51 protein-coding genes (2 of these 51 running past the window's edge) are annotated in these 56895 nt (G+C 64.8%); 29 read left to right on the top strand and 22 right to left on the bottom strand.

Annotated features, from left to right (window positions below):
- Positions 1-925, bottom strand: the beginning of a protein-coding gene (gene polA, locus AQZ50_RS11895) for a DNA polymerase I (protein WP_067746683.1). It extends 1916 nt beyond the left edge of the window; only the first 925 of its 2841 coding nucleotides appear in the window; the start codon lies at positions 923-925; its stop codon lies beyond the left edge, outside the window.
- Positions 835-1218: a hypothetical protein gene (locus tag AQZ50_RS20480; protein ID WP_156427343.1), complete on the bottom strand. Its 384-nt coding sequence runs from the start codon at positions 1216-1218 to the stop codon at positions 835-837. The genes polA and AQZ50_RS20480 overlap by 91 nt, the downstream gene beginning before the upstream one ends.
- On the opposite strand from AQZ50_RS20480, the gene AQZ50_RS11890 reads away from it, so the two are divergent.
- Entirely contained in the window at positions 1217-1405 is a 189-nt protein-coding gene (locus AQZ50_RS11890) for a hypothetical protein (RefSeq protein ID WP_067746682.1), read from the top strand. The two genes, AQZ50_RS20480 and AQZ50_RS11890, sit on opposite strands and share 2 nt — an antisense overlap.
- Before the next feature lie 244 nt (positions 1406-1649).
- Here the strand turns inward: AQZ50_RS11890 and AQZ50_RS11885 are convergent, their stop codons facing one another.
- Positions 1650-2669: a serine hydrolase gene (locus AQZ50_RS11885; RefSeq protein WP_067746681.1), complete on the bottom strand. Its 1020-nt coding sequence runs from the start codon at positions 2667-2669 to the stop codon at positions 1650-1652.
- Positions 2670-2906: 237 nt separating this feature from the next.
- Here AQZ50_RS11885 and AQZ50_RS11880 point away from each other — a divergent pair, with 237 nt between their 5' ends.
- Complete coding sequence (locus AQZ50_RS11880; RefSeq protein ID WP_067746680.1) at positions 2907-4247, top strand: phosphotransferase family protein; 1341 nt, start codon at positions 2907-2909, stop codon at positions 4245-4247.
- Complete coding sequence (locus tag AQZ50_RS11875) at positions 4247-5533, top strand: acyl-CoA dehydrogenase family protein (RefSeq protein ID WP_067746679.1); 1287 nt, start codon at positions 4247-4249, stop codon at positions 5531-5533. The genes AQZ50_RS11880 and AQZ50_RS11875 overlap by 1 nt, the downstream gene beginning before the upstream one ends.
- A 40-nt stretch (positions 5534-5573) precedes the next feature.
- Here the strand turns inward: AQZ50_RS11875 and metK are convergent, their stop codons facing one another.
- The 6 genes from metK to hisS form a co-directional block, all read right to left on the bottom strand.
- Positions 5574-6794 (bottom strand): methionine adenosyltransferase, encoded by a 1221-nt coding sequence (gene metK / locus AQZ50_RS11870; RefSeq protein WP_067746678.1) that lies wholly within the window; start codon positions 6792-6794, stop codon positions 5574-5576.
- Between the two features lie 39 nt (positions 6795-6833).
- Entirely contained in the window at positions 6834-8426 is a 1593-nt protein-coding gene (gene lnt, locus AQZ50_RS11865; protein ID WP_082703615.1) for an apolipoprotein N-acyltransferase, read from the bottom strand.
- Between the two features lie 70 nt (positions 8427-8496).
- Positions 8497-9585 carry a DUF4167 domain-containing protein gene (locus AQZ50_RS11860; RefSeq protein WP_231730247.1) on the bottom strand — a complete coding sequence of 363 codons (1089 nt, stop codon included), beginning with the start codon at positions 9583-9585 and terminating at the stop codon, positions 8497-8499.
- 255 nt (positions 9586-9840) lie between these two features.
- A complete protein-coding gene (gene prmC, locus AQZ50_RS11855; protein WP_067746676.1) occupies positions 9841-10695 on the bottom strand; it encodes a peptide chain release factor N(5)-glutamine methyltransferase in 855 nt (284 codons plus the stop codon).
- Positions 10695-11765: a peptide chain release factor 1 gene (gene prfA / locus AQZ50_RS11850; RefSeq protein WP_067746675.1), complete on the bottom strand. Its 1071-nt coding sequence runs from the start codon at positions 11763-11765 to the stop codon at positions 10695-10697. The genes prmC and prfA overlap by 1 nt, the downstream gene beginning before the upstream one ends.
- Entirely contained in the window at positions 11762-13021 is a 1260-nt protein-coding gene (hisS, locus tag AQZ50_RS11845) for a histidine--tRNA ligase (RefSeq protein ID WP_067746674.1), read from the bottom strand. The genes prfA and hisS overlap by 4 nt, the downstream gene beginning before the upstream one ends.
- Positions 13022-13118: 97 nt before the next feature.
- Here hisS and AQZ50_RS11840 point away from each other — a divergent pair, with 97 nt between their 5' ends.
- From AQZ50_RS11840 to ppa, 3 genes are all read left to right on the top strand, one after another.
- Complete coding sequence (locus tag AQZ50_RS11840) at positions 13119-15122, top strand: M61 family metallopeptidase (RefSeq protein ID WP_067746673.1); 2004 nt, start codon at positions 13119-13121, stop codon at positions 15120-15122.
- 20 nt (positions 15123-15142) lie between these two features.
- Positions 15143-15844, top strand: coding sequence for a DUF1345 domain-containing protein (locus tag AQZ50_RS11835; RefSeq protein WP_067746672.1), 702 nt, complete (start codon positions 15143-15145; stop codon positions 15842-15844).
- A gap of 106 nt (positions 15845-15950) precedes the next feature.
- On the top strand, positions 15951-16493 hold the full coding sequence (gene ppa / locus AQZ50_RS11830; protein ID WP_067746671.1) for an inorganic diphosphatase: 543 nt from the start codon (positions 15951-15953) through the stop codon (positions 16491-16493).
- Between the two features lie 39 nt (positions 16494-16532).
- Here ppa and AQZ50_RS11825 read toward each other — a convergent pair whose 3' ends face one another.
- Positions 16533-17879 (bottom strand): TldD/PmbA family protein, encoded by a 1347-nt coding sequence (locus AQZ50_RS11825; protein WP_067746746.1) that lies wholly within the window; start codon positions 17877-17879, stop codon positions 16533-16535.
- A 225-nt stretch (positions 17880-18104) separates the two neighbouring features.
- Positions 18105-18545 carry a hypothetical protein gene (locus AQZ50_RS11820; RefSeq protein WP_231730246.1) on the bottom strand — a complete coding sequence of 147 codons (441 nt, stop codon included), beginning with the start codon at positions 18543-18545 and terminating at the stop codon, positions 18105-18107.
- A gap of 249 nt (positions 18546-18794) precedes the next feature.
- Between AQZ50_RS11820 and lptB the strand changes: the two genes are divergently transcribed.
- The 4 genes from lptB to ctrA all read left to right on the top strand — a co-directional run bounded on the left by lptB (position 18795) and on the right by ctrA (position 23024).
- Entirely contained in the window at positions 18795-19544 is a 750-nt protein-coding gene (lptB, locus tag AQZ50_RS11815; protein ID WP_231730257.1) for an LPS export ABC transporter ATP-binding protein, read from the top strand.
- Between the two features lie 39 nt (positions 19545-19583).
- Positions 19584-21188 carry an RNA polymerase factor sigma-54 gene (rpoN, locus tag AQZ50_RS11810; RefSeq protein WP_067746668.1) on the top strand — a complete coding sequence of 535 codons (1605 nt, stop codon included), beginning with the start codon at positions 19584-19586 and terminating at the stop codon, positions 21186-21188.
- A 106-nt stretch (positions 21189-21294) separates the two neighbouring features.
- On the top strand, positions 21295-22119 hold the full coding sequence (locus AQZ50_RS11805) for a tetratricopeptide repeat protein (protein ID WP_067746667.1): 825 nt from the start codon (positions 21295-21297) through the stop codon (positions 22117-22119).
- A 203-nt stretch (positions 22120-22322) separates the two neighbouring features.
- Complete coding sequence (gene ctrA / locus AQZ50_RS11800; RefSeq protein ID WP_067746666.1) at positions 22323-23024, top strand: response regulator transcription factor CtrA; 702 nt, start codon at positions 22323-22325, stop codon at positions 23022-23024.
- Between the two features lie 87 nt (positions 23025-23111).
- Here the strand turns inward: ctrA and AQZ50_RS11795 are convergent, their stop codons facing one another.
- Genes AQZ50_RS11795 through AQZ50_RS11785 form a run of 3 tightly spaced genes read right to left on the bottom strand, consistent with a single transcriptional unit; the run spans position 23112 to position 27284 of the window.
- A complete protein-coding gene (locus AQZ50_RS11795; RefSeq protein WP_067746665.1) occupies positions 23112-24665 on the bottom strand; it encodes a DHA2 family efflux MFS transporter permease subunit in 1554 nt (517 codons plus the stop codon).
- An 11-nt stretch (positions 24666-24676) separates the two neighbouring features.
- Positions 24677-25795 carry an HlyD family efflux transporter periplasmic adaptor subunit gene (locus AQZ50_RS11790; protein ID WP_067746664.1) on the bottom strand — a complete coding sequence of 373 codons (1119 nt, stop codon included), beginning with the start codon at positions 25793-25795 and terminating at the stop codon, positions 24677-24679.
- A gap of 55 nt (positions 25796-25850) precedes the next feature.
- Positions 25851-27284: an efflux transporter outer membrane subunit gene (locus AQZ50_RS11785; protein WP_082703603.1), complete on the bottom strand. Its 1434-nt coding sequence runs from the start codon at positions 27282-27284 to the stop codon at positions 25851-25853.
- Between the two features lie 85 nt (positions 27285-27369).
- On the opposite strand from AQZ50_RS11785, the gene AQZ50_RS11780 reads away from it, so the two are divergent.
- Positions 27370-28014, top strand: a complete 645-nt coding sequence (locus AQZ50_RS11780) for a TetR/AcrR family transcriptional regulator (RefSeq protein WP_067746662.1) — start codon at positions 27370-27372, stop codon at positions 28012-28014.
- 40 nt (positions 28015-28054) lie between these two features.
- Entirely contained in the window at positions 28055-28768 is a 714-nt protein-coding gene (locus tag AQZ50_RS11775; RefSeq protein WP_067746661.1) for a tRNA (guanine(46)-N(7))-methyltransferase TrmB, read from the top strand.
- Between the two features lie 5 nt (positions 28769-28773).
- Here AQZ50_RS11775 and AQZ50_RS11770 read toward each other — a convergent pair whose 3' ends face one another.
- Complete coding sequence (locus AQZ50_RS11770) at positions 28774-30240, bottom strand: APC family permease (protein ID WP_067746660.1); 1467 nt, start codon at positions 30238-30240, stop codon at positions 28774-28776.
- A gap of 201 nt (positions 30241-30441) precedes the next feature.
- Entirely contained in the window at positions 30442-32718 is a 2277-nt protein-coding gene (locus AQZ50_RS11765) for a TonB-dependent receptor (RefSeq protein WP_231730245.1), read from the bottom strand.
- Between the two features lie 532 nt (positions 32719-33250).
- Between AQZ50_RS11765 and AQZ50_RS11755 the strand changes: the two genes are divergently transcribed.
- From AQZ50_RS11755 to AQZ50_RS11720, 8 genes are all read left to right on the top strand, one after another.
- Entirely contained in the window at positions 33251-34444 is a 1194-nt protein-coding gene (locus AQZ50_RS11755) for a cytochrome P450 (protein WP_067746744.1), read from the top strand.
- A 59-nt stretch (positions 34445-34503) separates the two neighbouring features.
- Positions 34504-35823 carry a type I glutamate--ammonia ligase gene (locus AQZ50_RS11750; protein WP_067746658.1) on the top strand — a complete coding sequence of 440 codons (1320 nt, stop codon included), beginning with the start codon at positions 34504-34506 and terminating at the stop codon, positions 35821-35823.
- A 41-nt stretch (positions 35824-35864) separates the two neighbouring features.
- On the top strand, positions 35865-37349 hold the full coding sequence (locus AQZ50_RS11745; protein ID WP_067746657.1) for a glutamine synthetase family protein: 1485 nt from the start codon (positions 35865-35867) through the stop codon (positions 37347-37349).
- Positions 37350-37371: 22 nt separating this feature from the next.
- Positions 37372-38133 carry a type 1 glutamine amidotransferase gene (locus AQZ50_RS11740; protein ID WP_067746656.1) on the top strand — a complete coding sequence of 254 codons (762 nt, stop codon included), beginning with the start codon at positions 37372-37374 and terminating at the stop codon, positions 38131-38133.
- Positions 38130-38918 (top strand): gamma-glutamyl-gamma-aminobutyrate hydrolase family protein, encoded by a 789-nt coding sequence (locus AQZ50_RS11735; RefSeq protein ID WP_067746655.1) that lies wholly within the window; start codon positions 38130-38132, stop codon positions 38916-38918. Before AQZ50_RS11740 ends, AQZ50_RS11735 begins: the two co-directional genes overlap by 4 nt.
- Before the next feature lie 71 nt (positions 38919-38989).
- On the top strand, positions 38990-40090 hold the full coding sequence (locus tag AQZ50_RS11730; RefSeq protein WP_156427341.1) for a hypothetical protein: 1101 nt from the start codon (positions 38990-38992) through the stop codon (positions 40088-40090).
- Positions 40091-40206: 116 nt separating this feature from the next.
- A complete protein-coding gene (locus AQZ50_RS11725) occupies positions 40207-41493 on the top strand; it encodes a sigma-54 interaction domain-containing protein (protein WP_197412469.1) in 1287 nt (428 codons plus the stop codon).
- 147 nt (positions 41494-41640) lie between these two features.
- Positions 41641-42177 carry a hypothetical protein gene (locus AQZ50_RS11720; protein ID WP_067746652.1) on the top strand — a complete coding sequence of 179 codons (537 nt, stop codon included), beginning with the start codon at positions 41641-41643 and terminating at the stop codon, positions 42175-42177.
- A 110-nt stretch (positions 42178-42287) separates the two neighbouring features.
- On the opposite strand, the gene AQZ50_RS11715 is transcribed toward AQZ50_RS11720, so the two are convergent.
- The 3 genes from AQZ50_RS11715 to AQZ50_RS11705 all read right to left on the bottom strand — a co-directional run bounded on the left by AQZ50_RS11715 (position 42288) and on the right by AQZ50_RS11705 (position 46963).
- Positions 42288-44090 (bottom strand): AMP-dependent synthetase/ligase, encoded by a 1803-nt coding sequence (locus AQZ50_RS11715; protein WP_067746651.1) that lies wholly within the window; start codon positions 44088-44090, stop codon positions 42288-42290.
- 92 nt (positions 44091-44182) lie between these two features.
- A complete protein-coding gene (gene ggt / locus AQZ50_RS11710) occupies positions 44183-45907 on the bottom strand; it encodes a gamma-glutamyltransferase (RefSeq protein ID WP_067746650.1) in 1725 nt (574 codons plus the stop codon).
- 9 nt (positions 45908-45916) lie between these two features.
- A complete protein-coding gene (locus AQZ50_RS11705) occupies positions 45917-46963 on the bottom strand; it encodes a quinone-dependent dihydroorotate dehydrogenase (protein ID WP_067746649.1) in 1047 nt (348 codons plus the stop codon).
- A 491-nt stretch (positions 46964-47454) separates the two neighbouring features.
- Between AQZ50_RS11705 and AQZ50_RS11700 the strand changes: the two genes are divergently transcribed.
- The 9 genes from AQZ50_RS11700 to AQZ50_RS11660 all read left to right on the top strand — a co-directional run bounded on the left by AQZ50_RS11700 (position 47455) and on the right by AQZ50_RS11660 (position 54809).
- Positions 47455-48456, top strand: a complete 1002-nt coding sequence (locus AQZ50_RS11700; RefSeq protein WP_067746648.1) for a helix-turn-helix transcriptional regulator — start codon at positions 47455-47457, stop codon at positions 48454-48456.
- A gap of 66 nt (positions 48457-48522) precedes the next feature.
- Positions 48523-49092 carry an RrF2 family transcriptional regulator gene (locus AQZ50_RS11695; protein WP_082703599.1) on the top strand — a complete coding sequence of 190 codons (570 nt, stop codon included), beginning with the start codon at positions 48523-48525 and terminating at the stop codon, positions 49090-49092.
- A complete protein-coding gene (gene sufB, locus AQZ50_RS11690; protein ID WP_067746647.1) occupies positions 49089-50594 on the top strand; it encodes a Fe-S cluster assembly protein SufB in 1506 nt (501 codons plus the stop codon). Before AQZ50_RS11695 ends, sufB begins: the two co-directional genes overlap by 4 nt.
- A gap of 94 nt (positions 50595-50688) precedes the next feature.
- Entirely contained in the window at positions 50689-51048 is a 360-nt protein-coding gene (locus AQZ50_RS11685) for an endonuclease domain-containing protein (protein WP_369801419.1), read from the top strand.
- Positions 51049-51288: 240 nt separating this feature from the next.
- Positions 51289-52038: a Fe-S cluster assembly ATPase SufC gene (gene sufC, locus AQZ50_RS11680; protein ID WP_067746645.1), complete on the top strand. Its 750-nt coding sequence runs from the start codon at positions 51289-51291 to the stop codon at positions 52036-52038.
- A complete protein-coding gene (locus tag AQZ50_RS11675) occupies positions 52035-52760 on the top strand; it encodes a SufD family Fe-S cluster assembly protein (protein WP_067746644.1) in 726 nt (241 codons plus the stop codon). Before sufC ends, AQZ50_RS11675 begins: the two co-directional genes overlap by 4 nt.
- Positions 52757-53953 (top strand): aminotransferase class V-fold PLP-dependent enzyme, encoded by a 1197-nt coding sequence (locus tag AQZ50_RS11670; RefSeq protein ID WP_067746643.1) that lies wholly within the window; start codon positions 52757-52759, stop codon positions 53951-53953. Before AQZ50_RS11675 ends, AQZ50_RS11670 begins: the two co-directional genes overlap by 4 nt.
- On the top strand, positions 53950-54426 hold the full coding sequence (locus AQZ50_RS11665) for an SUF system Fe-S cluster assembly protein (RefSeq protein WP_067746642.1): 477 nt from the start codon (positions 53950-53952) through the stop codon (positions 54424-54426). Before AQZ50_RS11670 ends, AQZ50_RS11665 begins: the two co-directional genes overlap by 4 nt.
- A gap of 14 nt (positions 54427-54440) precedes the next feature.
- A complete protein-coding gene (locus AQZ50_RS11660; RefSeq protein WP_067746641.1) occupies positions 54441-54809 on the top strand; it encodes a HesB/IscA family protein in 369 nt (122 codons plus the stop codon).
- Here the strand turns inward: AQZ50_RS11660 and AQZ50_RS11655 are convergent, their stop codons facing one another.
- The 3 genes from AQZ50_RS11655 to thrS form a co-directional block, all read right to left on the bottom strand.
- Positions 54810-55196, bottom strand: coding sequence for a PilZ domain-containing protein (locus AQZ50_RS11655; RefSeq protein ID WP_067746640.1), 387 nt, complete (start codon positions 55194-55196; stop codon positions 54810-54812).
- Between the two features lie 5 nt (positions 55197-55201).
- Positions 55202-56161 carry a hypothetical protein gene (locus tag AQZ50_RS11650; RefSeq protein ID WP_156427340.1) on the bottom strand — a complete coding sequence of 320 codons (960 nt, stop codon included), beginning with the start codon at positions 56159-56161 and terminating at the stop codon, positions 55202-55204.
- 193 nt (positions 56162-56354) lie between these two features.
- On the bottom strand, positions 56355-56895 hold the 3' portion of the coding sequence (thrS, locus tag AQZ50_RS11645) for a threonine--tRNA ligase (RefSeq protein WP_067746743.1). The gene runs 1454 nt beyond the window's last position; only the last 541 of its 1995 coding nucleotides appear in the window; its start codon lies off the right edge, out of view — the gene reads right to left on this strand; its stop codon occupies positions 56355-56357.

Genomic DNA, 56895 nt, shown 5'->3' with positions numbered 1-56895 from the left:
CCGGGGTCGTAGCCACCGCCGCCGCAGCACGCTGGCCCAGCTTTCTGAGCAGGCTGGTAAAGCCATGTGTGCCAAGGAATGCGGCAAGCGGCTCGGGGGGAATCGGGCCGAGCTCGAAATCGTCGAGCGGGGTCGGCAGATCGCAGTCTTCTTTCAGCGCGACCAGCTTGCGCGACAGGCGCGCCATGTCGGCTTCGGCAATCAGGCTTTCGCGCAGCTTGCCCGGCTTCATCGTCGGCGCGCTGGCCAGCGCCGTTTCGAGATCGCCGTTTTCCTGAATCAGCTTGGTCGCGGTCTTGGGCCCGATGCCGCGAATCCCCGGCACATTGTCGACTGCATCGCCCATCAGCGCGAGCACGTCGCCGACCTTTTCCGGCACCACGCCGAACTTTTCGACCACTTCGGGGATAAAGATGCGCTGATTCTTCATCGTGTCGAGCATGTCGACGCGCGATCCGTCGGGGCCCTCGCCGATCAGCTGCATCAGATCCTTGTCCGACGAAACGATGGTCACGTCCCAGCCGCGCGCCGAGGCCGCGCGGGCATAGGATGCGATCAGATCGTCCGCTTCAAGCCCCGCCTCTTCGATGCAGGCGAGGCTGAAGGCGCGGGTCGCATCGCGGATCAGCGGAAACTGCGGCACCAGGTCTTCGGGCGGGGGCGGGCGATGGGCCTTGTAGGCCTCGTACAGCGCGTTGCGAAAGGTGATCGAGCCTTTGTCGAGGACGACCGCCAGATGCGTAGGCCCTTGTGCTGCATGGAGATCTTCGGCCAGCTTCCACAGCATCGTGGTATAGCCATAGACCGCGCCGACCGGCGTGCCGGCCGGATTGGTCAGCGGCGGCAGCCGATGATAGGCGCGAAAGATGTAGGCCGATCCATCGACGAGATAGAGGTGATTGCGGGGCTTGGGCTGGGCGTCCATCGGCTTTCTGTTAGAGGCTGAATCAAAATTGGCCAGAGGTCATTTGCCTGATCGTGCCGAGCGGCATCAACGGTTTGGCTCTCATGCGCGTCGGCCTGTCGCTGGCGCTGCAACTGCACAAAAAAGCCTTGGCTTCCCACGCGATATGACAAGGGTGTGGCCGAAGATGCGTTGAACGCTTGCAACGCGATGAATTGCCGATTAATTGGGGCGAGAAGTCTATCGCCAGAGTAGGCTTTGCGGCGGGCTGCTTGCCCGGCGCGGTTCACTTCAATCCAGGGATTGTAACGCATGCGCAAGCTCATCCTCGCCGCTGTCGCCGGCACCGCTTTTGCTCTCGCGGGCTGCTCGGAGAAGGCTCCGGAAGCCACCGAAGCCTCTGTTGAAGCCACCGACACCGGTTCGGCTGACGCTTCGGACGTCGCTGCAGACGCCAGCTCGGCCGCAGCCGCCGATTCGAGCACTGCCGCCAAGATGTAATCCTTGCCCGCAAGGGCAGGTTACCGGCGCCGTCTGCTCGACGGAGTATAGGAAAGGGAGTCTGGCCGACGGGCCGGGCTCCCTTTCTTTGTGCGCTGTTCGCGTGTCGGCCCTGCCGGACATGAAAGCCGGACATGAAAAAAGGCGCCGGAAAGCGCCCTTTTTCCCGTTTGCCGGACCTGCTTTCAGGCCCCTGCTTTCAGGCCCCTGCTTTCAGGCCCCGGCTTTTAGATCAGTGCGAAAATCAGCGGCGGTTTTGCGTTGGCTGACCGTGCGGCGCGCCGCGTACATAGCCATCGGCCCGCGCATACGCGGTGTCTGCCTTGGCATAGCCGTCATAGAGGGCGCGGGTGATGTCGGCGATCATCATGGCGTGGCTGGTGTGGCTTTCGGGCCCGGCGATAAAGATCGCCAGAGCGAGATGACGGCCGTCGGGCAGGCGGATGATCCCCACATCGTCGGTCACGCCGGCCAGAGTTCCGGTCTTGTGCGCAAACACGGTGCCGTCGGGCAGGCCGGCGCGCATGCGATTCTTGCCCGTGCTGGTACGGGTCATCGTGTCGAGCAGCACCGCGCGCGATTGCGGGCTGAGCGCGGTGCCCCGGTCGATGGCGGACAGCAGCGCCAGCATCGCGCGCGGCGTGCTGGCGGTGCGGGTGTCGATCGTCTTGGCCGGATTGACGTGTCCGTCATCGCGCACAAGCGTTGCCATCGTGCTGTCGAGATGCTGGCCGACGATCCCGTTCCTGGCCAGCCAGGCATTGACCGTGCTCACCCCGCCGACCGCCGTGATCAAGCCGTCGGTGGCGTTGTTGTTGCTGCGCGTGATCATCAGTTCCATCAACTGTTGCGCCGACATCACCGGCCCGGCGCGCAACGGGGCGGATGAACCGCGTTCGCGGCGTTCGGCCACGGGCATCATCATCGGCAACGACTGGTCGAGCCGAAAGCGGCCCTGTTCGACGCCGGTCAGGAATGTCCCGGCGACCGCGATCTTGGCCGTGCTGGCCATGGGGAAAGGCATGTCGCCGTTGATCAGGACCTGGCCGCCGCCATCGAGATCGGCCGCCGCGACGCCGATTCGGCCATGCGCGCGCGCGGTAATCGCCTCGACCGCTTGCTGGATCGCCATGTCGCGCTGATCGGGCGCAGTGGCCGGGGCCCGGCTCTGCACTTGCGGTATCGTGGCAAGGAGCGCGGGAACCGCCGCCAAGGCGACGGCAGCCAGCGAGAGCTTTTGAATACGAAACTTGCGCCCCAACATAGCCGCCCCTGGTATCGCGAAGCGGCCCGGCCGCCACGCATGGAAAGGTGTTACTCGAAACTGGTTTCTAACCGATTGCGATTCCCGGCGAAAGACCTTGGTAGTCATCCGGACGCGGCTGCGGGGCGACTGGCCGGACCCGCCACAAAATCCCCGCTGGACTTTAATCAAGCGATTAAGGATAGTCGATCGAACTCGGCACGACCGGCTCCGGCGAGATCGAGTTGTGGAGGATGCATGAATCAGGACAGCGGCGAGCTGGCCGGGGCGCTTGGCAAGGCCTTGGCGCGCGCCGGGCATCATGGCGCGGTGACCGGTCTGACCCGCCTGTCGGGCGGCGCAAACATGGAATCGTGGCTGTTTTCCTGTGGCGCGGACCGCTTTGTGCTGCGCCGCGCGCCGTCTGCCGACTGGCTCGCCGGGCGCGCGCTCGATATGGCGGGCGAGGCAAGGGTGATTCGCCTGGCCAAGGCAGGCGGCGTTCCGGCGCCCGAAGTGGTGCTCGAACTGGTGCCCGAAGACGGGCTGGGCATCGGCTTTGTCATGGCCTGCCTGCCGGGCAGCGCCGATCCCGAATCCGCGCTGTCCTCTCCTCCTGTGCTGGCGGCCGAAATCGCAACGGCCATGGCGCGAATCCATGCGCTCGATCCGGCCGGGGCGAATCACTTGCCGCGGCTCGATTCGCGAAGCGGTCTGGCCCGGCTGACCGCGCAATTCGAAGCGGCGGGCGGCGATCGGCCGATCATTGCGCTCGGGCTCGCCTGGCTTGCAGCCCATCTGCCGCCCGACGTGCCGCCGCGCGTGGTCCATGGCGATCTGCGCATCGGCAATGTCATGGTTCACGACGGGCATCTGTCGGGCGTGCTCGACTGGGAACTGGCGCATCTGGGCGATGGGCACGAAGATCTTGCCTTTGGCTGCATGACCGTCTGGCGCTTTGGCCGGCTCGACAAACAGGGATTTGGGCTGACCGACGTAGCGAGCCTTGCCCGCGCCTATGAGGCGGCGGGCGGAGAGCGGTTCGATCCGGCGCGGTTCCGCTTCTGGCTGATCTATCGCACGGTGTGGTGGGCGCTGGGCTGTCTTGAAATGGGCAAGGCCTGGCGTTCGGGTGCCGATCGGTCGCTGGAGCGGGTGGTGGTTGCCCGGCGCGCGCCGGAGCAGGAGCTGGACTTGTTGCTCCTGCTCGAAAGCGACGCGCCCGAGGCCGAGCGCGCCCGCGCCCTGCCCCCTGCCGCGCAACCGGTCAGCGTGGGCGAGGGCGAACCCGATGCCATCGAGATTCTGACCGCAGTCGGCGAATGGCTCGCCGCGACGGTCAAGCCGCGTCTCGACGGGCGCGAACGCTGGGAACTGGCCGTGGCGCAGAACGCGCTCGGCATTGTCCGGCGCGAACTGGCCGGGCGCCCGGCGACATCGGACGCGGCGCTCGCCCGCGCGATCATGGCAGGCGAGGTCGGGCTGACGACCCCCGGCCTGCTTGCCGACCTCAAGCGTCGCGCGCTGGCGACGCTTGCCTGCGACATGCCGAAATACCCGGCGTTGGCGGTTGCCCGCGCCCGATGGGAGCACGCCTGATGGACTTTGACCTGCCCGCCGATCTTCTGGCCTATCTGGCCGAACTTGACGCCTTTATCGAGGCGGAGATCAAACCGCTCGAACAGGCCGACGACAACATCCGCTTTTTCGATCACCGTCGCGAATGGGCGCGTACCGATTTCGAAAACGGCGGTCTGCCGCGCCACGATTGGGAAGACCTGCTGATCAAGGCGAGCCTGCGCGCCGACACGGCGGGGCACTGGCGCTTTTCCGCGCCGAAGAAATATGGCGGCAAAGACGGTTCGAACGTGTGGATGGCGGTGATTCGCGAGCATTTCGCCGCAAAGGGTCTCGGCCTGCACAACGATCTGCAAAACGAGCATTCGATCGTCGGCAATTTCCCGTTCGTTGCCATGTTCGAACATTTCGGCACCGAGGAACAGCAAAAGGAATTCATTTTCGGCGGGTTTGAGCGCACGCGCCGCACGGCGTTCGGCCTGACCGAGCCCGATCATGGCTCCGATGCGACGCACATGGAAACCCGCGCGCGGCCCGAAACGCGCGACGGCGTGGCGGGGTGGCTGATCAACGGCGAAAAGATGTGGACCACGGGGATGCACGTGGCGACGCATTGCGCGACATTTGCCCGCACCAGCGGGGCGGACGGCGATGCGCGCGGGATCACCTGTTTCCTCGTTCCAGCCGCGACGCCGGGGCTGGTGGTCGAGGAATACTTGTGGACGTTCAACATGCCGACCGATCACCCGCGCGTGTCGTTTACCGATGTCTGGGTGCCCGAAAGCGCGATTCTGGGCCCCGTCGGCGGCGGGCTCGCCATCGCGCAAAGCTTTGTGCACCAGAACCGCATTCGCCAGGCGGCCTCATCGCTTGGCGCGGCGACGTACTGCATCGAGGAAGCGGTGCGCTATGCGCGCACTCGCAAACCGTTTGGCGAGGATCTGGCGCGCAACCAGGCGATTCAGTTTCCGCTCGTCGAACTGGCGACGCAGGCCGAGATGCTGCGCCTGTTGATCCGCAAGACTGCGTGGGAGATGGATCGCATGGACCATCGCGCGATCGAGCGCGAGCTGTCGGACAAAGTGTCGATGTGCAATTACTGGGCGAACCGGCTGTGTTGCGAAGCCGCCGACCGCGCGATGCAGGTGCATGGCGGCATCGGCTATTCGCGGCACAAGGCCTTTGAACACATCTATCGCCACCACCGCCGCTATCGCATCACCGAAGGCTCCGAAGAGATCCAGATGCGCAAGGTAGCCGGATTTCTGTTCGGCTATATGGGCCCGAAAAAGGCGCAATACGCCTGATCCTCCCCCGCACGGACGGGGGGAGGATCAGGAAAAGAGGTCAGACCCCCGCAGCGGCCTTGAGGTCTTCGACCAGGTCGGTGCGTTCCCAGGGGAACAGGTCGCCAACGGGCTTGCGGCCGAAATGGCCGTAGGCTGCGGTCGGCGAATAGATCGGCTTGTTGAGGCCCAGCGCGACGCGGATGCCGCGCGGGGTCAGCCCGCCGAGGCGATCATGCGCGACTTTGGTCACGGCTGCTTCGATCGCTTCGTCGGAAACCGTGCCGGTGCCGTGGGTGTCGATATAGAGCGACAGCGGCTGCGCCACGCCGATGGCATAGGACACCTGGATCGTGCAGCGGTGGGCAAGCCCGGCGGCCACGACGTTCTTGGCGAGGTAGCGCGTGACATAGGCGGCCGACCGGTCGACCTTGGTCGGGTCCTTGCCCGAAAAAGCGCCGCCGCCGTGCGGGCTGGCGCCGCCGTAGGTGTCGACGATGATCTTGCGCCCGGTCAGCCCGGCGTCGCCGTCGGGGCCGCCGATTTCAAAGCTGCCGGTTGGATTGATGTGATAGACGGTGTTTGCAGTCAGCAGGTTCGCCGGGATCACTTTGGCGATCGCGGCTTTGACCCAGGCCTTGAGTTCGGCATCCTTGGCGCCTTCGTCCCAGCCGGCCTTGTGCTGGGTCGACACGACGATCGCGGTCGCTTCGACCGGGCGGCCGTCGACATAGTGCAGCGTGACCTGGCTCTTGGCATCGGGTTCGAGGAACGGCGCGGCGCCCGAATGGCGATCGGCGGCGAGCTGTTCGAGGATCTTGTGGCTGTAATAGAGCGTCGCCGGCATCAGATCGGGCGTCTCGTCGCAGGCAAAGCCGAACATGATGCCCTGATCGCCGGCGCCTTCGTCCTTGTTGTCGCCGGCATCGACGCCCTGCGCGATATGCGCGGACTGCGGATGCAGGTTGTTTTCAAAGCGGAAGGTCTTCCAGTGGAACCCGGCCTGTTCATAGCCGATGCGGCGCACGGTTTCACGCACGGCCTGTTCGACTTCTTCCGGAACGCCGGGGGCCCAGTTGCCCTCGGTATCCATGATCCCGGCGCCGCGGATTTCGCCGGCCAGCACGACCAGCTGCGTCGTCGTCAGTGTTTCGCAGGCGATGCGCGCTTCGGGGTCTTTGGCGAGGAACAAGTCGACGATCGCGTCGCTGATCTGATCGGCGACCTTGTCGGGGTGGCCTTCGGAAACGCTTTCGGAGGTAAAGAGGTAGTCGCTGCGCATTGCCACACCACATATAAAGGTTTCTTTATGTGGGGGCCTTTAGCGAGCCTTACGCCGCGTTGCAACCAGCGCTGACACAAGAACTGCTACGGACCAGGCAAGCGACAGCATATTGCCAAACCGCGCAAACGGCGTGGGGGGCAGGGCCCCGGGCACATAGCCGTCGACACGCGCCGCGTTTCCGCGCGCGATAAAGCGCCGCACGCCGCCGCCTGCGTCGATCACCGCGCTGATTCCGGTCGTGGTCGATCGCAGGACCGGCAGGCCTTCCTCGATCGCGCGCAGCCGCGCCTGGGCCAGGTGTTGCGGCGGGCCCCAGGCCCCGAACCAGCCATCGTTCGAGGGGTTGAAGATATAGTCGGGCCGATCGGCGCGATCGGCGACATGGCCGGGAAAGATGATTTCATAGCAGATCTGAAAGCCTGCCCGCCCCCAGGTCCCCGGCGTGCCCAAACTTTCAGGCGCAATCGTGCGCGGGCCCGGACCGGACTGAAAATCGAGATCGCCCGAAACCAGCCGCGACAGCCCCAGCGGGGTCAGCCATTCGCGAAAGGGCAGGTATTCGCCAAAGGGCACGAGATGCGCCTTGGCATAGCTGCCCCGGATCGTACCGGCGGGGTCGATCAGCGTGATGACGTTCCAGGCGCCGGTCACTTGGCGATTGGTCAGTGTCAGGTCGGTGGCGCCGGTCATCAGCAGGCTGCCGGGGCCGATCACGTCGCCCATGCGTCTGCGCGCCAGTTCGGGATCGCCGCCATAGGTCGTTTCGGCATACCAGATCGGGTCATAGCCGGGGCGCAGGTAATCGGGCACCGCGCCTTCGGGCCAGAGCACGATTCGCGGGCCCGATCCGTTTTCGGGCAGGCGCCGCGACAGGCTCGCCAGATTGCGAAACTGGCTTTCATAAAGGCGCGGGTTGTTGATCTCGTCCTGCTTGAGGTTTGGCTGGACCAATGTGTAGGCGAGCGGGCTGTCACCCGGCGCGCCGCCCAGCGGTACAAGCAGCAGCGCGGGCGGGATCAGTCCGGCCAGCAGCGCCGATGCGCGCCGACCCGCGTGCGCCTGTTGCCAGGCCCAAAGCCACAGCCCGGCCAGCAGCACGACGACGCCCGACAGCGCATATGTACCGCACCACGCGGCGATGCGGGCAAGGCCGGGCCGGTCGAACGGACCGAGCGCGACCGCGCCGAGCGGATTCCAGGGAAAACCGGTAAACAGCCAGCCGCGCAGCCATTCGGTGACGATCCAGCTTGCCGCCAGCGCGGGCGCGAGGGCCATCCCGGTGCGGCGGCGCAAGGTCCATGCTGTCAGCGTCGCCAGCGCGGGATAGACCGCGAGATAGAGCGCCAGAAGCACGACCGCGATCCAGCCGAGCCAGGCGGGCATCTGCGCCTGATAGGTAAAGGCGGTGGCGATCCAGGTGTTGCCGAGCGTGAAATGCCCGACCCCGAACAGCCAGCCGATGCGCGCCGCATCGCGCGCGCGCGGGGCCGGATCGATCAGCACCAGCAACAACGCGAGCGCTGCCAGCGCCGCGGGCCACAGCATCAAGGGCTGAAACCCGGTGGCCGATGCGGCACCCAGCAGCAGGGGCGCCAGCCGGCGCAGGAGAGGTTTGGGGATCATGCCCATGCGCCCGGCATGCGCGGAACCGGCGGGATGCACGGATGGATCGTCATGCATTCCGCCGGTTCGGCCCGGATCAGCCTTCGGCGTCTACTTTGGCTTCGGGCAGCGGGTTCTTGCGCGGGCGACCGCGCTTTTTCGGCGCGGCGGGCGTTTCTGCCGCTGCTTCTGCGGCAGGAGCAGCGGCTTCCACGGCGCGTGTTTCAATGGCGCGTGTTTCAATGGGAGGGGCCGGAGCGGCAACCGGCTTTGGCGCGCGGATGCGCTCGGGCCGGGCCGGGGCTTCGATCACGCTCTCGGTGCGCACGCCGATGGCGGGCGGCAGGCTGGCGGGATCGAAAAACGGCGCGGCTTCGGGCGCGCGCTCGGCTTCGATACGGGGCGCATCGGCACGGGGCGCATCGGCACGGGGCGCATCGGCACGGGGCGCATCGGCACGGGGCGTATCGAAGCGGGGCGCATCGTTTTCGGCACGGCGACCGCCGCGGCGATCGTTGCGGCCGCGCGGACCACGGGGCCCGCGCGAATCGCGGGTAAAGGGATTGTCGGCGACCGGTGCAATCGGTTCGCCTTCATCGACGCGCACGCCTTCGATCGGAACCGGGGCTTCGGCGGCGACCGGCACGGGCTGGCGCTGGTCACGGTTATCGCGCTGGCCGCGATATTCGCGCGGTTCGCGGTCTTCGCGGCGGGCCTGATCTTCACGACGGGCCTGATCTTCACGGCGGGGCTGTTCTTCGCGGCGCTGTTGCGGGGCGCGTTCGTAGGGCGCGAAATTGGCGTCCATGCCGAATTCGAGCGCTTCGTCTTCGCCGTCTTCGTCCTGCCAGCGATCGCCGCTGACGCTGCCGCCGTTCTGGTAGCCGGGGGCGCCGCTCTGGCCGCCGTTCTGGCGCAGGCGCTGTTCTTCCAGACGCACGCGGGCATCGGCGGTCACGCGGAAATAGTGGTCCGCAAACTGAAGATAGTATTCAGCCTGAACGCGGTCGCCATTGAGATGGGCATCCTGCGCCAGCTTGCGATATTTCTCCAGAAGCTGCGGGGCGTTGCCCCGGGCGCGGCTGTCGATCCGGTTAACCTGTTGACCGCCGCCCGGCGCACGGTTGTTGTTGCCGCGCCCGCGCCGACGGTTGTTGTTCCCACGATTGTTGTTCAACTCAGGCACGTCCTTGTTTCGGTGGGCTATCGTCAGGGGCTTGTCCGATCATTGCGGGATAGCCCAGATGCAGCGCAACCTTTGCCTACGCTCCCACGCCGCGACGAGGCGGGCGGGTTATTCCCAGCATCTGCCTTGTTTCGACGGAAGGCCGAGCAAGCATCGCAAATGGTGGAGCAGACCGGGGCGGGAAGCGATCATCCGTCCCCCTGTCTGCGCCGCTAATTAGTGGCGCGACTTCGCCTTGCCAAGCGAAATATTCATTCAATTTCCCGGAATTTGGTCAATTTCGATGACAATTTCGACAACGCGGGGCCTTTGCGCCAGATCGGCATGGACGCGCGCCGTCATGCCGGCCTCGCGGGCCAGCGCGCAGACCGCCTCTCCTTGCGTCCAGCCGATCTCGACCAGCGCGACCCCGCCGGGGTTCAACAGGCGTTCAAGCTGCGGAAGGATAACGCGATAATCGTCCAGACCCTGCGGCCCCGCAAACAGCGCGCCGTGCGGTTCGTGAGCCGCGACCGAAGCGTCCAGCGCTGCGCCGCTTTCGACATAAGGCGGGTTGGCGAGCACGAGGTCAAAGCGCCCCAGCCCGTCGGCCCACCCTTCTTGAGTCCAGTCGGCGGCGATCATCCGCGCCCGGTTGCGCAAAGCCAGCGCTTCGGCATTGGCCCCGGCCACGGCCAGCGCCGCCTCCGACCGGTCGATCCCGATTCCCGTCGCCTGCGGCCAATGGCTGAGCGCGGCGAGCAGCAAGGCGCCCGACCCGGTGCCCAGATCGATCACCCGCGCGGGCGGGCGATCGCGCAGCCGGTCGACGGCGACCTCGATCAACGTTTCCGAATCGCCGCGCGGGATCAGCACCGCCGGGCCGACGGCCAGGTCGAGCCCCCAGAATTCCTGATGCCCGGTGATATAGGCGACCGGCTCGTGCCCCAGCCGCCGTTCGATCAGCGCGGCAAAAGCTGTCGGCACCGGATCACGCAGATGGCGCAGGATCAGCTCCGACCGGGTCACGCCGAGCGCATGGGCCATCAGCACTTCGGCATCGAGTCGCGCGGTGTCGCTGGTTTGAGCGAGGCGCCGGGCCGCGTCGGCCAGCCCTGCGGAAACGGTCATCACGCGTCCATCGCCGCCAGCCGCTTCGCCTGATCCTCGGCGATCAGCGCATCGATCAGTTCGCCAAGGCCGGGCCCGGCCAGAATTTCGGGCAGGCGGTGCAGCGTCAGGTTGATACGGTGATCGGTGACGCGCCCTTGCGGAAAATTGTAGGTGCGGATGCGTTCCGAGCGGTCGCCCGATCCGACCATCGCCCGGCGCGCTTCGGCTTCGGCGCCCTGCGCTTCGGCGCGGCGCATGTCATAGACCCGCGTGCGCAGGACTTGCATCGCCTTGGCGCGGTTCTTGTGCTGGCTGCGCTCGTCCTGCTGGATCACGACGATGCCGGTGGGCAAGTGGGTGATGCGGACCGCCGAATCGGTGGTGTTGACATGCTGCCCGCCCGCGCCCGAGGCGCGATAGATGTCGATCTTGAGATCCCGGTCGTCGATCGAGACATCGACTTCGTCAGGCTCGGGCAGCACGGCGACCGTCGCCGCCGAAGTGTGGATGCGCCCCCCGCTTTCGGTTACGGGCACGCGCTGGACGCGGTGGACCCCGCTTTCGTATTTCAGCTTGGCGAATACGCCTTGCCCCGCGATATGCGCGACGACTTCCTTGAACCCGCCGATGTCGCTGACGTTGGCGGAGATCATTTCGACGCGCCAGCCCTGTTCGGCGGCATAGCGCTCGTACATGCGATAGAGATCGGCGGCGAACAGCGCGGCTTCGTCGCCGCCTGTTCCGGCGCGGATTTCAAGCATCGCCGGGCGCATGTCGGCGCTGTCGTGCGGGAGCATGGCGAGCGCCAGCGCGTGTTCGGCCTCGGGCAATTCGCTGCGGATGCGCGCGGCTTCCTCGTCGGCCAGCGCGCGCATTTCCGCATCGCCGTCGCCCAGCCCGGCGAGCCCGGCCAGCTCTTCGCGCAAATCGCGGACATGGCGCGCGGCATGGGCCACCGGCTCCAGCTCGGCATAGTCGCGGCTGGCGGCGATGAACGCTTCGCCTTCGAGCGTGCCCGAGGCAAGCCGTGCCTCAAGCTCGGCAAAGCGCGCGCCGATCTGTTCCAGCCGGGTATCGGCGATCGTCATGCGGCAAGGATGGCCCGGAATCGCGCCTGCGCCGCATCGTCGCCGCGCAGCCGCCATTGCGGCAGGCCTTCGACCAGCGACAGCCCGGCGATCACTCTGGCCGGGATTTTCGTCGCCTTGTCATAGCGTTTGCGCGGGCTTCCCGACGAGACGATGTCACCCGACAGGCCCGCCCGGCGCAAGGCGGCCAGCGCGCGCAGCCCGGCATCGAGCGCGGCATCGTCTTCGACCGCGATGACCACGTCGGCGGGGGCTTCGCCTTTCGCGCCGACCAGCATGGCCAGCCGCTCGATTCCCGCCGCCCAGCCGACTGCCGGGGTGTGCGGGCCGCCGAGCGCTTCGATCAGCCCGTCATAGCGTCCGCCGCCCAGCACGGTGCCCTGCGCGCCGAGCCGGTCGGTGACGAATTCGAACGCGGTGTGCCGATAATAGTCGAGCCCGCGCACCAGTGCCGGTGCGCGCGTCCAGGCGACACCCGCCGCATCGAGCCCGCTGGTCACCCGTCCGAAGAAATCCTGCGCTTCGCCCGACAGGTAATCGTCGATGCGCGGCGCATCGGCGGTAAACGGCTTGTCGCGCGGGTCTTTCGAATCGAGGATGCGCAAGGGGTTGCGTTCGAGCCGATCCTGCGAATCCTCGCTCAGATCGGCGCGATGATCGCGGAAATAGCCGATCAGCGCGGTGCGCCAGGCCTCGCGGCTAGGGGCATCGCCCAGCGTGTTGAGATGCAGTGTCACGCCGTCGGCAATGCCGAGTTCGCCAAGCAGGTGATCGGCCAGGCACAGCAGCTCGACATCGGCCTGCGGATCGGCCGAACCGATCACTTCGGCATCGAGCTGGTGAAACTGGCGATAGCGGCCCTTTTGCGGGCGCTCATAACGGAACAGCGGCCCATGCGTGGCCAGCCGCACCGGCGCGTACTGTTGCCAGCCGTTGGTCAGATAGGCGCGGGCGATCCCGGCGGTGAATTCGGGGCGCAGCGTCAGCGATTCGCCGCCGCGATCGTCGAACGAATACATTTCCTTCGACACGACATCGGTGGTTTCGCCAAGGCTCCGCGAAAACACCTGGGTCTTTTCGAACACCGGCATCTCGGCGCGGCGAAAGCGATAGAGCCGGCGCACACGGTCAAACGTCTCGACGACGTGGCCAAAGCTTTCCGCCTCGGGGCCGAAGATGTCCTGCGTTCCGCGAATGGCCTGGGGCGTTTCCGTCCGGGCGCCGGTTTGGCGCGCGCTGTCTTTTGGATTGCTCATGACCCGCGCGCTTAGCGGAACGGCGATCACAAGAAAAGGCGGCGGAACGTGTCGGCAGGTGGTTGCGCGACGGCGCCGGGCTGGGCATGGTTGGGTGATGAACAAAATTTCTTCGCTGTTGAGCGGGGGAGCACTGCTTGCCTCCGCTTTGATGTCGCCCGCTGCCGATGCGCAGGTTCAGCCCGCCACGAACAGCTTTCCCACCGCGATTCCGGTCGCCCGCGCGCTGCCCGAGCCGCGCGATGTCGCCTATCCGGGCACGATCGTGCTCGATGTCGATGCGACCGATCTCGCCACCGGCGCGACGCGCGTGACCGAAATCGTTCCGGTTGCCCCCGGCGCGACGCAACTGACGCTGCTGCTGCCCGAATGGATTCCGGGGCATCACAGTCCCTCGGGCAAACCCGCCGAACTGGTCGGCGTCCATTTCACTGCCGATGACAAGGAGCTGAGCTGGCATCGCGATCCGGTCGATGTCTATGCCTATGTCATCGATGTGCCCGCCGGCACGCGCGAGGTCACCGCGCATCTGATCCAGACCCCGGCGCTGCACGAAGAGCCGGGCGACCGGGTGACGACCACGCGCGAGATCGTCAATCTCGAATGGGACAAGTTCGCGCTCTATCCCGCTGGGCACTATGTCCGTCAGATCAGGATCAAGCCGAGCGTGACGCTGCCGGTCGGCTTCAGCGTGTTTACCGCGCTCGACGGGCGCGCGACGAGCGGCCTGCGCACGACATGGGATGTTACCGATTACGAGACGCTGGTCGATTCGCCGATCTTTGCGGGCAAGTATGCGCGCCGTTTCGCGATCGGCGACAACGTGTTCCTCGACGCGATTGCCGACAAGGAAGAGCAACTGGCGATCGCGCCGGAAAATCTCGAAACCTATCGTAATCTGGTGAAAGAGGCGGATGTCGCATTTGGCGCGCGCCATTTCGATCATTACGATTTCCTGCTCGCGCTGACCGACCGGATGAGCGGCGTCGGGCTCGAACATCACCGCTCGAACGAAAGCGCCTATATCCCCAAGGCCTGGACCGACTGGGCGGGGTCCGACTGGGCGCGCAACGTGGTTCCGCATGAATATTCGCATTCGTGGGACGGCAAATACCGCCGCCCGGCGCGGCTGTGGACTCCCGATTATCGCCAGCCGATGATCGATGACCTGCTGTGGGTCTATGAAGGCCAGACGCAGTTCTGGGGGCTGGTGCTCGCGGCGCGTTCGGGGATTCAGTCAAAGGCGGCCGTGCTTGGCCAGTTTGCCAGCTATATCGGTGCGTTTGGCGTGACGGCGGGGCGCGAATGGCGCTCGGTCGAGGATACCACCACCGATCCGATCTTTGCCTCGCGCCGACCCAAGCCATACGCCTCGATGTCGCGCGGAGAGGATTATTATACCGAAGGCGCGCTGGTCTGGCTCGAAGCCGATCAGATCATTCGCGACGGGACGGCGGGGCGCCGGGGCCTCGATGACTTCGCCCATGCCTTCTACGGCATGCGCAATGGCGACTGGGGCGTGCTGCCATATACCCGCGCCGATGTGGTTGCCACGTTGAATGGTATCTATCCCTATGATTGGGAAGCGTTCTTCAGGGCGCGGATCGACAGCGCGGGTCAGCCGGTGCCGACCGGCGGGATCGAGCGCGGCGGCTATCGGCTGGTGTGGAAGGACACGCCCAACCCCTATGAACAGGGCCGCATGACCGAGGCCAAAGTGCTCAATCTGGCCTATTCGCTGGGCCTGACGCTCGATCGCGAGGGCAAAGTGGTGTCGACGCTGTGGGGCGGGGCGGCGTTCAAGGCCGGGGTCGTGCTGGGCGTGCAAGTCATCGCGGTCAATGGCGAAGGCTATGACGCCGACACGCTCAAGGCGGCGATCACGGCAGCCAAAGGCACCGATCCCAAAGGTAACGGCAGGTCGATCGCCCTGCTGATCAAGCGCGACAATCACTATGACACGGTGACCATCGCCTATCACGACGGGCTGCGCTATCCTTGGCTCGAACGCGCTGGTGCGGAAAAGGCGGATTCGGGCGCAAAGGCAGTGGCCGGGCTCGATGTCCTGCTGGCGCCGCATCGCCCGGTTGCCCGGCGCTGATGACTTAAAGGGACGCTTGCGTGAATCAACAGGGCGCCGTTGGCGCGCGTTTTGCCGAATTGGGTGCCTGGCTTGCGCCGCCGCGTTTCCTGGTGTTCTGCGTGCTGTTTCCGGCCGGAATCTGGTTGTGGCACGCGCTTGGCCATAGTCTGGCCGATGCGCTGGACCTGGGGTTTGACGGCGCGGCGCTGGTGTTTCTGGCCAGTCTGCTGCGGATGTTCCTGACCCGGTGCGACAGCGCGTCGATGCGCGAGCAGGCGGCGCGCAACGATGCCAATCGCCTGCTCGTGCTGGCGATCACGTCGACGCTGACCGTGGTGATCATGGCGGCGATCGCGGGCGAATTGCCGCATGTCGGGCATGGTGACGCAGGGGGCGGCGGTCACAGTGCGCTGATCAAGCTGATCGGCACGCTGATCCTGACCTGGATGTTTGCCAACGTGATCTATGCGCTGCATTATGCGCATCTCTATTATTCGCCCGGAGACATCGCTGGCGAAGATGCGCGCGGGCTCGACTTTCCCGGTCGCGAAGATCCCGACTATCTCGATTTCGTCTATTTCGCCTTTACGCTCGGCATGACCTTTCAGACCGCCGATGTGGGCATTACCGGACGACCGATTCGCCGGATCGCCATCCTGCACGGCTTTGCCGCGTTCGTTTTCAACATCGGTGTGATTGCCTTTACCATCAACGCGATCGGCGGCAGCAGCGGCAGTTGAGCGCGCTTTACCATTAAGTCCTGTTGCGATGCACAAGTGGTCAAGCTAGAGCCGGCGCCACCACAAGCAACCGGACCATGAGCGGTCCATGCAGCAAGGGCAGAGCATGCGTATCGAAATGATTCCCACCGGGGAAAATCCGCCTGAAAGCCTTAACATCGTCATCGAAGTGCCGGTCGGCGGCGAACCGGTGAAGTACGAATTCGACAAGGCGTCGGGGGCCCTGTTTGTCGATCGTATCCTGCATACGCCGATGCGCTATCCCGCCAATTACGGCTTTGTCCCGCATACGCTGTCGCCCGATGGCGATCCGCTCGACGCGCTGGTGATCGCGCGTTCGCCGTTCGTGCCGGGCTCGGTCGTGCGCGCCCGCCCGATCGCGGTGCTCAATCTCGAAGACGAGCATGGCGGCGATGAAAAGCTGGTTTGCGTGCCCGACGACAAGACTTTCCCTTATTACACCGACGTTGCCGAAAAGGACGATCTGCCGGAAATCATGCTCCAGCAGATCGAGCATTTCTTTACCCACTACAAAGACCTGGAAAAGGAAAAGTGGGTTCGCGTCGGCACCTGGGGCGGCGCCGAGGATGCGCGCCGCATCACGCTCGAAGCGATCGAACGCTACAACGCGGATAAAGCCGCCAAGTAATATCGGCATGTCGGCGGGGGGACACCCCGCCGACATGGTTCAATCTCCCGCGACGATCATCCCGTCGATGCGCAGCGTCGGCACATCGATGCCGTGGATCAGTTCCAGGTCATTGGCCGGGATCAGCGCGGCAAACATGTCGATCAGATTGCCCGCCACGGTGAATTCGGCGACCGGTTCGCCGATCACGCCGCCGCTGATGCGAAATCCGGTCGCGCCCCGGCTGTAATCGCCGGTCACGCCGTTGACGCCGCTGCCGATCAGTTCGGTTACATAGACGCCTTCGCCGATGTCGGCGATCAGCTCGGCCGGGGTCAGGGCTCCGGGGTCGAGCGTGACGTTGCCGGTGGTGACATGCGGCGCGCCCGATCCGCCGCGTGCGGCATGGCCGGTCGGGGCCATGCCCAATTGCCGCGCCGAGGCGCTGTCCATCAGCCATCCGGTCAGGCGCCCCGCGTCGATCAGCGCGCGCGGCGCGGTTGCCAGCCCTTCGCCATCGAACGGGCGCGAACGCAGCCCGCGCCGCACATGCGGATTGTCCCTGATCGTCACGGCGCTGTCGAACAAGCGGGCGCCGTCGCGATCGAGCAGAAAACTGGCGCGGCGGGCAATCGACGATCCGGTCATCGCCGCGATCAGATGGCCGACCAGCGACGCGCCGACGCGCGGATCGAATACCACGCTGATCGGGCCGCTGCGCATCCGTCCGGGGTTCAGGCGGCGCGTCGCGCGCTCGCCCGCCTCGCGCCCGATCGCCTCGATTCCGGGCAAGTCGGCGGCATGGCGCGCGCTGCGCCAGGCATGGTCGCGCTGCATCGTGCTGCCTTCGCCCGCGACCACGCCTGCCGAAATTCCGTGGCTGCTGGCGGCATAGGCGCCGGTGAAGCCGTGACTGGTGGCCAGCGCAAAGACCGATCGACCGCTGCTTGCGCTGCCGCCGTTGCTGTTGGTCACGCCGGGCACGGCCAGAGCTGCCGCCTCGACGCTTTCGGCCATGCGGCGCAGCGCTTGCGGCTCTGCCTCGCCGCCGTCGTCGAGATCAAGCTCGGGCGGCGCCTCGCGCAGCAACAGCGCCTCGTCGGCCAGCCCGGCAAAAGGGTCGGGCGGGGCCAGCCGCGCCATCGCCACCGCGCGCTGGGCCAGTTCGTCGAGCGCGGCATCGCCAAGGTCGGTCGATCCGATCGAAGCGGAGGCACCGCCGACAAAGACGCGAAGCCCGATATGTTCGGACTCGGAGCGCTCGACGTCTTCCAGCGCACCAAGCCGGACGGTCACGCTTTGCGAGGCATGGGCGAGGTAGAGGGTATCACCTGCCTCGGCGCCAGCGGCCTTGGCCCGGCGCAGCAGCGCCTCGCAACGTTCGCTGGCATCTTGGGGAGAAAGCATCGGCGGTCCGGCTCCACTCTGGCTTGGGAGAAAGTCCGGCGCATAGAGCATCGCGCAAAAAAGTGGGAACCGGTTTTTTGCAAATCGCGATGCGACCACGAAAACGCGCATCGCGCAAAAAAGCATGCCCTGAGCGAAGTCGAAGGGTGGGAACCGGTTTTTTGCAAAAAGCGAAGCGATCACAAAAACGCGCAGAGCATCTGTGACCATCAATCCATCGCCGGATCAGCCGAGCAACGATCCGACCGCCTTGAACAGCCCGGTTACGGCAAAGGGCAGGCCCACGGCAAACAACCACACCGATAGCTGATCGCGCCGGAACAGCGGCTTGTGCAAAGGGTCTGCCGCGGCGACATCGTCGAGCCCTTCCCAATGGCGTTCGTAATGACGAAACAGCGGGATGATCGCGCAAACGAGCACGACGAGTGCAAACAGCGGCAGCATCGAGGTGGTATCGCTCGACAGCGCGTGGATCGTCACGACGATCTGCAGCGCGGTGTAGACAAGCAAGGCATAGGCGACGGTGTCGCTCATCCGTTTGCGCCAATCGAGCTGGCGCACCTGAACGGTTCGCCTGGGCTCCGGTCCCGTGATCTGTCCGTTCCCTCCGGCGCCGTCCCTTTCGGTGGCAATCCCGGCAACGGACTGTGCTGTGGCTTTGGCCATCGTGTCAGTCCTTTACTCCCGTCTTGCACTAGATCATGGGCCGCGCGGCGTGGCAAGCGCGTTGGCTTGCCGGGCACGGTTGCGCACAAATCGTGCCAATTCGTGCGCCGTGGGCTTTGCCGCCGCGCGATCAGGGGCTATGGCACGGATCGCCTGCGGGAAATCGCAGCTCCACACCACGTTTGCGCGAGACGAATGACTGCCATGGGGACAACCATTGCCGACACGGCATCTGCCCAGACCGCCGCAATGGCGGAAGCCGAGCTGATCGCGCGCCAGGGGGGGCTCGAGGTGATCTCGATCGCCAAGTCCTATGACAAGCGCGCGGTGCTGGCCGACATTTCGCTGTCGGTGGCCAAAGGCGAAGTGCTGGGCCTGCTGGGGCCCAACGGCGCGGGCAAGACCACCTGTTTCTATTCGATCATGGGCCTCGTTCGCCCGGATTCGGGTCGTATCCTGCTCGATGGTGTCGATATTACGCGGCTGCCGATGTACCGCCGCGCGATTCTCGGGCTGGGCTATCTGCCGCAGGAAACCTCGATCTTTCGCGGGCTGACGGTCGAACAGAACATTGCCACCGTGCTCGAACTGATCGAGCCCGATCGCGATACCCGCGATGAGGAGCTGGAACGCCTGCTTGACGAATTCGGTCTGGTCAAACTGCGCAGCAGTGCGGCCATGGCGCTGTCGGGCGGGGAGCGCCGACGCTGCGAAATCGCGCGGGCGCTGGCGGCGCGGCCCTCGATCATCCTGCTCGACGAACCGTTCGCCGGGATCGACCCGATGTCGATCAACGACATCCGTCATCTCGTCAAGGATCTGACACGGCGGGGCATCGGCGTCCTGATCACCGATCACAACGTCCGCGAAACGCTCGACATCGTCGATCGCGCCTGCATCATCTATGGCGGGCAGGTGCTGTTTACCGGCAGCCCCGAAGCGCTCGTTGCCGATCCCAATGTTCGCCGGCTCTATCTGGGCGAGGGCTTTACGCTCTGATGACGGCGGCTTTCGTGTCATTGGGAGGGGGCTGAGGCCATGGCGCTGGGACCAAGGCTGGATCTTCGCCAGACCCAGTCGCTGGTGATGACGCCGCAGTTGCAGCAGGCGATCAAGCTGCTGACGCTGTCCAATCTCGAAGTCGAAGCGTTCATCGGCGAAGCGCTCGATGCCAACCCGCTGCTCGATATTGCCGAAACGGGCGGGGTCGAAACAGGTGCGGGCGGGGCCATCGCCCTGCCCCTCGAAGACCCCGATCATCGCCGCACGCATCTGGAAACCTCGCCCGTCGATCAGTTGGTCGGCGAAGGGCGCGCCGCCGAAGACCGCCCGCTCGACATCGACCCGACCGCGCTCGATGGCGACCGCGATACCGGTGACAGCGATAGGGGGGATGGCGATGCCGGGGGCAGGGATTTGAGCGCCGGGCCCGCCGACAGCGGCGACTGGAGCGCGGGCGACTGGAGCGGGAGTGGCGGGGGCGGCGATTTCGAAGGGCCGGGAATCGAATCGCACAGCGCCGCTGCGGCCAGCCTTGCCGACCATCTCCATGCGCAGATCGGCGCGACCACGCGCGATGCACAACTGGTGTTCGCGGCGCGCTGGCTGATCGATCAACTGGATGAGGCGGGCTATCTGATCCAGCCGCTGCCCGAGGTGGCGCAGATGCTCGGGCTTCCGCTCGAACGCATCGAGGCCGCGCTGGCGCTGGTTCAGGCGCTCGATCCGACCGGGGTCGGCGCGCGCGATCTTGGCGAATGCCTGGCGCTTCAGGCGCGCGAGGCCGACCGCTATGACCCGTGCATGGTGCGTTTGCTCGACAATCTCGATCTGCTGGCGCGCGGGGAACTGGCCCGGCTCAAGCGCATGTGCGGCGTCGATGACGAGGATTTCGCGCAGATGCTGACCGAATTGCGCGGCTATGATCCCAGGCCCGGCCTGCGGTTTGGCGGCAGCGCGGGCGAAGCGATCATCCCCGACATCCTGGTGCGCGAGGCGGTTCTTGAGGACGGGGCTGCGGGCTGGGACATTTCGATCAATCAGGCGACTCTGCCGCGCCTGATCATCAATCGCAGCTATTATGTCGAAATGCGCGGGGCCGGCGTCAGCAAGGATGCACGCGCCTGGCTCAGCGAAAAGCTGGCCGATGCCAACTGGCTGCTGAAAGCGCTCGATCAGCGGCAGAAGACCATCCTGAAAGTTGCAGCGGAAATCGTGCGTCAACAGGACGGCTTTTTCCGCCACGGCGTGTCGCACTTGCGCCCGTTGACGCTGCGCACGGTGGCCGAGACGGTGTCCCTGCACGAATCGACCGTCAGCCGGGTGACTTCGAACAAATACCTTTCCTGCGCGCGCGGCACGTTCGAGCTGAAATTCTTCTTCACGTCGGGCGTTGCCTCGTCCGATGGCGAGGGCGCGGTTTCGGCCGAGGCGGTCAAGGCCGCGATTCGTCAGCTGATCGATGCCGAAGACGCCAGGGCGGTGCTGTCCGACGACACTTTGGTCGATTTGTTGCGCGAACGCGGCTTTGATCTGGCGCGGCGCACGGTGGCCAAGTATCGCGAGGCGATCGGGCTTGGCAGCTCGGTGCAGCGGCGGCGGCAAAAGGCGCTGAATCAAACGGCGGGCGGGCGGCCGCGATGAAACGGGTCGCCAGATTGTCGATTATGCCGGTATCGCTGGCCGCGTCGCTTGCAACCCGGTCGGGCTCGGGGATATGCCCCAACGATCTTGCATTGGGGAACGGGTGATGACTGAGGCCGAACCGGCCGATCGCGGCGCGGGGATCAGCTGGCGCACGGCGCTGCTGCGCGTGGGGGTTGGCGTTGCGGTGGTCGCGGCGATTTCGCTGTCGGGCGTGGCGATCTATCGCAATCAGCGCGACCGCGCCGGGATGCCGGTGGCGATGGTGCCGATCCCGCGCGAAACCCGGGCGGCCACGGTCGAGGATGTGATCACCCGTCTTCAGCGCGATGTGAGCCAGACGCCCGACGATGCCGACACCTGGCGCACGCTCGGCTGGTCCTATTTCCAGCGCGGCGAATTTGCGAAAAGCGCCGATGCGCTGCGCGAGGCGACCCGGCTCGATCCTACCAGTGCGCGGACGTATTCGTTTCTCGGCGAAGCGCTGTTGCAGGCGCACAAGCCCGAACGGCACATGCAGCGCGAGGCGCGCGCCGCGTTTGACAAGGCGCTCAAGCTTGATCCCAAGGATGCGCGCGCGCGTTATTACCGCGCGGTCGGCTGGGATCTGGCGGGGCAGCATCGCCGCGCGATCAATGCATGGTTTTCGCTGCTGAAGGACACGCCGGCCGACGCGCCTTATGCCAGCGACATTCGCGCGGTCATCCGCACGGTGGCGGCGCGCCACCATATCAAGGTCGAAAAGCGGCTGGCCGAAGTGCAGTTTGCCCCGCCCGTGAACGGTCAGCCGGGCAGCGCCCCGGCGCAAACAGCGCCGACAAAGAGCGCGCAGCCCGGCAAGGCGACTTTGCCCGGCCCGGCGGGCGATCGCATGCGCGCGGTCGAGGGCGTGCCGCGCCCGGTGCATTCTGCCGCAGCCGCCGGCGATTGATCCCGAGCGATGGAATCGGGGTGATCGAGCGGTGTGATAGCGATCGCAGTTATGGCCGAGGTCACTTTTACGAAGTTGAAACGGGAACACGTTTGACGAAAAATTAACCTTTCATGTTCATAGCTCCTATGGTTAATGAACGGCGCGTCCCTCTGACGGGGGTTCGAAGCCATTCGGGGGTAATGGCAAGAAGGGATTGATCGATGCGGGTTCTGCTGATCGAGGACGAGCCGACAACTGCCAAGGCGATTGAACTCATGCTTTCTGCGGAAGGCTTCAACGTCTATTCGACCGATCTCGGGGAAGAAGGCCTCGATCTCGGCAAGCTGTATGATTACGACATCATCCTGCTCGACCTGAACCTGCCCGATATGCATGGCTATGACGTGCTCAAGAAGCTGCGCGTCGCCAAAGTGCAGACGCCGGTTCTGATCCTTTCGGGCATTTCGGAAATGGACAGCAAAGTGCGCTCGTTCGGCTTTGGCGCCGACGATTACGTGACCAAGCCGTTCCATCGCGAAGAGCTGATCGCCCGTATCCACGCCGTGGTGCGCCGGTCAAAGGGCCATTCGCAGTCGGTGATCCGCACCGGCAAGCTGTCGGTCAATCTCGACGCCAAGACGGTCGAAGTCGATGGCGCACGCGTGCATCTGACCGGCAAGGAATATGCGATGCTGGAACTGCTCTCGCTGCGCAAGGGCACCACGCTGACCAAGGAAATGTTCCTCAATCATCTCTATGGCGGGATGGACGAGCCGGAACTGAAAATCATCGACGTGTTCATCTGCAAGCTGCGCAAGAAGCTGGCGCATGCCTGCAGCGGCGACAATTACATCGAAACCGTCTGGGGCCGCGGCTATGTGCTGCGCGATCCCGACGACATGACCGCGATCGAAGCCGCGTAAAGGCCGGTTTGGCCGGGGCGCTGGCACGTCCCCGACCCGACTTATCCCTGGAAAATGACCCGCCTTCCGGCGGGTCTTTTTTGGGCATCAATGCGCGGCGATGATGTCGGGTTCGGCATCCGCTTGCGCCGGGGCGGGGCGGGGTTTGGGGCGGGGGGCGAGCCAGATGAAGCATGCCGCCGCCGCCAGGATCACCCCGCACCCGACGAACACCATGTTGGTCGCCAGCGTGACCGCTTCGGTATTGACCATGCGGTCGAGCATCATCCGGCCCATCAGCCCCTGGCTCATCATGTCGGCGGGCGGATGGATCACGCCGACCAGTTCGGCATGGGCATATTTGGTTTCGCGGTCCCACATCGTCATCGAAATCGACGTGGCAAACGCGCCCGAGAGCGTGCGCATGAAATTCTGCAGGCCTGCCGCCGAAGCGGTCTGTTCGGGGCGAACCGAACTGAGCGCCAGCGCGGTCGTGCCGACGAAGAAGAACGGCATGCCGAATCCTTGCAGGAATTGCGGCAGGGCAATGCTGAAAAAGCCCATGTCGGTGACCCAGGCGCTGCGCAAAAAGGCCATCGACGCCAGCCAGGCGACGCCGAACGAGATCAGCAGGCGCACGTCGAATTTGCCCGTCAGCTTGGCCACGATCGGCGACATGACCACCGCCAGCACGCCCATGAAGCCCATCGCCTGACCCGCGACAGTCGCTGTGTAATCAAGATTGGTCTGCAAAAACATCGGCGTCAGCACGACCATCGCAAAAAATGCGGCGTAGGACGCGCTTTGCGTGATCACCGCGATGGTGAACCCCCGCATGCGAAACACGCTCAGATCGACCACCGGATGGCGATCGGTCAATTCCCAGATCAGGAAAGCGACGAACACGACTGCCGCGACAATCCCCAGTGTCGAGATGAGGTCGCTGGCAAACCAGTCTTCCTCGCGCCCCTTGTCGAGCATGACCTGCAAACTGCCGACCCAGACTACCAGCATGGCCAGCCCGACGAAATCGATCGGCGCCTTGACCGTCGGCGTTTCATAGCGGGTGATCAATTGGCGGGTGACCACCGTGCACAGCACGACGATCGGCAGATTGATGAAAAAGATCCAGTGCCAGCTCCAGTTGTCGGAAATCAGCCCGCCCAGGATCGGCCCGGCAATCGGCGCGCAGACCGTGGTCATCGCCCATAGCCCGAGCGCGGCAGGCGCCTTGTTTGGCGGGAAAATGCGCATCAGCAGCGTTTGCGACATCGGCATGATCGGCCCGCCGCACAGCCCCTGCATCACGCGAAACGCGATCAGCGCCTCAAGGCTGCGCGACAATCCGCAGAGCAGCGAAAACAGCCCGAACCCGATCAGCGAAAGCAGGAACACGCGCACCGCGCCAAACCGCGCCGCCAGCCACCCGGTCAGGGGCACGCAGATTGCCTCGGCCACCGAATAGGACGTGATCGCCCAGGTGCCTTGCGTCGGCGAGACGGCAAGGCTGCCCGAGATATGCGGCACCGAAACGTTGGCAATGGTGATGTCGAGCACGACGACAAAGTTCGACAGCGCGAGTGCAAAGGCGCCAAGCGCCATCGCCGCCCCTTTCAGCGGTTCGGCGCTGGGCGGGGCAAATGTGGGGGCGGGACCGGCCATGGCAGTGCCCTTCAGTTGCCGCGCGTGTCGATCGTGGTGATCATCGACAGGCCGAGCCGCAGCGGATGGTCTGCCAGCTCGCGCCGGTCGAGCGCGATCCGCACCGGCAGGCGCTGCACCACCTTGATCCAGTTGCCGGTCGCATTCTGCGCCGGGATCACCGCCAGCGCCGATCCGGTGCCGCCCGAAAAGCCGACCACCCGGCCATGATAGACGACTTTTCCGCCATAGATGTCGGCGGTCAGTTCGACCGGTTGGCCCGGGCGCACACTGCGCAACTGGCTTTCCTTGTAATTGGCATCGACATAGGCCTCGGTCACCGGGACCACGGTCATCAACGTGGTGCCCGCCGCCACGCGCTGGCCGACCTGGACCGCGCGCTGCGTGACGACGCCGTCGACCGGCGAACGGATCACGGTGCGATCAAGGTCGATCCGCGCCTGATCGAGCCGCGCCTTGGCGGCGAGCACATCGGGATTGGTTTCGGGCGTGGTGCCGGTGATCAGCGCGTCATTGGCGGCTTCTTGCCCATTGGCCGCGCCGCGCGCGGCTTCGGCCTGCGCCAGGCCGGCACGCGCGGCGGCAAGATTGCCCTCGGCGGCGGCGAAAGCGTTCTTTGCGCTCGACAGTTCCTCGCCCGAAACCCCGCCGTCGGCGGCCAGCGCTTCGCGCCGGGTCAGATCGATCCGCGCGCGGGCAAGATCGGCTTCGGCGATCGAGACTTGCGCTTTCATCCGGCCAATGTCGGCAACGCGCTCGCCGACCTGGGCGCCGAGCGCGCTGCCGGTGGCGATGGTCTGCCTGATCTTGCGCACGGCGCTGGCATAATTGGCTTCGGCGGCGGCCAGCGCGATGCGCGCATCGGTCGGGTCGATCACCACCAGGACATCGCCTTTATGCACGCTTTGCGTGTTGCTGACGCGCACTTCGGCGACCGGGCCGCCGGTCAGCGGGGTGACGATCGCGATTTCGGCGTTGACATAGGCATCATCGGTTTCGACGTAGCGCCCGCCTTCGGCCCATTGATAACCCAAATAGCCGATCGCGATCACGGCGAGCGCTGCGCCAAACAGCAGGAACGACCGCTTGCGCGTGGAATTTTGCGAATTGGTGGCGTCGATGTCGGCCATGGGGGTCTCACATCCTGGGAAAATGGGGAAAATCGGGGGCGCTTTGCGAGGGGGATCAGGCCTTGAAGCCGCCGCCCAGCGCGCGGATCATTTCGACCCGCACGGCCAGCACGCGGCCTTCGCAATCGGCCAGCAACTGACGGTTGCGCAACAAGGCCTCTTCGGCGGACAGCACCGAAAGATAGGGCGACAAACCGCCGACATAGCGCCGCTTGGCGAGATCCCATGCTTCCTGACTGCGGGCCACGGCGTCGTGCGCAGCGGTCAGTTCGATCGCCAGCGCCTTTTGCCCGGCGGCGGCATCGGCCACTTCGCGCACCGCCTGAACCAGCGTGTCGTCATAGCGCGCTACCGCTTCGTCATAACCGCCGCGCGCGGCGCGGTAAGCGCCAGCCAGCGCCCCGCCCGAAAACAGCGGCAGGTTGATCGCGGCTTGCCCCTGCCCGGCTTCGGACCCGACGGCGGTCAGATTGGCGAGACCGAGCGACTGCGCGCCGACAAAGGCCATGAGATTGATGTCGGGAAAATAGGCGGCACGCGCGCCGCGAACGCGGGCGGCGGCGGCCTCTGCGCGCGCCCGCGCGGCGGCGATGTCGGCGCGGCGCCCGACCAGATCGAGCGCAAGGCGCGGCGGCAGCGGGGTGAGCGCAAACCGGCCCGGCGCAGGCGGGGTCAGGCCCGAGGTGCGGTCGGGGCCGGCGCCTGTCAGCGCGGCGAGCCGGTTGCGCGTCAGTACCAGCGCCTGCTCGGCGGCGGCGAGATCGGCGCGCGCGACCGGCACGGTGGCTTCGGCCTGGCGCTGTTCGGCGCGGGTGTCGAGCCCGTTCAGGACGCGATTGGCGACCAGCGCGGCGGTCTCTTCGCGCACCTTGAGCGCAGCGGCGGCGACATCGCGCAACGCGGCATAGCGGCCCAGATCGGCATAGGCGGCGGCGACCCCGGTCGCGATGGCCAGCCGCGCGGCGCGCGCCTCGATCGCGGCGGCGGTGCGTTCGGATGTTGCCGCGCGCAGGGCTGCATGGTTGCGGCCAAACAGATCGAGATCATAGCCGAGGTTGATCTGCGCCGAACCGTTGTCGTTCCACCCGTGCGGCACAAAGGCCGGGGGAATGCCCTGGTTGTAGCTTTCCTTGATCGCGCCCGCGCTGCCGCCAGCCGACGCATTGGGCATGAGCGCGGCGTGAGCGCTGCGGGCATAGCCTTCGGCGATGCGCAGGCGCGCGCCCGCCTCGGCGAGCGCGGGCGAGCCCTTGACGGCCTCTTCGATCAGCGTCGTAAGCTGCGGATCGCCATAATCGCGCCACCAGCTTTCATCGGGCCAGGGCGCGGTCTCGGGGCCGTCGAGACTTTTCGCAGCGACTGTATCGGGACTGCGCAAGGCGGGCGTGGCGCCCATCGGCGGCGGCACGGCACAGGCGCCAAGCAACAGGAAAAGAGCCGGCGCGGCAAGACGCGCGCCGGATCGAAGGGGCGGGGAAAGGAGAGGCATTGCAGGCTCCGGGGGGATCTGTACCGATCGGTCACTATTGGGGTGTCACGCTTGACCCGAAGCTGTCAAGCGCTATCTGTACGCAATGGTCACTAAGTGCAGGCTAGCCCGTTCCAATCCTGATGATCGGCGCGATCACATCATTGCCGTTGCTGCGGACGTGTTTGCCGAAGAAGGCTATGGCGCCAGCTCTATGTCGACGATCGCGGCGCGGCTTGGCGGATCAAAAGCGACGCTTTACAAATACTTCTCATCCAAGGAGCACTTGTTCGAAGCGGTCATGGAACAGCGCTGCCAAAGAGTGCTGGCGCCTTTGCGCGATCTGCGCAGCAGCGATGATGATGACCTCGAATCGCTGCTGACCGGGTTTGGCGCGCGCTTTCTGGTCAAGATCTATGAGCCCGGCGCGCTTGACGTACACCGCCTTATTCAAAGTGAGGGCGCGCGCTTTCCCGAACTGGCGGCAGCCTTTTTTCGGGCTGGCCCGGACGCGGTGCTTGAGGAATTGCGCGCCACGCTCGAACGCTTTGTCATCAGCGGGCACATCGTGTGCGAAGATCTCGAACTGGCGGCCGGGCAATTCCTCGGCATGTTGCGCGGCGATCGGCACTTGCGTTTTTCCACCGGGCTGTTGCCCGCGCCGGACATCGCCGAAATCGGATACCATGCCCGCCATGCCGCGCGGATCTTTGTGCGCGGTCTTTTGCCGCGCCAGGCCATCGATTCATAATCGTTGACCGAAGGGCTGCGGTTTGCCATCGGCCCGCCGCATGACTGCCATCAAGCCCGGCGACCCGACCACGCTCAACCGTCTCTATGGCCGCGCCAAGGGCAAGCCCTTGCGCCAGAGCCAGCAGGGGCTGGTCGACCGTCTCCTGCCCCAGATTGCCGTGCCGGACGAAGACCCGGTGACGGCCGAGCGGCTGTTTGGCCGCGACTGCCCGCTCCATTTCGAGATCGGCTTTGGCGGGGGCGAACATCTTGCCTTTCGCGCCGATCTTCTGCCCGATCACGGCTTTATCGGGGCCGAACCGTTTCTGAACGGCGTGGCACAGGCGCTGACTCACATCGAGGGCGAAAGCGGGCGCAACGCACCCTTGCGCAATGTGCGGATTCAGCATGGCGATGCGCTCGACGTGTTGCGGCGGATTCCCGATGGATCGCTATCGTTCCTCTATCTGCTCCATCCCGATCCCTGGCCCAAGTCGCGCCATATCAAACGGCGGATGATGAACGACGGCCCGGTCGAGCTGTTTGCGGCCAAGCTGAAGCCGGGCGGCGAGTTTCGTTTCGGCACCGACCATCCGGTCTATCTGCGCCATGCGCTGATGGTCATGCGCCGCCATGCCGATCGCTTCGAATGGCAGGCGCAGACCCCGCGCGATTTTCAGCAGCGCCCGGGCGGCTGGCCCGAAACCCGCTACGAGGCCAAGGCCCGCGCCCAGGGGCACGAAGTGTGGTATTTCCGTTATCGGCGGCGGTGAACCGTTCAGGCCGACGCGCGGTGTGTCCATGCGTCGCCGGCCGGTGAATCGCTGCGGTCGAACGGGCGCGCCACGGCCATGTAGATCAGCCCCAGCAGGACCACGGCCGCAAACGTCAGCACCATCGCCCAGGATTCGTACCACACCGCGCCGTCTGCCGGGCGCAGCATGATCGCGATGCCGCCAAGGCCCCAGACCATGCCGGCAATGTTGATCGGCCAGGCCCAGGCGCCAAGGCGGAACCGGCCGCGGGGACGCCATCCGCGCAGACGGGCATAGGCCGCGCCGATCACCACCATCTGGAATCCCGCGTAGATCCCGACCACGGCAAAGCTGACGATCGTGGCCACGGCATCGGCAAAGAACATGCCGAACACCAAAATCACCGAAGCGACCAGCCCCGACAGCACCAGCGCATTGGTCGGCACATGATGTGTGGCCGACACTTTGCGCAACCATCCGCTCGCCACCACCATGTCGTCGCGGGCATAGGCATAGACGAGGCGGCTGGCGGCGGCCTGCAGGCTGAGAATGCACGACACGAACGAGACCAGCACGACCAGCACGACCAGCTTCGACCCCACCGGCCCGAACGCGGCGAGCAAGGCGTCTTCGATCGGGTTGGCCGAACGGCCATCGATCACGGCGCGCACATCGGGCAGCGAGAGGATCAGCGCCAGACAGACGAAGACCGAGGCCGACATGCCGACATAGATCGTCGATTTCATCGCCTTGGGGATGGCGACGCCGGGGTTGGGGGTTTCTTCGGCGACATCGCCGCAGGCCTCGAAACCATAACACGTGAACAGCCCGGTCATGGCCGCTGCCATGAATGCCGGGAAATAGGTGCCGCCCCGGTTCACCCCATAGCTGTCGAATACCGCCGTGATCGGCTGGTGCCGGTGGAAAAGCAGCAGGAAGATACCGACCGCGATCGCACCGAGGATTTCACAGGCAAAGCCGAACATGGCCACTCTGGCCAGCGTCTTCGTCCCCGCCAGATTGGTCAGGGTCGAAAAAACGACCAGGGCGATGGCGATCACGCCTGCCAGCACCGGGGTCGATTTGAGACCGAGCAGGGGGGCGACAAACGGCGCTGCCCCGGCTGCCACCGCGCTGATCGTGGAAAACAGCGCCCAGCCATAGATCCAGCCGGCGATCCATGCCCATTTCTTGCCCACGAGCCGTCGGCACCAGGGGTAAAGCCCGCCCGAAATCGGATATTGCGACACCACTTCGCAAAAGGTGAGGCAGACGATCATCTGGCCCAGTGCCGCGATCAGATACCACCAGATCATCGGCGGCCCGCCGGTGGCAATGCCGATACCGAATACCGAATAGACCCCCACCACCGGGGAAAGATAGGTAAAGCCGAGGGCGAAGTTTTCCCACAGCGACATGCTGCGATCAAACTGGGCGGTATAGCCCAGTGCACGCAGTTCCTCGTCGTCGAGGCTGGCGCCCTGATCCATGGTGCTTCTCCGTGATCGGGGCGGTTCATTCGCCCCGGTATGGTGTTTTTTGGAAATTTGCGACGCCGATGCGGGCCGGTACAAGACCTGTCGACAGCGCAAGGCGATGCCCCTTGCGCACAATGTCTGATCCGGGGTCCGATCCGTGGTCCGATCCGGGATCCCGGCCATGGCCGGAATCCCGGAGGATGTTTCAACCGCTTAGAACTTGTTGGCCCAGACGAGGCCAAAGGTGCGCGGCTGGTTGGTGGATACGCGCGTCAGCGACGGGGTAAGCCACGCGAAGGACGTGTTGTTGACTGTCAGTTGCGCGCGCACATTGGTCAGATTGCTGACGTAGAACGTCAGGTTGCGTGCGTTGTGAGACAGGACAAAGCGCAAGTCGACGAGATTGTAGGCGGGCAGACGCTGCTGGGTATAGGCGATGTCGTACGAGCGCCCCACATAGTTGTCGGAAACGCGCGCGGTCAGCGTCAGATCCGGCTGGAAGTGATGCGTATAGGACAGCGACCCGTTGAGCGTGGTGGCCGGGATGTTGAGAATCGGCTGACCGTTTACGATCCCGACGGCGCCGGGCGCCACCGAGACGATCTTGGCCGTGGTGATCGAGCCGCTCAGGCTGGCCACCACATCCTCGATCGGCCGCACGCTCAGTTCGGCCTCGGGACCATAGGCCCGCGCGGTTCCGGCGTTGGTGGTATAGGGGTAGCCGCAGGGCGGTGACACGACCTGTTGCACCCCGGTCCAGTTCATCACGTAAAAGTCGGTGTTGAGCGACACCTTGCCATCGGCAAGCTTGGCCTTTTCGCCGACTTCGTAGCTCCACACCGAATCCGGCCCATACGAGACCGGTTGAACACCGCAGGTCTGCGGCGGGGCGGGCAAGCTGACGCCGCCGGGGCGGAACCCCTTGGCGACAGTGCCGTAAATCGTCAGGCGCGGATCGGGAATGTACGACAGGTTGAAGCGCGGGTTGACGCCGCTGGCCGTGGTATCGACGCCGAGCGCGGTGGGCGTGGCATTGCCGCTGGCGGTGCCGATGCCTTGTTGCCACATGTCGACGTGAGTCTTGAAGTAGTAATAGCGCAGCCCCACCGTGGCCTTGAGCGCGGGCGTCAGCTTGTACGAGGCTTCGCCAAAAGCGGCGAACTGCTTCATGCGATAGGGGTTGCTTGACCGATAGACGATGCCTTCGGGGTTTTCCGCAGCGCCCCCGACGGAATAGTCGGCATAAGCTGTTGAAGCGTCGTTGTCGGCCCAGGTCGATACCAGATTGCTGTAAAACACCCCGCCGACCCACTGGAACGGGCTGGATGTCTTGGAGGCAAAGCGCAGTTCCTGGGAAAACTGCTTGGAGGTATCGCGTTCGGTAAAGCCGATCGGGCCCGGATAGCTGCCCAGGGCGAGCAGGTTCTGGACCAGTTCGGTCGCGTCCATGGTCTGCTGTTCGACGCGGTGCCAATAGGACGTGGCTGCCGTGATCTGCACGCTGCCGGCGTCATACTTGATCGTGCCCGCGCCCAGCCAGAACGTGTCGGCAAACGGTTCGGCGAAATCATAGGGCTGATAATGCGCCAATTGCGACGCACCCTGATCATATTCGCTGTAGCCGCCCGAAATCGTGCGCTGGAACATGCCGTTCAGGGTAATGCTGAGATTGCTGTCGGGTTGGAACAGCAAGGTTCCGTGCACGTTCGATCGGCGTGCCCAGTTGACGTCTTTGGTCACCTTGCTGACCGAGGCCGCATCGACATTGCCGCGCACACAGCCATAGCCGGCCCACGTGCCGCTGGAATTGCCGCAGCCGGTGCCGGTTTCCAGCGGGAAATCGGCGCCACCTGCGATACGGTCGATCCAGCCGCCGGTGTACTTTTCGGTCCCCACCAGGCGCAGCGCCAGCGTGTTCTTGATCAGCGGCAGATTGATCATCAGATCGCCGCCGCCGCTCATCGAACCGGCCTGGGTCGCGCCGACATTGATGTCATACGAGCCTTCGAGCCGGTCGAGCTTGGGCTCGTTGGTGATCAGCTTGATCGTGCCGCCCATCGAGCCCGAGCCATAGAGCGTGCCCTGGGGCCCGCGCAGCACTTCGACGCGGTTGAGGTCATAAAGATCGGGGTCGATGACCACTTTGCCGTTCAGCGCGGCAGCGGGCGGCGACAGCGGAACTTCGTCAAGATAGAAGCCGACCGTGGGTGACGAGCCGCCCGAAGAGGCGAGGCCGCGCATTTCCAGTTCGGTCTGGCCGGCGCCGGCGGTGCGCATCGAAATGCCCGGCACGTCGCGGACCACCGCCTGCAAATCGGTAACGCCGCGCGCTTCCATCTGCGCGCCGCTCAGCGCGGTCATCGAAATCGGTGTGCTTTGTACCGTCGAATTGCGCTTTTCCGCCGTGACCACGATTTCGCCGGAAGCCGGTTCCTGAGCCCCGGAGCGCTGCGCGGTATCGGCAAGAGCCGGGTGGATGGCGCCCCCCACACAGCAGGCGCCGGCTAGCAGGGCGCCTACAAATCGCTCGCGCCGAACGCGGGCAAAGTTCGCAACAAATCCCGTGTTACCCATAAAATCTCCCCGAATTGCAGCGTTGGTCGCCGGCACCCACTTATCTGTGAAAAGATACATGCATGAATTGTGCCAAATGCCGAAGCCCGCTGATAAGCGAGATTTTTACGTCGTAAAGCGCTTTGTTGCGCTTTGTTGCGCCATTGCAGGAACGCACCATTGTCGCATAAATGCAGCATTTGCCGATCGGGTGGCGGGCTGCCCCGGAAATGCTGGCGCGTGCCTTTGCTGCAAATTTGAAGCAGGGCGGCATTAATGCAGCAAAGCCGGATGATTGTCGGCGCGATGCCGCTCTGTCCGGGCCGGAGCGCGATCGGAATTTCCCGCAATTTCGCGAAATCCGAAAATTGGCACAGCTATTGCTTAGCCCTTGCTCAGAGCAATTTGACCCTGAGAGTTTGCGAGGTGAGCGATGTCGGTTCCGGATTCAGCGCAGGTGCCAGATTCCATGCAGGAAATTGACGCTCCTTTTCTCAACGTGAGCGACCCGCATTTCTCGATCCGTTCGCAAGAGGTCCGCCGCGCACGGGATCAATCGTGGTATGCGCGCACGCCTTATGGCTATGCGGTGCTGCGCTATGGCGAGATGAGCCGGCTTATCACCAACCGCAAGCTGCGTCAGGGCAGCTATGCCTGGCCGGCGCTCAACGGGGCCGGCGGCTCCTTTGCCGATTGGTGGAGCCGGATGCTGCTGTCGCAGGAAGGCCAGGATCATACCCGGCTGCGCAAGCTGGCGGCTCCTGCCTTTTCGCAAGACCTGATCGTCTCGCTTCAGCCAAAGTTTCAGGCGCTGGCAAACGAATTGATCGATGCCTTCATCGCCGATGGCCGATGCGAATTCATGAGTGCCTTTGCCGAGCCTTATGCCGCGCGGGTGGTGCTGACCCTGCTCGACCTGCCGCACGATCAGTGGCGCGAATTCACCGACATCGCGGTGGAAATGGGTCTGGCGCTCGGCGTCACCTATCGCCAGGATCTCGAGCGCATCAACGCGGCCACCGACCGGATGTTCGGCTATGCCCGCCAGGTCATTGCCGAGCGGCGCAAGCGCCCGCTTACCGACGATTTTCTGAGCAGCCTGATCCGCGCGCTTGATGAGGGCGAGGGCAAGGTGAGCGAGCTTGAGCTGTACGACCTCGTCGTTCTGGCGATCTTTGGCGGCATCGATACCACGCGCAACCAGTTGGGTCTGGCGATGGAAACGTTCATTCTCAACCCCGATCAATGGCGCCTTCTCGCGCAGGATCCCGGTCTGGCGCCGGGCGCTGTCGAAGAAGTGATGCGCGTGCGTCCGACCGTTACCTGGGTCACGCGCGAGGCGGTCGAGGAATTCGAGTTCGAAGGTCTGGTCATTCCCAAAGGCTGCACGGTACACTTGTTTTCGCAGTCGGCGGGCACGGATCCGCGCGAATTCCCCGAAGGCGTATTCGACATCACGGCCCAGCGGCGGCGCCATTTCGGCTTTGGCGGCGGGGTTCATCACTGCCTTGGCCATTTCATCGCGCGCGCCGACATGAGCGAGGCTCTGGCCTTGCTGTCCCGGCGGCTGGCCAACCCGCGCTTTGACGGCACGCCAGAATTCCTGCCCGACAGCGGCAATACCGGTCCGATCACGCTGCCGATCGCGTTCGACCCGGCCTGAAGATCGGCCCGTGCGCGGGTCTTGCCAAAGTTCATAAGCGTATAATGGGGAGAAATTGTATGGTGTCTGCGCAATTGCAGGCGCAGCTCGAGGCGCAGGCCATTGAGGTCCTGCACGTGGGTCAGTTCGACTATGCCGGCGTGTTTCGCGAACGCCGGCTGGGGCGCGCGCAATTCGAAGCGTGGGCGCGCGCGCCGCGCTTTGCCAACACCCTGCCCAAATGGGACTGCGCCGACAATCTGTTCGCCGGCGGGCCCTATCTGACCGAGACGGTGGCGATCGACGAGGCCTCGCTGCGGCGGTATCCCTTCGAAGCGAATGCCGGGCTGATCATCGCGGATTTTTCGGGGGACAGCGCGTCGCTGATGCCGCGCGCCGTGCTGCGGCGGCAAATCGAACGCGCCGCCGCGATGGGCTTTGCCGTGCAGGCAGCGTTTGAATTCGAAGTCATTTTCCTCAACGAGACGGCCGAGAGCCTGCGCGCCTCGCAATATGCCGCGCCGCGCCAGTTTGCCCCCGACAACAAGTGCTGGTCGGGGCAGACCGCTGCGGAAAAGGCCGGTTTCGTCGGCGATCTGGTCGATCTGATCGAAGCGCACGACATCGCGCTGTTCGCGCTGGCGGGCGAGCTGGGGCCGGGCTGTTTCGAAGCGACACTGGGGGCCGTCGACGGTTTGCGCGCGGCCGACAATGCCGGGCTGGTGCGTCAGGCGATCCGCGCCTTTGCCCGCGGTCGGGACATGACGGCCAGCTTCATGCCCTATATCGGCCCCGGCTATCCCAGCATCGGCGGACATATCAATCTGTCGCTGGCGGATGCCGCGACGGGCGCAAACCTGTTCACCGATCCGCAGGGACAGACCAATGAGCTGGCGCGCCGGTTCATCGCCGGGATGACGCGGCTCGTGCCCGAAGCCTTTGCCCTGTGTGCGCACACCGTCAATGCCTATCGCCGGTTTGCCCCCGGCAGCTGGGCGCCCAAGTCGCTGACCTGGGCCGACTGGACGTTTACCACGGCGGTACGCTCGGCGCCGTCGGCATTCGACGATGCGCGGCTCGAATTCCGTCTGCCGGGCGCCGATTGCAATCCGCATCTGGCGCTGGCGCTGATGCTCGGCGCGGGGCTTGACGGCATCGAGCAGCAATTGGTCGCGCCCGATCCCACGCCGAATCTGGGGCCTGACGACATTCAGCCCGGCGCTGCGCGTTTCCCCGCCACTCTGGCCGAAGCCGCCGATCGGCTTCAGGCCGGCGCGGATGCCGCGCGCGTGTTCGGCCAGGGCTTTGTCGACCATTTTGCCGGCGTCTGCCGCGTTGAAAGCAACAGCCTGGCCCGGGCGGTCAGCGCGGCCGAGCTGGCCCGTTACATCGAGGGCTGAACAGCCGTCTTTTGCGAAATCTGACGATCAAAGGATACACCATGAGCGATGCAACCAAAGTTCAGACCGACATCGAGCGGACGGTCGCCGATCCGGCGCGCCAGGATCTGGTCCGCCAGGTAAGGGCCAGGATCGACGCGCTGGGCATCCGCCACGTCTATTTCCAGTTCGTGTCGGTGACCGGGCGCGTGATGGGCAAATCGGTGCCGTCGGCGCATTGGGAAGCGATCGCGGCAAAGGGCGTTCAGCTGTGGTACGGCGCCGTGGCCGATGTGACCGCCGACCGCCGGGGCAACTATATCGGCTATTCCTCGAACGCGGCCGAACTGATCGCGCTGCCCGATCCCGAGACCTTTGTGCAATTGCCGTGGAACAAGCAGGTGGCGCGGGTTTTCTGCACGCTGTTCCGCCATCGCGAAGAAGACGAGAATCCCGGCGGTTTCCTGAGCTCGGATTGCCGTGGCAATCTCAAGCGGATCCATGCCGATTTCAAGGCGCGCCATGGCCTCGAACTGCGGCTGGGCTGCGAGCCGGAGATGATGTGGCTCAAGCGTGGGCCCAATGGCGAGTTTGCGGGCGGCACGACCAAGCCGCTGGCCTATCACATCGACCAGTTCGAACAGCTGTCGCCGGTGATCATGCGCGTCCATGAATATGCCGAGGCCATGGGGCTGGACATGATCCAGGGCGACCACGAAGACGCGCCGGGTCAGCTCGAACTGAACTTCATGTATGACGATGTGCTGCGCACCGCCGACCGGCTGACCACCTATCGCCAGATCTGCGCGCAAGTGGCGCGTGAATTCAACCTTATCGCCACGTTCATGACCAAGCCGTTCCAGGGCGTGTCGGCCAATGGCTGCCACCACAACGTCTCGCTGTGGGAAGGCGGCGAAGATGTGGTCAACAAGCTGGGCCATGACAGCCTGCCGGGCGGCGACGCGGTGTTCACCTATCGCAAGGGCGGTCGCAACGCGTTCCTGCGCGAAACCGGTGAATGGTTGCCCGATACGATCGGTCTGCAATGTATCGGCGGCCTGATCGAGCATTTGCCGGCGCTGACCGCGATCGGCTCGTCGACGGTCAATTCCTATCGCCGGATGAGCGACACCGGCTATTGGGCGCCGATCTATGCCGATTGGGGCATGCAGAACCGCACCGTCGGCATTCGCGTGTCGGCGCCGGGCCGCGTCGAATATCGCGCGGTCGACAGCCTGGTGAACCCCTATCTGATGGGCGCGGGCCTGCTCAAGGCGTTTGACGACGGGATCGTGCGCGATCTCGACCCCGGTGCGCCGGAACAGCGCAACATCTATGAAGCGCTCGAAGCGGGCAAGGAAGTCCGTCGCTTGCCGACCGACTTGCGCGACGCGCTCGATGCGCTGGCCGTCGACCCGGTGATCCTTGGCGCCATGCCCGGCGATATGGAGCGCTGCTTCTTTGAGCTGAAGCGCGACGAATGGGACCGCTTCATGGCCACGGTAACCTCGTGGGATTATGACCGGTTCCTGGAATTCCTGCCCTGATCGCGCCGGGACTTTGACGACCATGACGACACGCGTGAAGCCCCGCCTGCGGCTGGCCTATATCGCCCAACTGGCCGTGCCGCTGGGGGTGGATCGCCGCGCCTTTTCCCGCCTGCGGGGTGGCGATGACGAAGTGGAGGCGTTTCGGGGCCTCCTCGAAGGTCTCGGCCTGGAGGGGGCATTCGACCTGATCGGCGTCCATGCCGATCGGGGCGAGGCCCCCTCGCTCGACTATGATGCCGTCGTGCTCGGCGGCAGTTTCGCTTCGGTCAACGATCACCATCCCTGGCAGACGCGGATGATCGAGTGGCTGGGGCGCTATCGGGCCACCGGGCGCCCCTTTCTGGGGATTTGCGGCGGTCATCAACTGGCCTGTTCGGCGTTGGGCGGCGTGGTCGACCGGCGCGAAGAGGGGCTGGTTTTGGGGACGATGGGCGTCGAACTGACCGATGCGGGGCAAGGACACTGGTTGTTTGACGGCATGGGCGCCGAGCCGCTGTTCCAGTTTGCGCATTTCGACCATGTGACGCAGATGCCGCCGGGCGCGGCGGTGCTGGCCAGATGTCTGGGCACGGTGGCGGCGGCCGATCTGGGCGGGGGCTGGGTCACGACACAGTTCCATCCCGAAGTCGCCTGCGACCGGCTGGCCGCCTATTATCACGCGCTGGTCGAAGACCGGGCGGTACGCTTTGGCTATGTGACGGGTGCAGAACAGTTGATCGGCAATTTTCTGCGCCGGGCCCTCGCTGACCAGACGGGTGCCGACGAGGCGCGTTCGGCATGAGTTTGCCCCTCATCGCGCTGGTCAGCGATCTGGGCGAGGTCGATGGCATGCCCTATCACCTCGTCGGCGACAAATATGCCGCCGCGATCCGCGATCATGCCGGGGGCATTCCGATGGGGCTGCTGCCGACGGCGGTGGACAGCGAGATCGAGCAGATCGTCGCCGCGTTCGATGGCTTTCTGTTTACGGGCAGCGCCTCGAATGTTCATCCCGATACCTATGGCGGGGCGCAGGCGGTGCCGCCGTTCGATCGTGTGCGCGACAGCTTTGCCCTGACGCTGGTCCGCAAGGTGATCGCCCGGCACAAACCGGCGCTGTTCGTGTGTCGCGGCTTTCAGGAATTGAACATTGCCCTGGGCGGTACGCTGCTGCCCGATCTGGCGAAGCAGGGGGGCGCGGTGCGGCATCATCCCCCGGCGGGCCTTGCCTACGAACAGCGTTATGCGCCTGCGCACGACGTGGTGCTGGTCGAAGGGTCGCGCTTGTCAGACGTGTTTGGCGCGCGCACGTTCGCCGTAAACTCGTTGCATTATCAGGGGCTGGACCGGATCGGCGCGGGGCTTGCCGTTCATGGCACGGCGGCGGACGGGCTTGCCGAAGTGATTGCGGTCGACGGGCATCCGTTTGCCGTCGGCGTCCAATGGCACCCCGAGTATCGGCCCGAAGACAATCCGGCCAGCCGGCGCCTGCTCGCCGCCTTTGGTGAAGCGGCAAGGACAGCGCGGGCGAGCGGAAATCGCGGGGCCCCCACTCGCCAAACGCCCGGCGTTCCGTTAGCTTTTTGAGCAGGATGACGCCCGACGGCGAAATTCGGGGAAGGGCGGCGTCATTCAGCCTTGGGTTCGGAGAGCAAGATTTGACCGATGTTCTCTTTGATGTGGTGGCCGAAGACGAAAGCGTTTGTCAGATCAATGACCGGCAAATGGATCTGCTCGGTCTGGAATATCACAGCGCGGCTCGAAAGATCGGAAGCATCTATGTTCCGGAATCCTGCCTGAAATTGCGGGAATTGCTGGCTCGCCCGGTGACCGAGGGTTTCGAGGCGACGCTTGAATTGGCGCTGATCGGGCGTGGCGGTCAGGAAATCAGGACCATCGCGCGCTGTTCGTGTGTGCGGGTGGGGGCGCTGCGCGGTTTTGCCGTGTCGAAAATCCTGCTCGGGGCGCTGGCCGACAGCCTCGACGATCTGAAGAACGACAATCTCGTCTTGCGCAAGATCATCGACGAGGCCCGCGAGGGGCATTGGTGCATCGAATTCCTTGAACCGATCGACGTCAATCGTCCGGACCATGAAGTCGTCGACCAGATTTTTGAAAACGCATCGATCTGGCGCGTTACCAACATGGCCATGGCGCGGATCTACAATTTGCCGATGGGGCAGCGGATCGGCGCCCATGACGTGCGGCTGCATTGGCCGCGAAACCCCGAAAACGAACGCTTTGTCGAAGAAATCGTCGCGTCGGGCTATTTTATCGACAATGCGGTTTCATCCGACCTTCGCCACGACGGCACTGTCATCCATTGTCAGAACGATGTCAGGGCGGATATTGAAAACGGCTATATCAAGCGGATCTGGGGCAATTGCCGGGATGTGACCGCGATGCAGGCCCAGGCCGATCGCAGCAAGGCCCAGATCGCCACCTTGCGCAATGTGATCGACGGCATTCACGATCCCATCGTCGTGTTCGATCCGGGGGCGGACCAGATCATCAGCAACAACCTGGGTTTTCGCAGGATGTTCCCCGAAGGCAGTGCGGCGGCCGCGCTGCTGGGCAGGCAGGTGCGGCGGTGGAGCAACACGGATCGTCGCAAAGTCGTCAGTCTGCCGGTCGCTTCGGGCAATCAGGTGCGGTTTCAATGTCTGGTGTCGAGCATCGAAGGGCTGGGCGGACGACCATGGTGGGTCATCACGCTGCAAAAGGTGCGCGCGCCGCTTCCCCAGGCGCGGCGGTCATGAGCGATGCCCCGCGCATTCCGGTGATGAATTTCGGCCGGGCCACGCAGGCGCCCGTCACGCGCGCGCAACTCGATGCCATGCTGCGCGAACCGGCGTTTGCCGCTTTCGTCGCGATCTTGTCCGAAGCGGTCATTGTCGTGGATTGCGACGACAATATCGCCTGCATCAATCCGGCGGCCGAGCGCCTGTCGGGGGTCAGCCGCGAAGATGCCGAACAACGGCCCTTTGAAAAATTCCTGCGCCGATCCGGGCTGGATCTCGATGCCTGGCTGTCGGTGGCGAGCAAGGGGCGTGTCGAGGCCACGCTGGGAAGCCTCGACGGCAGCCGGCGCTTTCTGGCCAGTCGGCGCGTCATCCCCCTGCTGGACAGCAAGCGCGGCTATGTCGTCCTGACCTTGCGCGAGGAAAAGCGCGGTGCCGACACCGCGCGCGCGGGCGCGCCGCCGCGATCGGGCCATCGCGGTGCGGGCCTGATGTTTCCGGCGGATCTGAACCGTCAGATCGAGCGCGCCATTCGCGCGCACGAACGCAAGGTGCGGGTCATCCTGTTGGGCGAATCGGGGGTCGGGAAAACGGCCGTGGCCGATTTCATTCATGGCCGATCGAGCCGGGATGGCGCGCCGTTTGTGCATGTCAATTGCGGCAGCATTCCCGAAACCCTGTTCGAATCCGAGATGTTCGGATATGAACGGGGGGCATTCACCGGCGCGCTGCAGGCGGGCAAGAAGGGCTTTATCGAAAGCGCTGCGGGAGGGACGCTGTTTCTTGATGAAATCGGCGAAATCCCGCTGACCAGCCAAGCGAAATTGTTGAAATTTCTTGAGGATGGGACGATTCAGCCGATCGGTTCGGCCATGGTCCGCCGTGTCGATGTCAAAGTCATTTCCGCCACCAATCGCGATCTGGCGCAAATGGTGCAGGAAAAGCAGTTTCGCGCTGACCTCTTTTACAGAATATCGACCTTTCCGGTCACCATTCCCGCCTTGCGTGAAAGGACGGATCGAGGTGAATTGATCGACAGTTTTCTGGAAAGAATCAATTCCACAAGGAAAACGCCCCTGGTCCTTGCCAGGGAATGTCGGGAAGCGATCGTGCAATATCACACGCCCGGAAACATACGCGAGTTAAAGGGCATCCTGGACTATCTTGATATTATCTCTGACGATGTTGCCGGGTATGAAGAATTCGCGAGTTATGGCAACAGGTCTTTGGTAAAATCATCTGACGTGAATTTTGATTCTGTCCTTGATTCTTGCGGCGACGAGAAATTGAAGCACCACGTTGCCGAGTTCGAAAAATCCATCATAAACAGAACTATAGAGAGTTTGGGGTCAAAGCGGGCGGCTGCCCGTGCGCTTGGCATCGATATTGCGACATTGATCCGAAAGCAGCAAAAGACCTGATCCATAAACTTATAAGCCACGCCATGGGCGGTTTGCCCGGTTAACCATTTAACCGCCCGCTAACTATCGTGCGCTAGGGTTTGTGTGGGCGGTCGGTCGACGCAGCGAATGGCCACATATCCGGCTCGCCCAGGAGCATCGCCGGTCATGTCGTACAGCCCAAGTGCACAGCTTATTCTTGCCGAAATGCGTGAATTTGCGGGGTTTTCCTCTTGCGAACAGCGCTACATCAGGCGCAGTCTGGATGTGGGGCTTGGCCGGGGCGATGCGTTTCGCCTGTGGGCGCGCAATGGCGAGGAAACCGCTTCGATTCGCGCGCAATATGTCGTCTATCAGGATCTGAAACTGGTGCGCCGCGCGCTTGAGACGAGTGACGGCGGCGAAGGGCTCGATGCGATCGAAGTGCTGATGGGGCCGATGTTGCGCGTTTCGACATTCGATCTGGCGCAGGAACGGCTCGGCGGCTTTTGCGCCTATCGCTTCCTCTATGAACGGCTGCTCGGCGCGGCGATCCGCCCGTGGCTGCCGGCGGCGTTCTGCGGCGCGGCGGCGCTGCCGCAGATCCGTCCCGAACGGCGCAAGGGCTTGCTCCAGTCGATCAGCGAGGCTGCGGCGACTGCTCCCGGCTGGTCCCTGCGCGAACCGACGTTCCTTCCCGAATTCGTCGAACTCGAAGCGGCTTGAAATCGGGAGGCGGCACCGGCCCGCTCCCCCACCCGACCACCCAACGAAAGTACCCTGTGGGTGGTCGGGTGGGGGAGCGGGCCGGTGCCGCCTCTACCCCCGATAAGCCTTTACCCCCGATACAGCGCATCAATGCGCGCGCCATAGCGTTCGCGGATCTTGTGGCGGCGAATTTTCATCGACGGGGTCAGTTCCTCGTTGTCGATGGCAAACGGCTCGTCGGCAAAGGCGAACTGGCGCACTTTCTCGACCACTGACACGTCTGCATTGACCCGATCGATCGCCGCGCGGATTTCGGCCCGAAATGCCGGCAAATCCTGCAGCGCGGCCATGTCGAAGTGTTCGCCCGCCTCGCGCGCCCAGTCGAGCGCCCATTCCGCATCGGGAACGATCAGCCCGACGACATAGGGGCGCTTGTCGCCGCTGACCATCGCCTGGGCGATTTCGGGCTGAAGCGTCAGCATGCCTTCGATCTTCTGTGGTGAAATGTTGTCACCCTTGTCGTTGACGATCATGTCCTTCTTGCGGTCGGTGATGACGATCCGCCCCGCCGCGTCGAAATGGCCGATGTCGCCGGTGTGCAGCCATCCGTCGCGGATCGTGCGCAAGGTTTCGACTTCGTTGCGCCAATAACCGTGCATGACCAGTTCGCCCTGGACGAGGATTTCGCCGTCTTCGGCGATCTTCACGGTGACTTCGCGCATCGGCGGTCCGACCGTATCCATGGCGATGCCCGCGCGCGGACGGTTGACCGAAATCACCGGCCCGGCCTCGGTCTGGCCATAGCCTTGCAGCAGGGTCAGGCCCATCGCTTCGAAAAACACGCCGACTTCGGGATTGAGCGGGGCCCCGCCCGACACCAGCGCCTTCATCCGCCCGCCAAAGCGTTTGCGGATCTTCGGGCGCAGCGTGCGTTCGATCACCATGTCGAGCAACCGGTCGCTCAACCGCATTTTTCCAGAGGCGCGGCGCGCGGCAATCGCCAGCGCCTGATGCATCAGCGTGGCGGGCAGGCGGCCCTGTTTTTCGATCTGCTTCATGATCCGCGTGCGCAGGACTTCAAACAGGCGCGGGACGACGACCATCAGCGTCGGGCGCACGTCCTCGATATTGGCAGCCAGCTTTTCGAGGCTTTCGGCATAATGGATCGTGCCGCCCATGCCGATCGGCAGGAATTGCCCGGCGCTGTGTTCATAGGCGTGGCTGAGCGGCAGGAACGACAGGAACACTTCATCGCCCCAGCCGTAGTCTTCGGCCACGATATGCGCGGCGCCATCGACATTGCGCAAGATCGCGCCGTGATGCTGGCGCACGCCGCGCGGGGCGCCGCCGGTGCCGCTGGTATAGATGATGCAGGCAAGATCATCGCGCCCGATCGTTGCCGCGCGCGCTTCGGCTTCGTCGCGGGCGGCGGCGACGTCGCCGACAATCAGGTCGCGCCAGTCGTGAAAGGTCAACATGCCCGACTGCATGCGGCGCAAGGGCTCGATGCCGATGACATGTTCGGCATTGGGTGCGCGCATGGCGGCTGCGAGCAGCGGCTGCGCCAGTTTCGGCGTCGAGACGATGATGGCCCGCGCGCCCGAGTTTTCGAGGATATGGTGGTGGTCGCGTTCGGTGTTGGTGGTGTAGGTCGGCACTGTCACCAGCCCGGCGGCCATGATGGCCAGATCGGCGATGCACCATTCGGGCCGATTTTCGCAAACCAGCACGACCCGGTCGCCATCCTTCAGCCCGATCGCGCGCAGCGAGCGCGCCAGCACGCAGACCCGGTCCGCCACCGTCGTCCAGTCGAGCGCGCGCCAGGCGCCTTCGTGTCTGGCGACCAGCATCGGATGCGACCCGCGCGTGCGGGCGCGATCGAGGAACATCGCCACAAGGTTGGGGTAGCGGTCGAAATCGGTGAGCTGCACGGCCTGTCGCGATCCTCTGCCATGGGCTTTGGAGCCCCTGTCACGGTACGTAGGCCCGTCGTGCCGCTACGGCAAGAACACCGCTGGTCTTGTCATGGTGAGACGCTGGCGCCTTCGCTGCGCGGATCGGCGGCGCCGCGCCAGCCCTCGGCAGTGCGCTCGATCGCATTGGCCTTGAGCCGCAGCGGCAGGGCGATCACATGGCCATGGCCCAGCGCGGTCAGCGCCGGGATCATCGGTTCGAGCGCGGTGCCCGCCTCGACCGCGATGCCGTCCGGGATCGGCATCACCACACCTTGCGCGATGGCCGCGCGCGCATCGAGCCCCCAGTCGAGCGTGCCGATCAGCACGCGGATGACCTGCACCGGGATCGTCGCGCCGCCTGCCGCCCCCGCGACAAGGCGGATGTGGCCCGCGCTGTCATAGACCACCACCGGGCTCATCGAGCTGCGCGGGCGTTTGCCGCCTTCGACGCGGTTGGCGGTCGGCTTGCCGTCGCGGTCGGGATCGATGTTGAAATCGGTCAGTTCGTTGTTGAGCACATAGCCATTGACGATGAGGCCCGAACCGAATCCGTTTTCGATGGTCGAGGTATAGCTGGCGACATCGCCGTGCGCATCGACCGCCACGAAATGCGTCGTGCCGTGTTCTTCGATCGGGGCGGCCAGCGCATAAGTGTCGCTGGCGCCCGCAGGCGCGCCGGGATCGGCCTGCGGCAATGTGCGCCCCTCGCTGATCAGGGCCGAACGCGCGGCGATATAGGCAGGGTCGAGCAGGCCTTTGACCGGCACCGAGACAAAGCCGGGATCGGCGACAAAGCGGTCGCGGTCGGCAAAGGCCAGCCGTTCCGCCTCGGCCATCAGATGCCAGGCGACCGGCGAGGCGGGGCCGAGCGTCCTGATGTCAAATCGATCGAGCATGCCGAGCACTTGCAGCACGATGATCCCGCCGGCCGACGGCGGGCCCATGCTGCACACTTTCCATGTGCGATAGGGCGCGCAGACCGGCGGCAGCGCGCGGGCCTGATAGGCGCCGATGTCGGCGATGGTCATCGGCGCGGGGTTGATCGGGCTGGTCGTGACATGGTGCGCGATCGCATCGGCATTGGCGCCGCTATAGAATGCGCGCGGCCCCTTTTCGGCGATACGCTGGAGAATCTGCGCCAGCGCGGGGTTTTTGACCACGGTGCCGACCGGCAGCGGCGCGCCATCGGCGTCGAACCACAAGGCGCGCCCCGCCGGATCGAGCCCGGCAACGCCCTTGAACAAGGCGAGCGAGGCATTCAGCCGGGGGGTGATCGCATAACCGTCGCGCGCCAGCCGGATCGCCGGGGTGAACAGCCGCGCCCAGGGCAGGCGGCCATGGCGGGCATGCGCGAGCGCGGCCAGCGCCAGGTTGCCCGGCACGCCGACGCTGCGCCCGCCGGGAACGGCAGCGCCATGGTCGAGCGGGCGGCCATCGCGAAAGAACCAGTGCGAATCGGCGGCCTTTGGCGCAGCTTCGCGCCCGTCGAAGCTGTCGACCTGGCCATCGGCGCTGCCGGTGAGGAGAAAGCCGCCGCCGCCGAGCCCCGAGCTTTGCGGTTCGACCACCCCCAGCGCCAGCATTGTCGCGATCGCCGCGTCGGTTGCGCTGCCTCCGGCGCGCAGGATTTCGGCGCCTGCAGCCGCTGCGCGCGGGTCGGCGGCAGAAACCACGCCGTGATCGGGTGCCGGTGGCGCAGCGGCAACCGTTGCAATTGGCAGTGCTGCGGCGATTAGCAGCGCAGCGCTGAGCGAGAGGCGGGCGAAAACCTTGCGGCGGGAGGCGTGGTGCATTGCGGCAGGCTATTCGCTGCCGACGGCTTCCGCAATGCTTCCCATGCCTTCGGCGCGGGTTCGTTCGGCCAGGCCCTTGACGATGCGGCGCACCAGCCCCGGGCCTTCGTAGACCAGCGCGCTGTAAAGCTGCACCAGACTGGCGCCCGCGCGAATGCGGGCCCAGGCATCGTCGACCGTGGCGATGCCGCCGACCCCGATCAGCGGAATGCCCCCGCCGCTTGCCTTGCGGAAATCGCGCAGGCGCTGCAACGCGAGATCGCGCAAGGGTTCGCCCGAAAGGCCGCCGCTTTCCCCGGCGAGGGGGGACAGCAACGGCGGGCGGCTGATCGTGGTGTTCGAAATGATCAGCGCGTCGATGCGGCGGTCGATCGCGATGCGGCAGATCGAATCGATGTCCGCATGGCCGAGATCGGGCGCGAGTTTGAGGAAGATCGGGGTCGTGTTGCCCCCCCGCGCCATGATGACCGCGTCGAGCAGCGCGGCGAGCGCGCCTTCGTCCTGCAAATCGCGCAGGCCCGGCGTGTTGGGCGAGCTTATGTTGATCGTCAGATAGCGGGCCAGCGGTGCCATGATCCGCGTCATGGTCGCATAATCGGCAATGCGGTCGGGCGAATCCTTGTTGGCGCCGATGTTGACCCCGATGATCCCCGAGGGCGAGTGGCCGGGCGTGCCGGTGCGTTCGTGCAGCCGCCGGGCGACCGCTTCTGCCCCGTCGTTGTTGAATCCCATGCGGTTGATCACCGCGCGATCCTCGACCAGGCGGAACAGGCGTGGGCGCGGGTTGCCGACTTGCGGACGGGGAGTCACCGTGCCGACTTCGACAAAGCCGAAGCCCAGCGCCAGCATCGCGTCGGGCACTTGCGCATTCTTGTCGAAACCGGGGGCAAGGCCGACCGGATTGGGAAAGGGGATGCCGGCAACGCGCTGGATCAGCGTGGGGGCCATGTCCAGCTGGCGCGACAACGGCACCGCTCGCAAGGCCGCGACGGTTAACCGATGGGCCGTTTCAGCCGGAATTTTGAACAGCAGGGGGCGCAAAAGGCGGTAGAGCATCGGTAAATGAATATCGCTATGTCGGTGAATGGGTTGGGTTGTGGCCGGTCCATCTTTGAACCTCGGCTTTGATCCTTGGGCGAGCGGTGATCCGGAGCCAAGAGGGAAATAGCGCGAATTCAAAGAAAATTTCGTAATTTGGGCCAAAGCATCAGGTGTGTTGCAAACCGGACACCGATTTTGTCGAATCCATACAATTCACGAATCGCGCGATAGCCTAGCCGTCGTCTTGCGACCCGAAGGGCTTGGTGCAGCAATGTATCGGACCCTCGACTTCCGGGCGGTCGGAGCCAAAGGCCCGGCCGCCCTTTTTTTGTCCCGCGTCGTCGGCTGGAGTGTCGCGATACCTCCCCTGTATTATGTCCGAAGTGACAGCTATTTCCGGTATTCGTGAGCGATGTGCTTGACACGCGTGCGATTTTCACTTCCGCTGGGCTTGTGCTTGTCGGGGTGGCGCAAGGTTTGCCGCAAGATCTGCGGGGGCGGCGATAATGATCATCGGCAATTCGAGCGCTGAAGTTGTCGGCGGAACTGGCCGGGACAGCGAAACTGGCGAGGCCGGGGAGGCCGCGCCGTTCCTCTTCGACTTCCTGCCGCCGCCGCCCGATGTCGAGCCGTATGTGACGACCTATTTCAGCTTGCGTTGCGACAGGGCGCGGATCGACGATGTGCAGCCCGCAGCGGTTGCTCTGTTTCTGGTGTTCCTCAAGGGCGAGGGGCGGATGCGCACCGGCGACGGCGTGATCCATGTCTCGCATCGCACCAGTCTGGTCACCCCGTTGTCGGCGGCGGCGGAAATTACCGTCGAAGGGCCATGGCATGCCTTTGGCGCGGCGATCGGCCCGCTCGGCTGGGCCGCGCTGACCGGGCGGCTGTCGGCGGCGAAATGGAGCGACCGCATGGTCGAAGCGGGCTCGCTGCTCGGGCCAGAGGTGACCCGGCTTGGCGAAAACCTGATAGACGGGCATCGCGCGGGCACGCTGCGGCCGCAGGACATGGTGGCGATGGCATCGCGGGTGTTTGGCGCGCGGGCGATGCATATCCCGCCCCGGCACGAAGATCTGATCCGGGCGGTTGCCGAATGGCTGGGCGCGTCGCTGTCGCCCCGGCTTGAAGATCTTGTCGCCACGACGCCCTATTCGCCCCGTCAGTTGCAGCGACTGGTCGATCATTATTTCGGGCTCAGCCCCAGCCAGCTGGCGCGCAAATATCGCGCGCTGCGCGCCGCCGCCCTGCTGTGCCATCCGGGCACTCCCGCCGACCAGATCGCGCATGTCGAAGAACAATTCTACGATCAGCCGCACATGATCCGCGAGATCCGCCACTTTACCGGATGCACGCCGGGGCGGCTGGCGCGGACCAATCAACCGCTTCGGTCTGCTTCGGTCGATCTGAGGAACTATGTTGAAATCAGGCCCAAAGTTGCCGCGATGCCATCGGGTCTGGGTCTTTTGTCCCATGGGCATCTTGCCATGCCGAAGCGCGATACCTAGATACCGGATCGAATCGGTCTGATTTACGGCGCCGGGTCAATCCGGTCGGTTGAAGGGTTTTGTGCAATGCGTCTGTCCAGCATGGCCGATTATGCCGTGGTGACCATGACCGCCGCCGCACGGCGTTGCGGGCATGCGCGCATTTCGGCGCAGCAGCTCGCCGATGAAACCGGCCTGCCCGCACCGACCGTGCAAAAACTGGTCAGCAAATTGTCGGGCGCGGGGCTGTTGCGCGCGGTGCGCGGTGCGCGCGGCGGGCTGACGCTGGCGCGTCCGGCGGCGGCGATCTCGCTTGCCGACATCATCGAAGCGGTCGAAGGGCCGATCGCCATGGCCGCCTGCAGCGATCGGCTGCGCAATGAAAAAGGCCGCCACGACTGTTCGCTCGAAAGCGCCTGTTCGATGCGGCCGCACTGGCCTGTGGTCGACGCCGCCTTGCGTGGCGCGCTGGCGGGGGTTTCGCTAAGCCAGTTGGCCAGTCCTGATTTGAGGGGGCCTGATTTGAGGGGGCCTGATTTGAGGGGGCCTGATCTGAGGGGGCCTGATCTGAGAGGCCCCGATGTGTCGGGGCTTGCTTCGCGGGCGCCGGCAGTGCAGGCGCCCGCCACTTCTGCAACATTCGAGGTTGAAGCATGAGCGACGAGCTGCACGCCCCTGTTGTCGGTGAACCGGCAGTCAAGGATGAGGCCGCGCGCGAAGCTGCGGCGCGCGCCGCCGATTACGAATATGGCTGGTCGTCCGACATCGAGCAGGAATACGGACCCAAAGGTCTGTCCGAAGAGACCGTCCGCTATATTTCCGCCAAGAAGCAGGAACCGGAATGGATGCTCGAATGGCGGCTCAAGGCCTATCGCCATTGGCTGACCATGCCGATGCCCGATTGGGCCAAGCTGAATATCCCGCCGATCGATTATCAGGCGGCCTATTACTGGGCCGCGCCCAAGACCAGGGACGGGCCCAAGAGCCTTGACGAAGTCGATCCGGAAATCCTGCGCATCTATGAAAAGCTGGGCATTCCGCTGGCCGAACAGGCGGTGCTTGCCGGCGTCGAAGGCGCACGCAGGATTGCGGTCGATGCGGTGTTCGATTCCGTCTCGGTGGCGACCACGTTCCGCAAGGAACTGGAAGCAGCCGGGGTCATTTTCCGCTCGATCAGCGAGGCGATCCGCGAATACCCCGACATGGTTCGCCGCTGGCTGGGCAAAGTCGTGCCTTGCCACGACAACTTCTTTTCGGCGCTCAATTGCGCGGTCTTTTCCGACGGGACGTTCGTCTATATCCCCGAAGGCGTGCGCTGCCCGATGGAGCTGTCGACCTATTTCCGCATCAACGCGGAAAACACCGGGCAATTCGAACGCACGCTGATCGTCGCCGACAAAGGCTCATACGTTTCCTATCTCGAAGGCTGCACCGCCCCGCAGCGCGATGAAAACCAGCTTCACGCCGCCGTGGTCGAACTGGTCGCGCTCGACGATGCCGAGATCAAGTATTCGACCGTGCAGAACTGGTATCCGGGCGATGCGCAAGGCAAGGGCGGGATCTACAATTTCGTCACCAAGCGCGCGCTGTGCCAGGGTGCGCGCAGCAAAGTTTCGTGGACCCAGGTCGAAACCGGATCGGCCGTGACCTGGAAATACCCGAGCTGCGTGTTGAACGGCGAAGACAGCGTCGGCGAATTCTATTCGGTCGCCGTCACCAACAACCATCAGCAGGCCGACACCGGCACGAAGATGATTCACAACGCGCGCGGCACCCGCTCGACCATCGTGTCGAAAGGGATCAGCGCGGGGAAATCGAACAACACCTATCGCGGGCTGGTGCGCGTCGCGCGCAATGCCGACGGCGTGCGCAATCATACCCAGTGCGACAGCCTGCTGCTCGGCGCCGAGTGCGGCGCGCATACCGTGCCCTATATCGAAGTGAAAAACCCGACCGCGACGATCGAGCACGAAGCGACCACGTCGAAGATTTCCGACGACCAGTTGTTCTACGCGATGCAGCGCGGCCTTGGCCAGGAAGACGCGGTGACGCTGATCGTCAACGGCTTCGCCCGCGAAGTGCTGCAACAATTGCCGATGGAATTCGCCGTCGAAGCGCAAAAGCTGCTCGGCATCAGCCTGGAGGGAAGCGTTGGCTAACCTGACCTCCCAACAAGACGCCCAACGCCTGAACTCCCCTCCCCTTCAGGGGAGGGGCCGGGGGTGGGGCCTCTCGGCTATATTCCTCGCTGAATTGAACAGCCGGGCGGCGGACATGCGCCGCAACCCCACCGAACCGGAAAAACGCCTGTGGCGCGCGCTGTCGAACGGCCAGATCGAAGGCCACAAGTTCCGCCGCCAGGCAGTGATCGGCCCCTACATCGCCGATTTCCTGTGCCCGCAAAAGGCGCTGATTGTCGAAGTCGATGGCGAGACGCACGACGCCGAACAGGACCGGCAGCGGGATCACGCCTTGGCGGGCTATGGGTTCACCGTCCTGCGGGTGACCAACCGGGATGTCATGGACAATCTGGACGGGGTTCAGCGATCTGTCCTTGCGGCTCTGCGACAGGCGCCGGATCGCTGGGCCGTGGCCGAAGGGCGTGAAGAATGATCATGCCCGCATCGCAACCATCCCCCCTCCCCTTCAGGGGAGGGGCCGGGGGTGGGGCCTATAGGCTGCGCCCCACTGGGCGATTGCATGGCCGAGCATTCAACCTGGGCACGTTTTGGCAAGCGTCGGAGCGTTGGGCGAGGCCCCACCCCAACCCCTCCCCTGAAGGGGAGGGGCTTTATGACGGCGAGGCGCAGAAGCTGCTCGGCACCCACTCTTTCACACGGAACACAGTCTGACATGTCGCTGCTGACCATTACCGATCTTGCCAACGAAGTTGCGGGCAAACCGATTCTCAAAGGCTTGTCGCTGTCGATCAACGCGGGCGAAATCCATGCCATCATGGGCCCCAACGGCGCGGGCAAGTCGACGCTGGCTTATACCTTGGGCGGTCGCCCGGGCTATGACGTAACCGGTGGCAGCGCGACGCTCGATGGCCGGGATCTATTGGCGATGGCGCCGCACGAGCGCGCGGCGGCGGGGCTTTTCCTCGGGTTTCAGTACCCGGTCGAAATTCCCGGCGTGTCGATGGTGCAATTCCTGCGTGAGGCGCTCAATGCGCAGCGCAAGTCGCGCGGGGAAGAGCCGCTGTCGGGCGGCGCGTTCCTGAAGCTGGCGCGCGAAAAGGCGGCCTTGCTGAAACTCGATCCCGACATGTTGAAGCGCCCGGTCAATGTCGGCTTTTCCGGCGGCGAAAAGAAGCGCGCGGAAATGGTGCAGATGGGCATTCTCGACCCGAAACTGGCCATTCTCGACGAGACCGATTCGGGGCTCGACATCGACGCGCTGAAAGTCTGCGGCGAAGGGATCAATGCGATCATGCGCCGCCCCGACAAGGCGGTCTTGCTGATCACGCATTATCAGCGCCTGCTCGATTATGTGAAACCCGATTTCGTTCATGTTCTGGCGGGCGGGCGCATCGTGCGCTCCGGCGGGCCCGAGCTGGCGCTCGAACTCGAAGAGCAGGGTTACGAGGCACTCGTCGCATGACCGCGCTGCTTCCCACCCGGCATGACGAGGCCTGGCGCTATGCCGACCTCGCCGCGCTCGAAAGCGTTTGGCCGGTCGCGCCCGAAACGATCGTGCTGGCGCCGGGCGAGCAGGGCACGCGCACGCTCGTCATTGACGGCGCGGCGGTTCACGACATCGCGATCACGCTGGGCGAAGGCGCGCAGTTTGCGTTTCACGTCCTCAACGCCGCGAAAGGCTATGGCCGCGTCGCCTTGCGCGTGACTCTGGCGCGCGGCAGCCGGTTTCACCTCGGCGCGGCGCAAATCGCGGGCGGCGAGCAGACGGTCGAGATCGTGACCGAAGTGATCCATGCCGAGCCCGACGCCGTTTCGCGCCAGGTCGTGCGGCAGGTGCTCGCGGGGCAGGCGACAGGCAACTATCTGGGCCGTGTGGTCGTGGATCGCGGCGCGGTCGGCACCGATGGCGAACAGTCGATCCGCGCCATGCTGCTCGACCGCACGGCCACGGCCAATGCCCGGCCGGAGCTGGAAATCTTTGCCGACGATGTCAAATGCGCGCACGGCTGCGCGATCGGCGAACTCGATGCCAATGCCTTGTTCTATCTCGCCAGCCGCGGGATTCCGCCGATTTCGGCCAAGGCGCTGATGCTTCAGGCGTTTCTGGCAGAGGCTTTCGTCGGGGCCGCCGATGAGGAGCGGCTGACCGCAGCGGCGGTGGCCGCGCTGGAGACTGTGTTGTGAACGCCCCCGACGCCTTTCCCGGCCTGCTCACGCGTGACGGTGCGCGCTGGCACTATCTCGACAGCGCGGCGACGGCGCAAAAGCCCAATGTGGTGATCGACGCGGTCGCGCGCGCGCTGGGGCCGGATTATGCCACGGTCCATCGCGGGCTCTATGCGCGCTCGGCGGAGATGACGTTCGCCTATGAAGCGGCGCGGCGCGATGTCGCCGACCTGATCGGCGGGGCCGAGCACGAGATCGTGTTTACGCGCGGCGCGACCGAGGCGATCAATCTGGTCGCGCAAAGCTGGGGCGTGGCCAATCTTCGCCCCGGCGATCGCGTGTTGCTGTCGCTGCTCGAACATCATTCCAACATCGTGCCGTGGCAATTGATCCGCGAACGCACCGGGATCGTCATCGATGTCTGCCCGCTGACCGACGACGGGCGGATCGATCTCGATGCGGCCGAAGCGATGCTGACCCCGGCGCACAAGCTGGTCGCCTTTGCCCATGTCTCGAATGTGCTGGGCGGGGTGCTTGATGTCGCGCGTGCGGTCCGGCTGGCGCATGGCGTCGGCGCGCGCATCCTGATCGACGGATGTCAGGCGGTGGCGCGCGTGCCGGTCGATGTCGCGGCTTTGGGCTGTGATTTCTATGCCTTTTCCGCGCACAAGCTCTATGGCCCGACCGGAATCGGCGCGTTGTGGGCAAAGGCCGATCTGCTCGATGCCATGCCCCCGTGGCAGGGCGGCGGATCGATGATCGACCGCGTGACATTTGCCGAAACGACCTGGGCCCCCGCGCCGCAACGCTTCGAAGCGGGCACGCCGGCGATTGCCGAGGCGATCGGCTTTGCCGCCGCCGCGCGCTTTGTGCGTGGCAAAGGTCTCGACGCCATCCACGCGCACGAGACCATGCTGGTGACGAAGGCACGAGAGGCGCTGGGCCGGATCAACGCCGTGCGCCTGTTCGGCCCCGACGATAGCGCCGGGATCGTCAGCTTTGCGCTCGAAAGCGTCCATCCCCATGATCTCGGCACGATCCTCGACGAGGAAAACGTCGCCATCCGTGCCGGACACCATTGCGCACAGCCGCTGATGGCGGCACTGGGCGTGCCCGCGACCGCGCGGGCGAGCTTTGGCCTGTACAATGACGAAACCGATATCGCCGCGCTGGTGCGCGGGATCGAGCGCACCTTGAGGATTTTCGCATGACCGAGGACCGCAAGTTCACCATCGAAGAAGTCGACGGCGTCGAACCGCCGCCCCGCGCCTTTGTCGAGGATGTTGTCGAAACGCCGGGCGACAAGCTCGCCCGCAAGCGCGACTATCTCGACGGGTTTCTGGCGGAAACGCCGCAGGGGATCGGTCCGAACGAGCCCGGCGGCGATACCTATGAAGGCGTGATCACCGCGCTGCGCGAGATCTATGATCCGGAAATCCCGGTCAATATCTATGACCTCGGGCTGATCTACGGCGTCGAGATCGATGGCGATGGCCATGCCGTGGTGTCGATGACGCTGACCACGCCGCATTGCCCGGTTGCCGAATCGATGCCCGGCGAAGTCGAACTGCGCGTCAGCGCGGTGCCCGGCGTGCGCGATGCCGAAGTGAATCTGGTCTGGGATCCGCCGTGGGATCCCCAGAAAATGAGCGACGAAGCCAAGCTCGAACTGGGCATGTTGTAAGGATACGCGATCCGATGGTCACCGTCACCAAACAGCGCCCCGTGCGCGAACGTCCCGCCGCTGTCGTGCTGACCGAAGCGGCGCAGCGGCGCATTGCCGCGCTGATGGCCGATGCCCCCGCCGGATCGATCGGCGTACGCCTGTCGACGCCGCGCCGGGGCTGTTCGGGCCTCGCCTATTCGGTCGATTATGTCAGCGAAGCCATCGCGATGGATGAACGCATCGAAACGCCGGGCGGCACGCTGTTCATCGACGGCGCCTCGGTGCTCTATCTGATCGGCAGCACGATGGATTGGGTCGAAGACGATTTTCAGGCAGGCTTCGTCTTCGCCAATCCCAATGCCAAAGGCACCTGCGGCTGCGGCGAAAGCTTTACCGTCTGATCAGAGCAGGCCGACCAGCGGCGAGCGGCTTTCGGACAGGATCGCATCGATGCGGTCGGCGGGCAGGCCACAGGTGAATTCCGCGCCGATGCGCATGTCTTCGGTCCAGCGCACGATCGCGCGGACGGCTTCGCGTTCGCCGGAAAAGCCCAGCCGGATAAACTGACCGGGCCGGTATTCGGTTGTGGCGGCAAAGCGGAGACAGCACCCGTGCGTCGACAGGTCGACCAGCCGCACCGCCTCGGTGCTGTTGGCCGGGGTCATTGCGCGGCGGGCGCGGGTGCGACGCTCGCTGTCGACCGACTCCGCGGCGGCGGCCTCTCTGGCCGTGCGCGCGGCGGCTTCGCGCTGTTGGCGGGCGGGCTGGATATTGCGCTTGCGGTCCATCGCGATCAACCTTTCGCCTCGCGCTCTTCCTGCAAAAAGGCGAGCAGCGCCTGTTCCAGCGGATCGAGTTTGCCATCGGCTTCGATCCGGGAATCAAGCCATTGTTTTTCAACGGGGGTCACCGCGTAATCGGCGCGTTCTTCGGCCACGATGTCGCGCGCGGGTTGGCGACGGCCAAACCCGCCGCCGCGCACTGCCGACAGCAGGCCGTTGGGGCTGGTGCGGACCATGGAGCCCAAAAATCCGCCAATCCCCGGATCGCGCGCCGCCAGAAAGCGTTCGTGCGCCAGTTCCTGCTCGGCGGTCGGCAGGGCCAGGCCCTGCCAGCCTTGCAGATAATTGGCGATGCCCTGCACAAACAGCGTTTTCCACTCGGGCGCATTGTCGCCGTCAAGCGTTGCGTCCTTGATGCGAAACAGCATTTCCGCTTCTTCGGCGCTGACCCGTGCAGGGCCAAAGCCGCCGGGTGCAAAGATCACCCGGCGCAGCAAGGCGCATTCCTCCGCGCTGATCTCGCCGGCTGCGGGCGCCCAATCGCCGCCGCGTGTCGGCCCTGCGCCAAACACCACCGCGCGTTCGATCTGCACGAGAATATAGGCCTTCATGCGGTCGGGGGTGGCGTCCATCTTTTCGAGCAGATGGACCAGCAGTTCGAGCTTGGCGGGCGAATCGAGCCGCCCGTCGCGATCCATGCGCAGAATGAGCCAGTCCGCCTGCGCTTCGGACAAGGTTCCGCGCGGGTGGCTCGTCGCGTGCAGAAATTCGGTCACCGCTTCGACAAAAAAGGCAATCCACGCCGCGCTCGGCCGGCGCACATCCTCGTTGATCGCAAGGATTTCCTCGACTTCGGCCGCATCGACCAGACCGTCGGGCCAGATCTGCCGCCGCAGCGCAAGAATCGCTTCGTCGCTGATGTCTCCGTCGACCAGTCCATCTGTCGGCAGAAAGCGAAATTGCATTGTCATGCGCGAATCCACACGGTTGCCCCTAAGTGGAAACGCTTATGACCCCGGTCGGTTTAAGACTGCGTTACGCGGCTTTTTTCAAAATTCGCGAAAGGGCGAATTTTGAAGGCGGGACCGGCCCGCTCCCCCACCCGACCGCCCAGAGTGTGCTTCCACAGGGCGGTCGGGTGGGGGAGCGGGCCGGTCCCGCCTGTCAGGGGCGCAGATCCGGTGCCGTCGCTTCGGCCTTGAGCAAGGCGATCGCTTCGGCCAGCGGCACGACTTTCTGTTGCTGGTCGCCAAGGCGGCGAATGGCAACGGTGCCTTCCTCGGCCTCGCGCTTGCCCACCACCAGCAGGAAGGGCACCTTTTGCAGCGAGTGTTCGCGCACTTTGTAGTTGATCTTTTCGTTGCGCGTATCGGTCTCGACGCGGATTCCGGCGGCGGTCAGCGCGGCGACCGCTTCATGGGCATAGGCGTCGGCGTCGGAGACGATCGTGGCCACCACCGCCTGCACCGGGGCGAGCCAGGTCGGCAGACGACCGGCGAAATGTTCGATCAGGATGCCGATGAAGCGTTCGTAGCTGCCGAAGATCGCGCGGTGCAGCATGACCGGGCGATGGCGTTCGCCGTCTTCGCCGATATAGCTCGCATCGAGCCGTTCGGGCAGGACGCGGTCGGATTGAATCGTGCCGACCTGCCAGGTGCGGCCGATCGCGTCGGTCAGGTGCCATTCGAGCTTTGGCGCATAGAAC

The sequence above is a fragment of the Novosphingobium sp. Fuku2-ISO-50 genome, assembly GCF_001519055.1.
Taxonomy (GTDB): Bacteria; Pseudomonadota; Alphaproteobacteria; order Sphingomonadales; family Sphingomonadaceae; genus Novosphingobium.
The sequence above is the reverse complement of the archived record's forward strand: the minus strand, read 5'-3'. Positions and strand labels throughout refer to the sequence as shown.

Excerpts from the sequence above, each read along its gene's own strand:
- AQZ50_RS11885 (WP_067746681.1), bottom strand. The coding sequence starts at position 2,669 with ATGTTGGGGCGCAAGTTTCGTATTCAAAAGCTCTCGCTGGCTGCCGTC.
- AQZ50_RS11880 (WP_067746680.1), top strand. The coding sequence starts at position 2,907 with ATGAATCAGGACAGCGGCGAGCTGGCCGGGGCGCTTGGCAAGGCCTTG.
- lnt (WP_082703615.1), bottom strand. The coding sequence starts at position 8,426 with ATGGGCATGATCCCCAAACCTCTCCTGCGCCGGCTGGCGCCCCTGCTG.
- AQZ50_RS11820 (WP_231730246.1), bottom strand. The coding sequence starts at position 18,545 with ATGGCCAAAGCCACAGCACAGTCCGTTGCCGGGATTGCCACCGAAAGG.
- AQZ50_RS11720 (WP_067746652.1), top strand. The coding sequence starts at position 41,641 with ATGTCGTACAGCCCAAGTGCACAGCTTATTCTTGCCGAAATGCGTGAA.
- hisS (WP_067746674.1), bottom strand. The coding sequence starts at position 13,021 with ATGAGCAATCCAAAAGACAGCGCGCGCCAAACCGGCGCCCGGACGGAA.
- ctrA (WP_067746666.1), top strand. The coding sequence starts at position 22,323 with ATGCGGGTTCTGCTGATCGAGGACGAGCCGACAACTGCCAAGGCGATT.
- AQZ50_RS11770 (WP_067746660.1), bottom strand. The coding sequence starts at position 30,240 with ATGGATCAGGGCGCCAGCCTCGACGACGAGGAACTGCGTGCACTGGGC.
- AQZ50_RS11875 (WP_067746679.1), top strand. The coding sequence starts at position 4,247 with ATGGACTTTGACCTGCCCGCCGATCTTCTGGCCTATCTGGCCGAACTT.
- lptB (WP_231730257.1), top strand. The coding sequence starts at position 18,795 with ATGGCGGAAGCCGAGCTGATCGCGCGCCAGGGGGGGCTCGAGGTGATC.
- AQZ50_RS11660 (WP_067746641.1), top strand. The coding sequence starts at position 54,441 with ATGGTCACCGTCACCAAACAGCGCCCCGTGCGCGAACGTCCCGCCGCT.
- AQZ50_RS11805 (WP_067746667.1), top strand. The coding sequence starts at position 21,295 with ATGACTGAGGCCGAACCGGCCGATCGCGGCGCGGGGATCAGCTGGCGC.
- AQZ50_RS11785 (WP_082703603.1), bottom strand. The coding sequence starts at position 27,284 with ATGCCTCTCCTTTCCCCGCCCCTTCGATCCGGCGCGCGTCTTGCCGCG.
- sufC (WP_067746645.1), top strand. The coding sequence starts at position 51,289 with ATGTCGCTGCTGACCATTACCGATCTTGCCAACGAAGTTGCGGGCAAA.
- AQZ50_RS11705 (WP_067746649.1), bottom strand. The coding sequence starts at position 46,963 with ATGCTCTACCGCCTTTTGCGCCCCCTGCTGTTCAAAATTCCGGCTGAA.
- prfA (WP_067746675.1), bottom strand. The coding sequence starts at position 11,765 with ATGACGATCGCCGATACCCGGCTGGAACAGATCGGCGCGCGCTTTGCC.
- AQZ50_RS11745 (WP_067746657.1), top strand. The coding sequence starts at position 35,865 with ATGAGCGATGCAACCAAAGTTCAGACCGACATCGAGCGGACGGTCGCC.
- AQZ50_RS11780 (WP_067746662.1), top strand. The coding sequence starts at position 27,370 with ATGGTCACTAAGTGCAGGCTAGCCCGTTCCAATCCTGATGATCGGCGC.
- metK (WP_067746678.1), bottom strand. The coding sequence starts at position 6,794 with ATGCGCAGCGACTACCTCTTTACCTCCGAAAGCGTTTCCGAAGGCCAC.
- ggt (WP_067746650.1), bottom strand. The coding sequence starts at position 45,907 with ATGCACCACGCCTCCCGCCGCAAGGTTTTCGCCCGCCTCTCGCTCAGC.
- AQZ50_RS11665 (WP_067746642.1), top strand. The coding sequence starts at position 53,950 with ATGACCGAGGACCGCAAGTTCACCATCGAAGAAGTCGACGGCGTCGAA.
- AQZ50_RS11790 (WP_067746664.1), bottom strand. The coding sequence starts at position 25,795 with ATGGCCGACATCGACGCCACCAATTCGCAAAATTCCACGCGCAAGCGG.
- sufB (WP_067746647.1), top strand. The coding sequence starts at position 49,089 with ATGAGCGACGAGCTGCACGCCCCTGTTGTCGGTGAACCGGCAGTCAAG.
- AQZ50_RS11655 (WP_067746640.1), bottom strand. The coding sequence starts at position 55,196 with ATGGACCGCAAGCGCAATATCCAGCCCGCCCGCCAACAGCGCGAAGCC.
- AQZ50_RS11775 (WP_067746661.1), top strand. The coding sequence starts at position 28,055 with ATGACTGCCATCAAGCCCGGCGACCCGACCACGCTCAACCGTCTCTAT.
- AQZ50_RS11825 (WP_067746746.1), bottom strand. The coding sequence starts at position 17,879 with ATGCTTTCTCCCCAAGATGCCAGCGAACGTTGCGAGGCGCTGCTGCGC.
- AQZ50_RS11795 (WP_067746665.1), bottom strand. The coding sequence starts at position 24,665 with ATGGCCGGTCCCGCCCCCACATTTGCCCCGCCCAGCGCCGAACCGCTG.
- AQZ50_RS11840 (WP_067746673.1), top strand. The coding sequence starts at position 13,119 with ATGAACAAAATTTCTTCGCTGTTGAGCGGGGGAGCACTGCTTGCCTCC.
- prmC (WP_067746676.1), bottom strand. The coding sequence starts at position 10,695 with ATGACCGTTTCCGCAGGGCTGGCCGACGCGGCCCGGCGCCTCGCTCAA.
- AQZ50_RS11740 (WP_067746656.1), top strand. The coding sequence starts at position 37,372 with ATGACGACACGCGTGAAGCCCCGCCTGCGGCTGGCCTATATCGCCCAA.
- AQZ50_RS11735 (WP_067746655.1), top strand. The coding sequence starts at position 38,130 with ATGAGTTTGCCCCTCATCGCGCTGGTCAGCGATCTGGGCGAGGTCGAT.
- AQZ50_RS11650 (WP_156427340.1), bottom strand. The coding sequence starts at position 56,161 with ATGACAATGCAATTTCGCTTTCTGCCGACAGATGGACTGGTCGACGGA.
- AQZ50_RS11695 (WP_082703599.1), top strand. The coding sequence starts at position 48,523 with ATGCGTCTGTCCAGCATGGCCGATTATGCCGTGGTGACCATGACCGCC.
- AQZ50_RS11675 (WP_067746644.1), top strand. The coding sequence starts at position 52,035 with ATGACCGCGCTGCTTCCCACCCGGCATGACGAGGCCTGGCGCTATGCC.
- AQZ50_RS11700 (WP_067746648.1), top strand. The coding sequence starts at position 47,455 with ATGATCATCGGCAATTCGAGCGCTGAAGTTGTCGGCGGAACTGGCCGG.
- AQZ50_RS11750 (WP_067746658.1), top strand. The coding sequence starts at position 34,504 with ATGGTGTCTGCGCAATTGCAGGCGCAGCTCGAGGCGCAGGCCATTGAG.
- AQZ50_RS11890 (WP_067746682.1), top strand. The coding sequence starts at position 1,217 with ATGCGCAAGCTCATCCTCGCCGCTGTCGCCGGCACCGCTTTTGCTCTC.
- ppa (WP_067746671.1), top strand. The coding sequence starts at position 15,951 with ATGCGTATCGAAATGATTCCCACCGGGGAAAATCCGCCTGAAAGCCTT.
- AQZ50_RS11755 (WP_067746744.1), top strand. The coding sequence starts at position 33,251 with ATGCAGGAAATTGACGCTCCTTTTCTCAACGTGAGCGACCCGCATTTC.
- AQZ50_RS20480 (WP_156427343.1), bottom strand. The coding sequence starts at position 1,218 with ATGCGTTACAATCCCTGGATTGAAGTGAACCGCGCCGGGCAAGCAGCC.
- rpoN (WP_067746668.1), top strand. The coding sequence starts at position 19,584 with ATGGCGCTGGGACCAAGGCTGGATCTTCGCCAGACCCAGTCGCTGGTG.